The organism is Mycobacterium haemophilum DSM 44634, assembly GCF_000340435.2.
GTDB lineage: Bacteria > Actinomycetota > Actinomycetes > Mycobacteriales > Mycobacteriaceae > Mycobacterium > Mycobacterium haemophilum.
In genome coordinates this window covers 3,969,204-4,026,874 of record NZ_CP011883.2, presented here as the reverse complement: position 1 = coordinate 4,026,874, position 57,671 = coordinate 3,969,204, and the positions used below count along the sequence as shown (strand labels likewise).

Genomic DNA, 57,671 nt, shown 5'->3' with positions numbered 1-57,671 from the left:
TTCAACTGCGGCGCCGTGCCATCGGCAAAGATCGGCGGCTAACGCCCGTATGTCTAGCCAGCGCCAGCCCGCCGTCCCGCGGCCACAGTGTCCCCGCATGCCGTAGTAGAGGTTGAACGCGTCAACATAGACGCCAACTTTCACATCGGTAACGTTAGCGTGAAGCGCGACATTGCCCAGAGAACGCGACATCGCCCAAGAGAAAGAAAAGACCCAGCCCTACGGAAAGGACTGGGTTGGTAATGCCAAACGTATGCCTACGGATGCCAGCGTGTCAACTACCACCTGCCTCACGTGTCACACTAGCCACTCGTGCTAGATCCCAACTTGTCAGGTAGCCCATTTTGTAACACCGTGGCCATCGCCTGTACAGTGGCCAGCCGTCTCCGCCCGACACACCCCACAGCGGCAACCGGCCTTGGTAACGGCGTCGATCACGTACCCCAACCCCGATCTGTCGTCACGTCGTTGCACTTTTCCGCCAGCGGTTCAGCACGGGCGCGGGGCCGAGGACCACGAGGTGGAACTGGCTAATTGGTTAGTTGCCACCTGGGGGTAGTTGATAGGCCTTAGACATCTGTTCGCCTTGACAGTCACCATCCCGGTACCACCCAACGGTCACACGCTGATCGATTGGCTGAAGAACCCGAATGACATCGAGTTCTACCGTGTCGCCGCGTTCGATAACAGGAACCACGTCGTCATCTGTGTCAACGAAGCCTCGCACAGCCTCGCCAGTCGCCGTGACGCAATACTTCGACGTGTCGGTCTTGTTTCGTAGGAGGCAGTTGGGTGCCCCCGGGATCGATTCGATAACCCAAGGGGACTGCTCTTTTGCGGTGAGCTTTGCTTCTGCAAGCCGCGCCTGCGTCTCATGAGCCTCGGCGGACCGCTTAGCCTGCTCCGCTAGCTGCTTGGCCGCGTTAGCTGCCCTTTCGGCCCGGTCAGCTGCGTCGGCGGCTTGCTTTCGCTTTGCCTTTGACATTCTCGACGACCGCCATGACAAAAGCCCGAAGGCGGTTGAAATGAATGCTGCGACCCAGGCCGGCACATTTCCCCAGTCCACAAGGACCGAGACTAGTGCTAGACCCGGCGCGGATAACACCCTCACGACCTACGTCATACGGCGGCCATTCACTCGACGTACTCGGCGATCATCAGCGCCGGGGCGAACGTGCTGGCGGTCGGCAGGATGCTCGGCCATGACAATCCACAAGTCACTTTGCGGACCTATGCCGATCTGTTCGATACCGATCTGGACAAGGTTGGCAATGCTTTGGACGCGGCCCACCGGAAAAGTGTGTCCAAACGGGATCCAAGGCGGGTCCGGCGGCTACAAGAAGTCAACGGATAGGGGCTGTCTAGCTGCACAAATACGGCAGAAAATTTGGCGGTGGCGGAGGGATTTGAACCCTCGGACGGTGTTTGCCGTCACACGCTTTCGAGGCGTGCTCCTTAGGCCGCTCGGACACGCCACCGTCGAGCAGCTTACCGAACCAGCGGCCCCTCACCCCAATCGCTGGCGGGCGAAGAATGCCTCCAGTGGTGCCGCGCACTCCTGAGCAAGCACTCCGCCGCGCACTGCCGGGCGATGGTTGAGCCGGCGGTCGCGGACCACATCCCACAGCGATCCGACCGCTCCGGTCTTGGGTTCCCAGGCCCCGAACACCAGCCGCTCGATACGTGCCAGGACCAGCGCACCCGCGCACATGGTGCACGGTTCGACGGTGACCGCCAGCGTGGTCCCCTCCAACCGCCACCCGTCACCGAGCACACCGGCCGCCGTCCGCATTGCCAAGATCTCGGCGTGCGCGGTGGGATCACCAAGGGCCTCACGGGCATTTACCGCCCGGGCGAGTTCGGTTCCATCGGCGCCGAGGACCACCGCCCCAATCGGTACATCGCGCGGCCCCGCCGTCGCGGCGACCCTCAGTGCAGCACGGATCAAATCTTCGTCAGTGGTCACGCTGCGCCCGGCGTCGCCATTAGTGGCGACCCGCTGCGCCCGGCTTCGCCGCGCTTGCGATCGCCACGGCCGCGCTTGCGGTCACCGACCGAGGCGGTCGATCACCGCCGACAGCTGCTCGGCGAAGCCCATCTCACGGGCGATGCGGCCCAGTTGCTCGTCGGCGTACAGGTCGGTCTGATCGAGGATGACCCCCAGCACCGCCTCCGGTAGCCCCACATCGGACAGCAATCCCAAGTCGCCTTCCTCAAAGGGGTCCGCATCTTCGAGGTCCTCGGGATCGATTTCGGCGTCTAAGTTGTCCAAAACTTCGGCGGCGATGTCGTAGTCCAGCGCAGCGGTGGCGTCCGACAGCAGCAACCTGGTCCCGGACGGTGCCGGGCGCAGGATGACAAAGAATTCGTCGTCGACGTCCAGGAGACCAAAGACTGCTCCCGCACTCCGCAGCTCACGCAGTTCGGTCTCGGCTGCCGTCAGGCTCGTCAGCGACTTGGCGGCCATCGCAGAACAGCGCCACTGGCCCTCTTCTCGCACCACCGCAACGCCGAAACCGTCCGGCGTGTCCGGCGCCGGGCCTTTCGCCGACGCCCGTTGTGCTCCCATGGGCGCCTACGCTAGTCGCCGACTGGGCCCCTTGACCAGATGACCACTCGTGACCGACGGCCCCTAAGGGCACCGCGACCCGCCAACTGTGCCAACCTTGGATGGTGGCTGGGACTGCGGCGGGGCGACCGGTGTGCGTGCTTGGGCTGGGATTGATCGGCGGGTCGATCATGCGGGCCACGGCGGCGACCGGTCGTGAGGTCTTCGGCTACAACCGCTCAGTGGAAGGCGCACAGGGCGCCCGCTCCGACGGTTTTGACGCCACCACCGAACTCGCTGACGCGTTGGCTCGTGCCGCGGACACCGACGCGTTGATCGTGCTGGCCGTACCGATGCCGGCATTGCCGACCATGCTCGCCCACATTCGCGAATTGGCGCCTAACTGTCCGCTCACTGATGTCACCAGCGTCAAAACCGCGGTGCTGGACTCGGTTGCTTCGGCTGGTCTGCTGGCCCGCTTCGTCGGTGGTCACCCGATGACCGGTACCGCGCAATCGGGTTGGGGCGCCGGGCATGGCGGGTTGTTCATCAGGGCTCCCTGGGTGGTCAGCGTGGACGACCATGTGGACCCCGAGGTGTGGTCGATGGTGATGACGTTGGCGTTGGACTGCGGAGCGCTGGTAGTACCGGCAAAATCCGACGAGCACGATGCCGCTGCGGCCGTTATCTCGCATCTGCCGCACCTGCTCGCTGAGGCGCTGGCCGTCGCCGCCGCTGAGGTTCCGCTGGCGTTCGCGGTGGCGGCAGGATCGTTTCGTGACGCCACCCGGGTGGCCGGAACCGCCCCGGACCTGGTGCGTGCGATGTGCGAGGGAAACTCCGGCCAACTGCTGCCGGCCGCCGACCGGGTCATCGAGTTGCTCTGCCGTGCCCGCGACTCCCTGGCCTGCAACAATTCGGTGGCCGAACTCGCCGAAGCGGGCCACGCCGCGCGCACGCGTTACGACAGTTTCCCGCGCTCCGATATCGTCACTGTCGTCATCGGCGCGGAGAATTGGCGCGAGGAACTGGCGGCCGCGGGCCGGGCAGGTGGGGTGATCAGATCCGCTCTGCCAAGCCTGGATAGTCCACGATGAATCCGTCGGCGTCGACGCTGACGATGGTGTTCGCGACCGGTGAACGCAACTTGATTCCGTCCAGGCGTCCCGAGCTGGTGTAGCTCACGGTGTCGGCTGCGACCGACATCTCCGGCACCCGCACATAGACCATCGGCAACGTGATTGCGGCCGCCTGTTCGTGTAGGCCGAGCCGGCGGATCGGCAGGGCGTTGAAGAACGGACTAAACACCACGTCGACGTCGAGCGCGCCCTCAAATGCCCCGCGCTTTTGCCCCTGATGGTCGGTCACCAACCACATGTTTTCCTCGTCCCGGGCGATAGCAAGCTGACGTTCCCGCTCGGCTAGCGTGACGGTCAACCCGAACCGCTTGGTGGCGCCGGTCTCGTCAGTCTGCACTTCGTAGAAGGCGCCGAACGCTGGGTTGGTTGCGGTGGCCGCCGCGACGATACGGCCATTAGCCCTAATGCGCTTGCCGGACAACTGCACTCGCACCGATTCCATGCGCGAGACATCCTGTGCGCGCCAGGTCAATATCGCCGGCCAGGGGGGCCGCGTCGGATCAGAGGGTGCTGCGGTCATGTGCGCCGCTCCTCCTCATCGCTTCGGCCCCTCGCCGTTACGCGGCTGGGAGGTACCCCCACTGCATCGTCGCCGGCACGGTTCACTCCTCTACCGTAAAACGTGTCCACGCACCGCGGCGCGCTTGTCGGCAAGTGTGCGCTCTCGCCGACCAATGCGTTTACGTAGTCGGCCGGTGCCGGGCACCGACACCCACACCGCCAACGCTAGTAGTACGTCAAGGATCAGCGCCAACGCGGCGACCATCAGCGCACCGACCAGGGCGAGGTGAAATTGGCGGATTTTGATCCCGTCGATCAGATAACCACCTAACCCGCCAAGGCTCGCGTAGGCGGCCACTGTCGCGGTGGCCACGACCTGCAGCGTCGCGCTGCGCAGCCCGCCCAGCATCAGCGGCAGCGCGTTAGGTACCTCGACCCGCAGCAGCACCTGGGCCTCCGTCATGCCCATCGCGCGGGCGGCATCGACCACCGTCGGGTCGACATTGGCGACGCCCGCGTAGCTCCCGGCGAGCAGTGACGGGACGCCCAGTAGCATCAGGGCGACCAGCGGCGGGCCCGGGCCCAGACCGAACAGCAGCACCCCCAGCAGCAGCACTCCCAGCGTCGGTAGGGCGCGCAGTCCGTTGACCGTGCCCACCACCAGCAGGGTGCCGCGGCCGGTGTGGCCGATAAGCAGCCCGATTGGGACAGCGAGTAGCGCCGACGCCCCCACCGCCACCGCGGTGTACTCCAAATGCTCCAAGGTGCGCGCGGCCAGCCCGACTGGACCGGTCCAGTTGTCGGCGGTCAGCAGATAGGACACCGCCTGTGCCACAAAGTTCATCGCGCGCCGCCCACGATCGGGGCCACCACTGAGCGCCGCCGACGGGCGGTGCGCGTAGCACGCTCCCAGGGCGTGACTAACCGGCCGGCGATATCGATGAGCGCGTCGATAGCGATCGCAAGCACGAACAGCGCGATGATGCCGGCAAGGATCTGATCGCTCTTGTTGGTTTGATAGCCCGCGGTGAACCAAGTACCCAAACTTCCGATGCCGATCACCGAACCCACTGAGACCATCGCAATATTGGTCACCACGACCACGCGCAACTCGGCGATCAACACCGGAAGAGACAGCGGCAGCTCGACTTTCAGCATCCGGCTGATTGGCGAGTAGCCGACGGCGGTGGCAGCGTCCCGCACCTGAGCGGGCACTGCGTCCAGTGCTTCGAGCACCGCACGCACCAGCAGCGCCGCAGTGTAGGCGGTCAGCGCAACCATTACGTTGGCCTCGTCGAGGATTCGGGTTCCGATGATCATTGGCAAGGCGACGAATAGTGCCAGCGACGGGATGGTGAACACGACGCTGGCGGTTGCCGTTGTCAGTCGTCGAGGAATCGGCGCGCGCTGCACTAGCACCCCTAGGGGCACCGCGATCACCAGCCCGAGCAGCACCGGGACTAACGACAGCCGCAGGTGCACCACCGCCAGCGCCCACGCGTCGTCGAGATGGGTAAGCAGATAGTGCATGCGCAGTCCCCGTTCAGGCTCGGCGCCGGGCTTTGACTGCGGCCAGCACATCGGTGGCCAATACGCCGCCGATGACGTTGCCTTCGCCGTTAACCGCGACGCCCACCGATGTCGGCGAGGACAGCGCCGCATCCAGCGCCTGGCTTAGATTCCCGCCCGGATGGAACAGCGAACCGATGGCACCGATGCTGTCGGACAGCGACGCGCCGGCACGGTGCCGCCGCAGGCCGTTGGCGTCGATCCAGCCCAACGGCGCGCCCTCGTCGTCGACGACTAGCACCCAACCGGCCAGAAGTTGAGTGCTTCCAGCATCGGCGAGGCCGTTCGCAGAAATTCGCTCGATACCGTGCAGTGGCAGTCCAGCCGCGTCGATGAGCTGCAACCACCGATAGCCACGGCCGAGTCCGATAAACTTCGTCACAAATTCGTTGGCCGGCCGCGACAGCAGCCGAGCGGGTTCGTCGAACTGCTGGAGCACACCGCCCCGCCCGAACACCGCTACTTTGTCGGCGAGCTTGAGTGCCTCGTCGATGTCGTGCGTGACGAACACAATGGTTTTGCGCAATTCGCTTTGCAGACGCAATATTTCGTTCTGCAGCTCGTAACGAACCACGGGGTCGACGGCCGAGAACGGCTCGTCCATCAACAGGATCGGTGGATCAGCGGCCAGCGCGCGTGCCACCCCGATGCGTTGTTGTTCACCGCCGGAGAGCTGCCCCGGGTAGCGAGCGCCCAGCCGGGGATCCAGGCCCACCCGTTCGAGCACCTCGTAGGCGGCTTTGCGAGCGGCCCGACGTGACTGGCCCCGCAGTACCGGCACCGTCGCGACGTTGTCGATCACTCGTTGATGGGGCATTAGTCCCGCGTTCTGGATGACGTAGCCCATTGAAAGACGCAGCTTCACCGGGTCGACACCGGCCACGTTCGCGCCGTCGACAGTTATGGTTCCCGAAGTCGGGTCGACCATCCGGTTGATCATCCGCAGCGCCGTGGTCTTGCCGCTGCCGGACGAGCCGACGAAGACCGTTAACTTGCCGTTTGGGACCTCCAAGGTCAGCCGGTCTAAGGCGGTGGTGCCGCCGCGGAATAACTTGCTGACTTTGTCGAAGCAGATCACTGCCTATTCCTAGCCTCTGCAAAACATCATTGGCCCAGCGTGTGGTTGAAGCCGTTGTCCCGCACCCAAGTCCGTGCTGCCTGGTCCGGATCAATACCGGAATTGCCCGACACTGCGGCATTGAGTGCGGCCACGCCGGAAGTGGTTAGCTTGGCTGAAACCGCGTCCAGTACATCTTTGAGACGGTCCGACTTTTTCTGCGAATTGACCAGCGGCACAATGTTGCCGGCCAGGAAGTTATGCTCTGGATCCTCGAGTGCCACCAGGTGATTTTGTGGGATGGCCGGCGATGTACTGAAAATGTTGGCGGCGGTCACCCTCCCCTCCACGAGGGTGCGCACGGTCACTGCACCGCCGCCGTCGTTGGTCGCCACGAAGTTGCCTGGGCTGATATCGAGTGAGTACTTTTGTCGCAGCCCGGGCAGCCCGGCCGGTCGGACTTGGAAGGCCGACGGCGCGGCAAACTTCACATCCAGCGAATGTGTGGCCAAGTTAGCGATCGTTTTCAAGTGCCACGCGGTGGCGGTCTGATTGGTGACAGTGACCGTGTCGGTGTCAGAAGCCGGTGCCGGCGTCAGAATTGACAGGTCCCCGGGCAGCCGCTTATAGAGCTCCAACTCGACTGCGTCGAGCACGGTCGCTGTGGAGTCAGGTTGGAAATACAGCAGCAGGTTGCCGATGTACTCCGGCACCAGGTCGATGGAATGGTCTTTGAGCGCCGGGATGTACGTCTCGCGGCTGCCAATTCCCATCCGCCGCCCGATGTCGAAGCCGTTGGCCTGCAACGCCTGTGCATAGATTTCGGCGACGATCTCAGATTCCGGGAAGTCACCGGAACCGACCACGATGGATGTCACGCTGCGGGTCTGCGCCCCGAGCGGATCGGAATTGCTGCAAGCGGCCACCAGGCACACGGTGACGAGCCACGCTGCCGCGGGCAATCTCGCATCACGCACGCGCCGCGGCATCCTCATACCGCCGACACTAACGTCAGAAACGATGTGGCGCTGCTGCATCTGCGTGCGCACTGGCAGGTTTCCCGCGTGGTTTGGTTCCATTCTGCCCGGGATGAGACCAAGATGGCAGCTATGACCAGCAATCCTTCTGGCTCGTCGAGTCAGCCAGTGCCGGCGCCCGCTGCCGGCCCGACACCTGGGGAACGGGCTGTCCCAGTCACCCGCGCGGGCGCCTTGTGGTCGGCATTGATTGCCGGCTTCCTGATCCTGATCCTGCTGCTGATTTTCATCGCCCAAAACACCACGTCTACACCGTTTACCTTCTTCGGCTGGCACTGGAGCCTGCCCCTGGGGGTGGCCATCATGCTGGCGGCCGTGGGTGGTGGGCTGCTAACAGTGGCGGTCGGCACCGCGCGGATCCTTCAGTTGCGCCGCACGGTCAAGAAGCATCACGCGGCGGCTCATCGGTGATGAGTTCCGAAGCCGCCGACTACATGCTCAGCTTGGCGAGCTCCGCCAGCCCTCGGGAAATCAACGGCGCCACGACGTCAGGCGTGTCGTCAAACGTTTCGTCTTTTCCGTGTGCTTGCTCCGACATACGTCTGCGAAAATCGATGCCCGCGGCGATGATGGCGAGCTTGAAATAAGCCAGCGCCATGTAGAACTCCCAATGCGCTAGCGGCAAGCCAGCAACCAGCGAGTACCGATCTGCAAGTTCGTCGGCCGTTGGTAGCAGCGGCGATGTCCAGGCGGCTTGCGTGTTGACGATCAGGTCCAGCGCGGGGTCGCGGTACACGCACATCAACGCCGCATCGCTGAGCGGGTCCCCTAGGGTCGACAGTTCCCAGTCCACCACGGCGCGGACCCGTGTCGGGTTGTCATCGTCCAAGATGGTGTTGTCGATCCGGTAGTCACCGTGCACGATAGAGGTGCGGCTCTGCTGCGGAATAGCTTGGCGCAGACCGGAATGCAGTCGATCGACGTCGGCGTCGCGGTGGTCGTCGGGCAGCCGTACCAGGCCCCATTGCGAACCCCATCGGCGCACCTGGCGTTCAAGGTATCCGCTGGGTTTGCCGAAATCGCCCAGTCCCACCGCGTTTGGGTCGACGCTGTGCAAGTCGACGAGTACTCGGATCAATGCGTCCACGCAACCGTCGATAACGAGACGGCTGCCTAACGCTTCGAGTTGGGCGCGCCGCCGCACCACTTGCCCGGCAACGAATTCGACGATCTGAAACGGTGCGCCCAGCACCGAGTCGTCCTGACACAGGGCGATGGTGCGGGCCACCGGAACTGGCGTGTCCTGCAGCGCGGCGACCACCCGGTACTCGCGGGCCATATCGTGCGCTGACGGCGTCAACCCATGCAGAGGTGGGCGCCGCACCAGCCAGTTCGTTTTGTCGTCGTAGACTCGGAACGTCAGATTGGAGCGGCCACCGGAGATAAAGTCCGCCCGCAATTCGCCAGCGCGTTCGATGCCGAACGAACGCAGATACCCGTCCAACGCGGCCAGGTCGAGCCCTTCGAGTCGGTCAGCTGTTGTCACTCGAACTTGTCTACCACCGCTGGTGTCGGCCGGGTTCACCACCGCTGATTTCTGGGCAACAGATCCCACACATGTTCGGCTGCGTTCACCGTCGCTACCGTTGCCTGACCGGACCGCGAATACAACAGTCGTGTCAGCGACGCGTAGTCGATGGGAAAAGACAACGGACGGGCGGTCCCCAGAATTTCGTGCAGCAGCGCGTTGATCACCCCGCCATGGCTGAACACCGCAACGGTGTCCTCCGGCTGCTCACCACCCGGGTGATGGGAAACCTGGCCAGCGCCGCGGGCAGGCGCGCGACCTGCGCCAAGCCTCATTCGACAGGTCGGGGTCGGAACCGTCGCCGTGTTCGCTGCGCAGCGGCAACGCATGCCGGATCAAGAGCACCTGCATGTTTCTTCCCATCGTGGTTGTCGAACGCCGGCGGACCCGCCAGCAGAGAATGTCATTCTCTGCATTGAGAGCGGGGTGTGCAGACAATGGTTAACAGTATCCGACGTTGTCTGAGCGTTGGGTGGCTTGATCTCGTCGCGATTTCAATCGGGCGACGACCATCACGGCAATCTCGGTGATGGGACGCGAGCTACGGCGTGACGATGTTGAAGTTGGGGTCCGGCTCGTCGAGCACACTCAGCACCGCCTGCAGTGCGGCCCGGTCTCCGGACAGTTCCAGCCCGGGCGAACTAAAGTCGCCCATCGCCATAGTCAGCAGTCGAAACTTGTTGTCCAACTTCACTGTAACGGCCGCTGTCACGGCTTCAGCGGTAACTTGACGGTAAATGATGACCCCGTTGCGTAAGGTAAGCCGGTAGTTGGTGTCCAGATCTGCGAAAGTGATATCGATGGCGATATTGAGATGCCAACTACGCGGTCCGTTGACACGGATGGCGAGGCTGTCGAAGATTTGCTCGGGCGTTAGCTGATTAAGCATTGACACTGATCCGGTCGTGCTGGCGGTGCCGAAGTTGCCGTCGCGCAATTCGGTTGCCCCACTCATGAAAAAGTTGCGCCATGTCGCATTTTCCGCACCGTAGGCCAGCTGCTCCAACGTGTCGGAGTACAGTGCGCGGGCCGCGGCGTGCTCGCTGTCGGTAAACATCGCGTGATCGAGCAGCGTTGCTGCCCAACGGAAGTCGCCGGACTCGAATGCTGCTTGGGCAAGTTCGACGACCCGGTTGATTCCGCCCATCGCATCGACGTAACGGGGCCCGATTGCTGATGGGGGGTGCGGCCACAGCCGGGCCGGGTTGCCATCGAACCAACCCATGTAGCGCTGGTAGACCGCCTTCACGTTGTGGCTGATCGACCCGTAGTAGCCATGGGTATGCCAGGCCTGTTCCAGTGCGGGTGGCATTTGGAACATTTCGGCGATCTCAACACCCGTGTACCCCTGGTTAAGCAGTCGCAGCGTCTGGTCGTGCAGATACGCATACATGTCGCGTTGCAGTGACATGAACTCGACGATGTTCTTCCGGCCCCAGGTAGGCCAATGGTGCGAGGCGAACACCACATCGGTTCGGTCGGCGAAGGTGTCAATCGCCTCGGTGAGGTAGCCCGCCCAGGCGTGCGGATCGCGCACCAGCGCGCCCCGCAGAGTCAGCAGGTTATGCAGGTTGTGGGTGGCGTTCTCGGCCATACACAGGGCACGGAACCGCGGGAAATAGAAATGCATCTCGGCGGGGGCCTCGGTGCCGGGCGCCATCTGGAACTCGATCGCCACGCCGTCGATGGTGTGTGTTTCACCGGTCGTCCGGATGTCGATGGTCGGCACGATGACGGCGACCTGGCCGGTGGACGGAGCCTGGCCCAGCCCGCAGCCCACCTGGCCTTGGGGTCCGCGGGCCAACAGGGTGCCATACATGTAGGTCGCGCGCCGGGTCATCGCCGGACCCGCGTAGACGTTCTCCTGCACCGCATGCTCGACGAAACCTTCTGGCGCCAGCACCGCTACCGTGCCGGCATCCACGTCCGCTTGCGAGGTGACGCCCAACACGCCGCCGAAATGGTCGACGTGGCTGTGGGTGTAGATAACCGCGACGACGGGACGGTCACCACCGCGATGGGTGCGGTACAAATCCAGTGCCGCAGCGGCCACCTCGGTGGATACCAGGGGATCGATGACGATAATCCCCGTGTCGCCCTCGACGAAGGTGATGTTCGAGATGTCGAAGCCGCGGACCTGATAGATACCGGGAACCACTTCGAACAGCCCTTGTTTGGCGGTTAGGGTCGATTGCCGCCAGAGGCTGGGATGCACCGACGTCGGTGCCGGGCCGCCGAGGAACGAGTACACGTCGTTGTCCCACACCACGCGGCCGTCGGCGCCTTTGATCACGCACGGAGACAGAGCAGCAATGAATCCACGATCGGCGTTGTCGAAATCCGTGGTGTCGTGGAACGGCAAAGTGTGTTCGCTGTGGGACGACTCGATGACTGCGGTAGGCGGTTTGTGGTCCACCGTCAATACCTTGCCATTGACCCGGCCGTCCGGGAAAGAGCGGCGTAAACCCTCCTATCTGGGCAAGAATCAGGCGACGAGCTAAGGGCTATCAAAATAATTTTTCGCGGAAGTCTTTTGTTCGGTCGTGTTAACCCGCATACTGCCGAGACGGTCCTCAATGCCGATGGACCGCAAAGATCGAGCAAAGGAGAACAGGTGAAGCGTGGACTGACGGTCGCGATAGCCGGAGCGGCGATTTTGGTCGCGGGTGTTTCTGGCTGTTCGAGCAACAAGTCAACTACCAGCAGCGGGACCTCCAGTGCAGGCGCCACATCGGCTGCTGCCGGTGGGCCGACGGTCATCATCGACGGGAAGAACCAAAACATCACCGGCTCGGTCGTATGCACAACTGCAGGTGGGACCGTCAACATCGCGATTGGTGGGGCCGCGACGGGCATCGCCGCCGTGCTCACCGAAGGCAACCCTCCCGAGGTGAAGTCCGTTGGGCTCGGCAACGTCAACGGCGTGACGCTGGGATACACGTCGGGTACCGGCCAGGGCAAGGCCTCGGCCAGCAAGGATGGCAATCGCTACAAGATCACCGGGACCGCCACCGGCGTTGACATGGCCAACCCGATGCAGCCGGTGAACAAGCCGTTCGAAATCGACGTGACCTGTTCCTAACCACGCGCCCGGTGACGATGCGGGCCGGGACGGCCCGCTGTGGGGGCACCTCCCGCTTGCGGGGGAGAGCCGGGCAATCCAGCTCAGTGACCCACAACTAGCAGGCGGGCGGTTGCCACCCGTTGAGTGGCAACCGCACCGTGAACTCGGTATGACCGGGTGAGCTGTGCACCGTGATCGTCCCGTTGTGCGCCTTGACTACCGCAGACACGATCGCCAGGCCCAACCCGGTGCTGCCGCCTTTGCGGGAGCGGGAGGAGTCGCCGCGGGCGAACCGCTCGAACACCTCCGACTGAAGCGTCACCGGAATGCCGGGGCCGTTGTCGATCACCTGCAGCACGCTATGGCTGGGGTCGGTGGTCAACCGCGTCGTTATGAGGGTGCCGGCACCGGTGTGGATGCGGGCGTTGGCAAGCAGGTTGGTCACCACTTGGTGCAACCGCGCCCCATCGCCCGGAACAACCACTGGCTCTTCGGGTAGGTCGAGCTCCCACTGGTGATCCGGTCCCGCCACGTGTGCGTCGCTGACTGCGTCAACGGCCAGTCGAGACAGGTCCACCTGTTCGCGTTCTAGCGGGCGACCGGAGTCCAGCCGGGCCAGCAGCAGTAGATCCTCGACGAGGCGCGTTATCCGCTCGGTCTCGGACGCCACCCGACTCATTGCGTGTGCGACCGCCTCCTGCTCCCGACCACCCTGGCCCATCCGTTGTGCTAATTCGGTATAGCCGCGGATCGCGGCCAACGGTGTGCGCAATTCGTGACTGGCGTCGGCGACGAACTGGCGCACCCGGGTTTCGTTGGCCTGCCGTGCCTCTAGTGCGGCCGCGATGTGGTCGAGCATCCGGTTGAGGGCCGATCCGAGTTGACCCACCTCCGTATGCGGGTTTGCGTCCGGTTCGGGCACCCGCACCGGCAGCGCGACCTCGCCGCGGTCCAGCGGCAGATCGGCCACCTGACTCGCGGTTTGGGCGACGCGTCGCAGCGGCGCCAGCGCCCGTCTGATGATGAGTATGCCGGCGGTTATTGCGGCGGCCAGCGCGATCACGGTGACGATTGCAAAGATGATCAACATCCGAAGCATGGTGGAGTCAACGCTTGCCATCGACAGGCCGGTGATGATGACGTCGCCTCCGTTGCGGCTCGGAGCGGCGACGACGCGATACCGACCGAGATCGTCGAGGTCCAAAGTCGCCGGCGTGCGGCTGCCGGCGATCCGTTCCAGCTGGGCCTGGGCGGCTGGGGTCAATGCGGCGCGGGAACCGCTGCTGGTCAGGTAGCCGGCATCGACTGTCTTGCCGTTGTTGATCACCGCGGCCACCATGCCGGCCGGCTGGCCCGGGGCATCGAGGAACCTCGGACCGGGTCCTGGCCTCGGATAGTACGAATGCTCGCGTCGCCACCCCGGACGCTTCGGTTCGGGGTACATCAACGCGGAGCGATAAGAGGTTCCGCCGAGCTGGCTGTCGAGCTGCGCCATCAGATGGTGGCCCAGGGCTAGTTCGGTGGCAGCGATAATTCCCACGCACACCACGGCGAGCACCACGATCTGCCCGACCAACAGCCGCAGCCGAAGCGACCAAGCCCGCCAAGCGTTAGCGGGCTGGCTTGAGGACATAACCCGCGCCGCGCAGCGTGTGGATCATCGGCTCACGACCGCTGTCAATCTTCTTGCGTAGGTAGGAAATGTAAAGCTCGACGATGTTAGAGCGGCCGCCGAAATCGTAGCTCCATACCCGGTCCAGGATCTGAGCCTTGCTCAGCACTCGCTTGGCGTTGCGCATCATGAACCGCAACAGCTCGAACTCGGTGGAGGTCAACGAGATTGGTTCGCCAGCGCGCATTACCTCGTGACTGTCCTCATCCAACACCAAGTCGCCGACCACCAGCTGCGCACCGCTGTCTACCGTCGTCACCCCGGTGCGCCGCAGCAGCGCCCGTAACCGCAGCACTACCTCCTCGATGCTGAACGGTTTGGTGACATAGTCGTCGCCACCTGCGGTTAGCCCAGCGATGCGGTCTTCCACCGCGTCCTTGGCCGTCAGCAATAGCACCGGCAGCCGCGGGTTGTCTTCGCGCAATTTGTGCAGCACGTCGAGCCCGCTCATATCGGGCAGCATTACGTCTAGAACAACCACATCGGGTCGCTGCGCGCGGGCCGCCACGACCGCCGATGATCCATCGCCGGCGGTGACAATGTTCCAGCCCTCGTACCGCAACGCCATCGACACCATCTCGGCGAGGACAGCTTCATCGTCAACAACCAGCACGGTGATTGGGTTGCCATCGGCACGGCACATGACAACACGCTCAACCGCGGTTCGGGAATGCGTCACAGGTTCCAGTATCGGTGTGCGAATGAGTCGATGCTATGGCGTTCCTTTGTGTGCGCTGTGGAATCGTCGCGCCTGACCGCGACGGGACACACCGGCCACCGAGTGTGAATCCGGCGACGGCATCACGGCGTGTCGCGTCGCCACCTTCACATTCGGTGCGGGTCGCAGGGATGTCGAGCGACGTTAAGTACCGTTCTGGCGGGGCTCGACGTCGGCCGGCGTTACTGACTGTTGGGCGGCGAACCATGCCGCGGCGCGCTTCTTCGATGCTCGGGACAGCCACGCGTCCTGAATCAACTCGGTTAACTCGGTGATGCTGATTTCCGACAGTCGGCTGGCCCGCACCAGTACCGAAGGATGTCCATCGAAGTGGTCTGTGCTGAAGAACGGTGAAGCCGGGTCCTGGATCAGCGCCAGCTTGTCGCTCTCCGACTCCACCCAAATCATGATGACGTCGGTGTAGCGTTCGCCGGTATCGGGATCGGTCGCGTCGGGCTGGGGGGTGCGGAAGAATACGAACGACTTTCCGCCCACTTGATAAATGGCATTGCCCTTTGGCCCTTCCAAACGGGTAATGTGCGGCATCGACGAGGCAATCCGACGCACATCGGCAACGTGGGCGGGTCGATTAGCCATAGCGGCGACAATACTGAGCGCGTTCCCTGGCGTACTGGGTTTCCCGCTTCGACCTTTGAGGAAAATCCTGCTGTTCAGTCGGAACTAGGGCATAGTTAACAGCGGGTAACAGGCAGATAGGCGTTCGCCCGGAAAGAGCCAACTTGACCGACACCTTGTTCGCTGACGTATCCGAATATCAAGTGCCCGTGGATGACTCGTATCCGTATCAGGTGCTTTCGATCCGCGTTTGCGACGGCACGTATCAAGATCATAACTTTGCCGCCAATTATGGCTGGATGCGCGCCGCACTGGACAGTGGGCGAATGACCTTCGGGATCGTCTATACCTATGTGCGCCCGAATTGGTCGGCCAACGCCGATACGGTGCGTTCGATGATCAATGCTGGCGGCGGATTGCATCCCCAGATCGCACTGATGCTTGATGTGGAATCGGGCGGAAACCCACCTGGCGACGCGTCGAGCTGGATCAACCAGTTGTACTGGAACCTCGCCGAGTACGCGGGCAGTCCCGCGCGAATCATTGGTTATGCCAACGCTTACGACTTCGCCAACATGTGGCGGGTGCGTCCATCTGGCCTGCGTGTCATCGGAGCCGGGTACGGGTCTAACCCGAACCTGCCTGGACAAGTGGCGCATCAGTACACCGACGGTACGGGTTATAGCCCTAATCTGCCGCAGGGATGTCCACCATTCGGCCGGTGCGATATGAATTCTGCTGACGGGCTGACAGCGCGACAGTTCGCCGCCGCCTGCGGCGTCACAACGATGGGAGGCTGGCTGATGGCGCTCACTGACGACGAACAAGCCGAACTGCTGTCAAAAGTCCGCGATATCTGGGACCAGCTGCGCGGACCCAATGGCGCCGGCTGGCCGCAACTTGGCCAGAACAGCCGAGGCCAGGATCTCACGCCGGTCGACGCCATAGCAGCGATCAAACAAGATGTGGAAAACCTGTTGCCCTCGTCGTCAGCGTCGGCCTAGCGCGCCGTGCCGAGATGAAAACTGTTCGCGGGATTGCATTCTCGATGTCGTGATGCTGTCGAGGGGGTGCGTCGTTGCCGCCGCGGGTGCGTCGTCGACGCGAGTGCGTCGGCTCTAGGGCGGGTTAGCGATCCCAGTAACACATCCGGTAGCGCCGTCAGATAGGACTACGTCGTCTTATTTTGACGTTCGAGGTGTCGGTGCATGGTCTTGGACCAGGGTATGCTGGCGCGGTGAACGGGCACTCGAACAACGGCAAAGGTGGCGAAAATTCTACCGCGCCTACGCTATATATTTTCCCGCATGCGGGTGGAGACGCGGCATATTATGTCCCATTTTCCCGGGAGTTTTCAGCGGACGTAAAGCGGATCGCTGTCCAGTACCCGGGGCAGCGCGACGGGTATGGCCTGCCGCCGCTCACTAGTATTCCCGCCCTGGCTGATGAAATCTTCGCAATGATGAAGCCGTCGGCTCCGACGGGCGATCCAGTCGCTTTTTTTGGTCACAGTATGGGCGGAATGCTGGCTTTCGAAGTGGCGTTGAGATTCCAATCGGCGGGGTATCGTCTCGTCGCCCTGTTCGTCTCGGCTTGTTCGGCTCCGGGTCATATCAGGTACCAGCAAATCAAGGATTTTTCCGATAACGACATGCTGGACTTGGTCGCCCGCATGACCGGCATGAATCCGGATTTTTTTGAGGACGAAGAATTTCGTGTCGGGGTGCTGCCCACGTTGCGGGCGGCCCGCGCCATTGCAGGCTATAGCTGTCCGCCAGAGACGACGGTGTCGTGCCCAATTTATGCGTTTATTGGCGATAAGGATTGGATTGCGACCCAAGAAGACATGACGCCATGGGGTGAGCGAACGACGGGAGAGTTCGCGATTCGGGTGTTTCCTGGGGACCATTTCTACCTCAATGACAATTTGTCAGAGCTGGTATGCGATATAGAAGACAAAACGCTCGAATGGTGTGATCGAGCTTAGCTGAGTCTACGGGCTGGGGATCGGACGGCGTCGCACCGCTAGCTCGTTGTCCACCGTCATGCGCCAGGGCCGGTGCAGTCGGGGTGGGTGTGAATCTCGTTACAAATGGGCATCAGTCTCAAAGCTGGCCGCGGGTCCCGTCTAACTCGAATCGGCTATCGGCCGACCGTCGTCCATTGATGTACCACAGGTCACACCAGTGGCCGCAGAAATCGCGGGTTGGGACCATCGGTCCAGCTGATAGACTCGAGCATCTGTCGACGACGTGGCCGATCGCTGGCAAGCATCTGGATTTTCCAAATAATGCACGCAGCTGTCTCGGGAGGCGATTACCGTACATACAAGGTCTAGTTGTAGGGGAACGGGTTTAGTCAAGGGACAGTAATCTGACACCATGCAGATGGGCTTTGGTAGGCACGCCGACGTGCCTCGATAGCAGAGTTGCGTAATCGTCAGAGCAGCCTGGTCAGCTCAGACCGCGAGGTTTCCCAGCGTCGGGAAGTCGAGCTGTGCGATCCATCGGGGGTTCACACGGTGCGGGCACATCATGAACGCGGTCAAGCCAATGAGCTCTCAAGCCGAACGGAAGGTGGAAGGGGGTATGGTCGTGACCAACTTTTCCGTCCCCGCTTTGCTGAAGGAACGGGCGGATCAGCAGGCTGGCACGACCGCCTACACATACATTGACTACGGATCAGACCCGAAGGGCTTTGCTGAGAGCTTGACGTGGTCGCAAGTTTACACACGCGCTTGCATCATTGCTAAAGAGCTCAAATTGTGTGGTGTGCCCGGTGATAGAGTGGCAATTTTGGCGCCGCAGGGACTGGAATATGTTATCGCGTTCTTAGGGGCTCTCCAGGCCGGATTTATCGCGGTTCCTCTTTCAACACCGCAGTATGCCGTTCACGACGAACGCGTTTCGGCGGTACTACAGGATTCCCAACCGGTCGCTATTCTTACGACTTCGTCCGTGGTTAGCGACGTGGCGAAATACGCTTGTGCACAAGACGGACGGGACGCCCCGTCGGTCATTGAGGTCGATCTGCTTGACTTGAACGCGTCACTCCCGCTGCCGAAGGCCCCTCAGCCCTCTGCTAGGCCGGCTTATCTCCAATACACGTCCGGGTCGACACGCACGCCAGCCGGCGTCATGGTGTCACACAAGAACGTTATCGCTAATGTGATGCAAAGCCTGAACGGCTATTTTGGCGACGCCACAAAGACTCCGAACATGACCCTGTTGTCATGGCTTCCCCTGTTTCACGACATGGGCTTGATTCTTGGGATTTGCGCGCCAATGGTCGCTGGACGAAGCGCGGTGTTGCTGAGCCCGATGTCGTTTTTGCGCCGCCCGGCCTGCTGGATGCAACTTCTCGCGACTATCGGGTCGTGCTTTTCTGCAGCGCCGAATTTTGCTTTCGAGTTGGTCGTGCGCCGAACGTCCGACGACGACATGGCGGGACTCGACCTCGGCGCCGTGCTCGGAATCGTTAGCGGCAGTGAACGAATCCATGTCGCAACGGTGAAGCGTTTCACCGAGCGCTTCGCCCGTTTCAATCTCAACCCCACGGCCGTACGACCGTCATACGGGCTCGCGGAAGCGACCCTATATGTGGCGGCTCCCGAACCTGGCACCGTGCCCAAGGCGGTGCGTTTCGACTACGAGCACCTGACGGCCAGTCAGGCCAAGGCCTGCGGAGCCGAAGGGAGAGGCGCGACCGAACTCATCAGTTACGGATCACCTGATGCATCGGCTGTGCGAATCGTCGATCCGGAGACCATGATCGAGAACCCGGCCGGAACGGTCGGGGAGATCTGGTTACAGGGCGACCATGTGGCCATGGGATATTGGCGCAAGCCCGAGCAGACCGCGCGGACCTTCAACGCCAAGATCGTCGACCCCGCACCTGGCACCCCGGAGGGTCCGTGGCTTCGGACCGGAGACCTGGGTGTCATGTCTGATGGCGAACTGTTCATCATGGGCCGCATCAAAGACCTGCTCATCGTCGATGGTCGCAACCACTACCCGGACGACATCGAGGCGACGATCCAGGAGATCACCGGCGGCCGGGTTGCAGCGATTGGTGTGCCGGACGACATCACCGAGCAGCTGGTGGCGATCATCGAATTCAAGCGACGCGGAGCGTCCGCGGAAGACCACATGCTCAAGCTCCGCTCGGTGAAGCGTGAAGTCACCTCCGCTATATCGAAGTCGCACAGTCTGCATGTGGCCGACCTCGTTCTGGTGCCACCTGGCTCGATCCCGGTCACAACAAGCGGCAAGGTCCGACGTTCAGCCTGTGTCGAACGTTATCGCAGCGACGGGTTCATACGGCTGGACGTGAAGGTATGACGGCGAGCATTGGTGGTGAAGCCGACCTTCGCCACTGGCTGGTCGACTACTTGGTGACGAATATCGGCTGTACACCGGATGAGGTCGACCTTGATCTATCGCTGGCCGACCTGGGCGTGAGCTCCCGCGATGCGGTCGTGCTGTCCGGGGAATTGACAGAGTTGTTAGGCAAGACCGTATCCCCGATCGACTTCTGGGAGCACCCGACGATCAATGCGCTGGCCGCGTATCTCACTGCGCCCGCCCCTGACGGCGAATCGGAAGCGGCGCTGCGGCGCCCGGGCCGGGGTTCACTCGAGGAGCCGATCGCCGTCATCGGGATGGGGTGTCGCTTCCCAGGGGGGATATCTGGTCCAGAAGCGTTGTGGCAGTTTCTGTGTGACCGTCGTTCCTCGATCGGGCAGGTCCCCGACGAACGGTGGGAGCTCTTCGACGACGGCTCGCCGGAAGTCAAGGCACTGCTTGCGCGTACCACGCGGTGGGGCTCATTCTTGGAGGACATCGACGCCTTCGACTCGGAATTCTTCGAGATCTCACCCAGCGAAGCCGACAAGATGGACCCGCAGCAGCGCCTGCTGCTGGAAGTGGCTTGGGAGGCGTTGGAGCACGCGGGAATTTCACCTAACTCGCTGCGCCGTTCGCAGACGGGCGTCTTCGCCGGGTCATGCCTGAGCGAATACGGCGCCATCGCTTCCACCGATCTCCCGCAAGTGGACGGCTGGAGCAACACGGGTGGTGCAATGAGCATCATCGCGAACCGCCTCTCGTATTTTCTCGACCTGCGTGGCCCGTCTGTCGCGGTTGATACCGCGTGCTCGTCGTCGTTGGTCGCGATCCACCTCGCCTGCCAAAGCCTGCGGACCGAGGATTCCAACCTGGCCATTGCGGCGGGCGTGAATTTGTTATTGTCCCCGGCCGTATTTCGCGGTTTCGACCAGGTCGGGGCGTTGTCGCCGACCGGTCGTTGCCGCGCGTTCGACGCGGCCGCCGACGGGTTTGTGCGCGGTGAGGGCGCTGGGGTGGTGGTGCTTAAGCGGTTGACCGACGCGCAGCGCGACGGTGATCGGGTGCTTGCCATTATCTGCGGCTCAGCGGTCAACCAGGATGGCCGCTCCAACGGGCTGATGGCCCCCAACCCGGCGGCCCAAATGGCGGTGCTGCGCGCCGCCTATGCCAACGCCGGAATGCAACCGACCGACATCGACTACGTTGAAACTCACGGGACCGGAACCCTGTTGGGAGATCCGATCGAAGCGCGCGCTTTGGGCGCGGTGCTGGGCCGCGGACGCGCCCAGGATTCTCCGCTACTCATCGGCGCCATCAAGACCAACCTCGGTCACACCGAGGCAGCGGCGGGCATCGCTGGCTTCATCAAGACAGTGCTGGCGGTGCAGCGTGGTCAGATTCCACCGAATCAGTGTTTTGAAAGCCCGAACCCGCACATTCCCTTTGCTGAGTTGCGGATGAAAGTCGTTGACGCCCAGAGAGAATGGCCAGACACAGGGCATCCGCGGCGGGCCGGTGTGTCGTCATTCGGATTCGGTGGGTCGAACGCGCATGTGGTGATCGAGCAGGGCCAGGAAGAGACTCCCACACCCGAGCCGGGGGTGGTCCCGGCACTGTCGACGCTGGTGGTGGCGGGTAAGACGGTGCAGCGGGTGGCAGCGACGGCGGGGGTGCTGGCCGATTGGATTGAGGGGGCCGGCGCTGAGGTGGCGTTGGCTGATGTGGCTCACACGTTGAATCATCATCGGTCGCGGCACGCCAAGTTTGGCACCGTGGTCGCTCGTGACCGGGTCCAGGCGGTGGCGGGATTGCGGGCGTTGGCCGCTGGCCAGCAGGCGCCCGGTGTGGTCGGGCCGCAGGATGGCACGCCTGGGCCGGGAACGGTGTTTGTGTATTCGGGGCGCGGTTCGCAGTGGGCGGGGATGGGGCGCCAGTTATTGGCTGATGAGCCGGCTTTCGCGGCTGCGGTGGCCGAGTTGGAGCCGGTGTTTGTCGCCCATGCCGGTTTCTCGCTGCACGATGTGCTGGCCAATGGTAAGGAACTGGTTGGTATCGAGCAGATCCAGCTGGGTTTGATCGGCATGCAGCTGACGCTGACCGAGTTGTGGCGGTCTTACGGGGTGCAACCGGATTTGGTGATCGGGCATTCGATGGGTGAGGTGGCCGCCGCGGTGGTGGCTGGGGCGCTGACTGCTGCCGAGGGGCTGCGGGTGACCGCTACCCGGTCGCGGCTGATGGCTCCGCTGTCCGGGCAGGGCGGCATGGCGCTGCTCGAGCTTGACGCGGCCGAGACGGAGGGGTTGATCGCCGACTACCCGCAGGTGACGTTGGGGATTTACAACTCGCCGCGCCAAACGGTGATCGCCGGGCCCACCGAACAGATCGATGAGTTGATCGACCGGGTGCGCGCGCAGAACCGGTTCGCCAGTCGGGTCAATATCGAAGTGGCTCCGCACAATCCGGCGATGGATGCGCTACAGCCTCAGATGCGTTCCGAGCTTGCCGATTTGGCTGCGCGGACCCCGACGATTCCGATCCTTTCCACCACCTACGCTGACCTCGGCTCGCGCCCGGTGTTCGATGCCGAGCACTGGGCCACCAATATGCGCAACCCAGTGCATTTCCAGCAGGCGATCATGACCGCCGGAACCGACTACCACACCTTCATCGAAATCAGCGCACACCCGCTGCTGACCCAGGCCATCATTGACACGCTGCACTGCGCCCAGCATGGCACCCGGTACACCAGCATCGGGACCCTGCAACGCGACGCCGACGACACCATCACCTTCCGCACCAACCTCAACACCGCCAACACCGCCCACCCGCCACACACCCCTCATCCTGCGGAACCACACGTAACGATCCCCAGCACCCCCTGGCAGCACACCCGGCATTGGATCACCAGGAAACGTCCGGTCAACTCTGTTGGATTGGCGCCCCGGGTCGGCACACTACTTGGCCAACACACCACGGTTACCGGGGCCTTCGGGGGCTCGGGGAGTCTGCCCATCCACTTGTGGCAGGCGCGGCTGGCGCCGCAGGCCAAGCCGTACCGGGGCTGGCATCGATTCCACGGTGTCGAGGTGGTCCCTGCTTCTATTGTACTGCACACAATCCTTTGCGCCGCAGCGGAATTGGGTTATTCGACGCTATCCGGGATCCGATTCGAGCAACCCATTTTCGCTGATCGACCCCGTCTGATCCAGGTTGTCGTCGATAATCAATCGATCAGCCTGGCCTCAAGTCCTGCCACCGAAACTCCCCAGGACCGGTGGACGCGGCATGTGACCGCGCAGCTTTCCTCAGCACCGGCGCGTTCCGCGGCTCCATCGCACCACCCGGATCAAACTAACGGTCATCTGGACGCGATTGCGGACTCGATTCCCGACATAGCGGCGCTGCTCGCGCTGCGTGGGGTCGACGGCCTGCCTTTCGAGTGGTCCGTGAAGTCATGGACGCAAAAGACGCAGCAGTCAACCGGCCGCACGGTTGGGATCGAGCTTCCCGATGCCCTGCCCGAAGGGGCGGTCGCGCCGCTACTCGACGCCGCAATTCTCGTCCCCGCGCTGGCGGACGTCACCGACACGCGGCTTTACCTGCCGGCAAGCATCGAGCAAGTGTGGTTAGGCGACACCGCCACCGGACCACGCGGCTCGGTGACGTTGAATCGCACTGCTCGCGACGACGACGGGATCACCGTCGATGTCACCGTCGCCGACGGCGGCGGGTTGCCATGGGCGACCATGCGGTCACTTCAGTATCGGGCGCTGGACTTTGACAACGCGCAACAGCCCGGGTCGGTCAGTTTCGTTGAATCCCATGCGGATGCCTGGACAGACGCCAGGAATTTCGTGCACGCGATCGACTGGCAACCGCGGACCGACCTGGATTGCTCCAACACTTCGGTGGCAGGTTCGGGGTCTGTCGCGGTAATCGGCAATGACGGCGCCGCGCTTGGCTTACGCCTCAAGGAGGCGGGCTACACGCTGGCCGCGCCGGCGGCTGGGGTCTCTGAGGTACGTTACGTCGTTTACGTCGCGGATTCCTGTCCGGCAACCGTAGGTGAGACCGATGTCGACTTCGCCGTGCGGACCACCGCCGAGATCAGAGATCTGGTGCGGACTTTAGCGGAGCGGGAGCCGGGTAAGCCCGCAGCGCTGTGGATCGTCACACGCGGAGTTCACGAATCGGTGGCCCCGTCCGCGCTGCGCCAGAGCTTCCTGTGGGGCTTTGCGGGTGTCATCGCTGCGGAGCATCCCGAATTGTGGGGCGGGCTAGTCGATCTCGCAATCGACGATGACCTTGGCGACGCCGCACCGGCACTTGCCAATCTGGTTCAAACATCAACCAAGTCGATCTTGGTACTACGTGACGGTGTCGTGCTCGCCCCGACATTGGCGCCGATCCGAAGTGATCCGGTGCGCAAATCCTTGCAATGCAAGGCCGATGCGGCCTACCTCATCACCGGTGGAATGGGTGCGCTTGGCCTGCTGATGGCTGAGTGGCTCGCCGACCGTGGTGCTCGTCGACTGGTATTGACGGGCCGTACACCGTTGCCGCCAAGGCGGGACTGGGACCTCGACACCCTCCTGAACAGCCAAGCCGGACTGCGTCAGAAGATCGATGCAATCCGCGCCCTGGAGATGCGGGGAGTGACAGTCGAAGCCGTCGCAGCCGACGTCGGCCGTCACGACGATGTGCAGGCCCTGTTGGCCAAGCGTGACCGTGACGGCGCCGCGCCGATCCGCGGGGTCATCCATGCGGCAGGCGTTACGAATGACCAACTCGTGACGAACATGACCGACGATCCGGTTCGTCAGGTGATGTGGCCCAAGATCGCCGGCAGCCAGGTGCTGCACGAGGTCTTTCCGCCCGGCAGCGTGGACTTCTTGTACTTGACCGCCTCGGCCGCAGGAATCTTCGGTATCCCGGGGCAGGGCTCTTACGCTGCCGCGAATTCCTACCTGGACGCGTTGGCGCGGGCGCGCCGCCAACAAGGCTGCCACACTATGAGCCTCGACTGGGTGGCTTGGCGGGGCCTCGGATTCGCCGCTAACGCCCAGCTTGTCGGCGACGAGCTGCAGCGAATGGGGTCGCGTGACATTACGCCTTCGGAGGCGTTCACCGCGTGGGAGTACGTCGATGCCTACGACGTCGCGCAGGCGGTTGTGCTGCCAGTCCCCAGGCCCGACGGGTCCGCCGGCCCCGCCGCTGGGGACAGCTATCTGGTCCCGGCGCGAAACTGGTCGCAGATGGCGGCCACCGAGGTGCGGAAAGAACTTGAAAGTGGCTTACGGACCATCATCGCTGCAGAGCTCCGGGTGGCCGAGGCGGAGCTGGACACCGACCGGCCGTTTGCCGAACTTGGGCTCAACTCCCTTATGGCAATGGCGATTCGGCGTGAAGCCGAGCAGTTCATCGGGATAGAGCTGTCGGCCATCATGCTGTTCAACCATCCAACCGTTGCGTTACTAGCCGCGTATCTGGCAAAAGTAGTTGCACCGCAGCACGATTCGCAAGAAGACAAGATGGCCTCCTTATCCGCCTCAGCGGGAAGCGTATTGGACAGTCTCTTCGACCGCATCGAATCGACCTCGACTGAGGCCGAAGGGTCGGTGTAATGCGGACCGCTTTCAGCCGGATTTCCGGCATGACCGCGCAGCAGCGCGCCACCCTTGCTGAGGAATTCACCAAGATCTCTCGGATCGCGGTAGCAGAGCCCATCGCGGTGGTGGGGATCGGTTGCCGGTTTCCTGGGGACGTGACCGGGCCGGATAGCTTCTGGGATCTGTTGGTCGACGGCCGCAACGCGATCTCGAGAGTACCGGCCGATCGTTGGGACGCGGACGCGTTTTATGACCCTGACCCGTTGACGCCGGGTCGGATGACCACGAAATGGGGCGGTTTCGTCCCCGACATCGCGGGCTTCGACGCGGAATTCTTCGGTATCACACCACGTGAAGCCGCGGCGATGGACCCGCAGCAGCGGATACTGCTCGAGGTTGCCTGGGAAGCCCTCGAAAATGCGGGAATCCCACCGGATTCCCTGGCCGGCAGCCGAACCGGCGTGATGATGGGCGTGTACTTCAACGAATACCAATCCATGTTGGCCGCCAGCCTGGAGAATGTCGACGCCTACAGCGGAACCGGAAACGCCCACAGCATCACCGTCGGCCGAATCTCCTACCTGTTGGGACTGCGTGGTCCATCGGTGGCGGTAGACACCGCATGTTCATCGTCGCTGGTGGCGGTGCACCTGGCCTGCCAGAGTTTGCGGCTGCGCGAAACCGACCTGGCCCTGGCCGGCGGAGTGAGCATCACGCTGCGCCCAGAGACGCAAATCGCAATTTCCGCCTGGGGATTGTTGTCCCCGCAAGGCCGGTGCGCGGCATTCGATGCTGCGGCGGACGGGTTCGTGCGCGGTGAGGGCGCCGGGGTGGTGGTGCTCAAGCGGTTGACTGACGCGGTGCGTGACGGCGACCCGGTGCTGGCGGTGGTGCGCGGTTCTGCGGTCAATCAGGACGGCCGCTCCAACGGTGTCACCGCCCCGAATACCGCCGCGCAGTGTGATGTGATCGCCGATGCCTTGCGCTCTGGTGACATCGCGCCTGAGAGCGTGAACTACGTCGAATCCCATGGCACTGGCACAGTGTTGGGGGACCCGATCGAATTCGAGGCGCTGGCGGCCACCTACGGCCTTAAGAAAGGCCATAGCGAGAGCGCATGCGCGCTGGGGGCCGTCAAGACCAACCTGGGTCACTTGGAGGCGGCGGCCGGGATCGCGGGATTCATCAAGGCGACGCTTTCGGTGCAACGTGCCAAGATCCCGCCGAATCTGCATTTTTCGCAATGGAATCCAGCCATCGACGCCGCGCCGACTAGGTTCTTCGTCCCCACCGAGAACTCCTCGTGGCCGACCTCCGACGGTCACGCAGGGCCGCGTCGCGCGGCGGTGTCGTCGTTTGGCTTGGGTGGGACGAACGCCCACGTCATCATTGAGCAGGGTCCCGAGCTGACACCGGCGACCGAACGCGGCTCCGGCACTGAGGTATCGACGCTGGTGGTGGCGGGTAAGACGGTGCAGCGGGTGGCAGCGACGGCGGGGGTGCTGGCCGATTGGATTGAGGGGGCCGGCGCTGAGGTGGCGTTGGCTGATGTGGCTCACACGTTGAATCATCATCGGTCGCGGCACGCCAAGTTTGGCACCGTGGTCGCTCGTGACCGGGTCCAGGCGGTGGCGGGATTGCGGGCGTTGGCCGCTGGCCAGCAGGCGCCCGGTGTGGTCGGGCCGCAGGATGGCACGCCTGGGCCGGGAACGGTGTTTGTGTATTCGGGGCGCGGTTCGCAGTGGGCGGGGATGGGGCGCCAGTTATTGGCTGATGAGCCGGCTTTCGCGGCTGCGGTGGCCGAGTTGGAGCCGGTGTTTGTCGCCCATGCCGGTTTCTCGCTGCACGATGTGCTGGCCAATGGTAAGGAACTGGTTGGTATCGAGCAGATCCAGCTGGGTTTGATCGGCATGCAGCTGACGCTGACCGAGTTGTGGCGGTCTTACGGGGTGCAACCGGATTTGGTGATCGGGCATTCGATGGGTGAGGTGGCCGCCGCGGTGGTGGCTGGGGCGCTGACTGCTGCCGAGGGGCTGCGGGTGACCGCTACCCGGTCGCGGCTGATGGCTCCGCTGTCCGGGCAGGGCGGCATGGCGCTGCTTGGGCTTGACGCGGCCGAGACGGAGGGGTTGATCGCCGACTACCCGCAGGTGACGTTGGGGATTTACAACTCGCCGCGCCAAACGGTGATCGCCGGGCCCACCGAACAGATCGATGAGTTGATCGACCGGGTGCGCGCGCAGAACCGGTTCGCGAGTCGGGTCAATATCGAAGTGGCTCCGCACAATCCGGCGATGGATGCGCTACAGCCTCAGATGCGTTCCGAGCTTGCCGATTTGGCTGCGCGGACCCCGACGATTCCGATCCTTTCCACCACCTACGCTGACCTCGGCTCGCGCCCGGTGTTCGATGCCGAGCACTGGGCCACCAATATGCGCAACCCAGTACGCTTCCAGCAGGCGATCACCCACGCCATTAGCAACCACCACACCTTCATCGAAATCAGCGCACACCCGCTATTGACTCAAGCCATTACCGACACGTGTGAGAGCGTGCAGCACGAAAGTAAGTATCGCGAATACTTGAGTATCGGGACCCTGCAACGCGATACCGACGACACCATCACCTTCCGCACCAACCTCAACACCGCCCGTCCGGCCAGCCCGCCTGACGTCCCTCATCCGTGCGAGCCGCACCCCCGCATCCCCACCACCCCTTGGCAACACACCCGCCACTGGATCACCACATCGCCGGCAAGCACGACCGCGCTGCAACATCCGGACCGCAACGGGGTTGCGATGCACGCGACCGGAACCGGAAACACCGAGCTCGACAGCTGGAGCTACCAGCTTGACTGGCCGGCTCGCCCCCTGACCAGTGAGCCTGGTGCGGCGCCGGCCAACAACGGCTCGTGGCTGGTGGTATCCGATCCCGGGCTGTCGGACGAACTGGCCCGGTTGGCAATGGTGGCCGATCCTGCGTCCCGGGTTGAAGTCCTTGCACCTTCGGCGCTTGATCATGATGCGAGCACGCTGCACGACCTGCACAACGCTTTACGGGGTGTCGACAACGTGCTCTACGCACCGCCGGTCTCAGCCGAATCGGTCGACCCTGTCGATCCGGAACCCGGGTACCGGCTGTTCCATGCGGTACGACGGTTAGCGGCCGCGATGGTCGTGGGTACCTCGAAACCGAAGCTCGTCGTCGTGACCCGCAATGCCCAACCCATCGCAGTGGGTGAGCGCGCCAATCCCGCCCACGCGGTGCTGTGGGGTTTCGGCCGCACACTGGCGCTGGAGCATCCCGAAATTTGGGGTGGTGTCATCGATCTCGATGAGTCGATGCCTCCCGAGCTGGCCGCGCGGTGCGTATTGGACGAAGTCACCGGCCAGGACGAAAAAGACCGAGAGGACCAGGTCGTCTACCGAGCGGGTGTGCGCCGCGCGCCGCGGCTGCAGCGGCGAACCGCATCCGCGGTGTCGCCGGTGAAACTGAGTTCGGGGCAAGCCACCAGTCAGCTCGTCATCGGGGCCACCGGAAACATCGGACCGCACCTGATCCGTCAGCTCGCCGCAATGGGGGCCACGACGATCGTCACCGTGTCCCGCAATCCCGGCACCCGGCTGGCGGAGTTGGCCGCGAGCCTCGCCGCAACCGGGACGAACCTCATCTCAGTCGCCGCGGATGCGACCGACCCCGCCGCGATGACCGCCCTGTTCGATCGGTTCGGGGTGGATCTGCCTCCGCTGGAGGGAATCTACTTGGCGGCCTTTGCCGGCCAGCCGGTATTGCTGAGCGATATGACCGATGACGACGTGGCCGCGATGTTCCGACCCAAACTGAACGCCGCATCGCTGTTGCACCGTTTGTCGCTGAAACAGCCTGTGAAGTACTTTGTTTCGTTCTCCTCGATCTCAGGTCTCATCGGCTCGCGATGGCTGGCGCACTACACCGCGACCAGTGCCTTCCTGGACACTCTGGGCTACGCCCGGCGGCTGGTAGGACTGCCAGCCACCGTCGTGGCCTGGGGTTTGTGGAAATCGCTGGCCGACGCGCAGCAAGACGCGACCCAGGTGAGCGCTGAATCCGGCCTGCAACCCATGGCTGACGAAGTGGCGATCGGGGCGCTGCCGCTGGTGATGAACCCGGACGCGCCAGTGCATTCGGTTGTGGTGGCAGCGGATTGGCCGCTATTGGCCGCCGCATACCGCACCCGCGGGGCGCTGCGCATGGTCGACGACCTGTTGCCCGCGCCGGGCGAGGTGCCGATGCAGGAAAGCGAATTCCGCAAAGCCCTACGGAACTGCCAGGCAGAACGCCGACACGACATGTTGTTCGACCACGTCAGCGCCTTAGCCGCCAAGGTGATGGGAATGCCTCCCGCCGAAACGCTGGACCCGTCGGCCGGCTTCTTCCAACTTGGCATGGACTCGCTGATGAGCGTGACGCTGCAACGAGCCTTGTCGGACAGTCTTGGCGAATTTTTGCCGGCATCTGTCGTCTTTGATTACCCGACCGTGTACAGCCTTACCGACTATCTGGCCACCATCCTGCCTGAGCTCCTGCAAACAGAAGCACCATCTGAGCCGGCAACGGCCGACGCGTATGACGAATTCACCGAAGCCGAGTTGTTGGAACAACTTTCGGAAAGACTAAGAGGAACGCAATGACCGCCGCGACACCTGATCGCCGGGTGATCATCACCGAGGCGTTGCACAAGATCGATGATCTCACCGCACGCCTGGAAATCGCCGAAAAGTCCAGCACCGAGCCGATCGCAGTGATCGGCATGGGGTGCCGATTCCCGGGCGGGGTCAACAACCCCGAACAGTTCTGGGATCTGTTGCGCGATGGGCGAAATGGCATCGTTCGGGTTCCCGCCGACCGGTGGGATGCCGATGCCTACTACACCGACGATCACACCGTGCCAGGCACGATATGCAGCACCGAAGGCGGCTTTCTCACCGGCTGGCAGCCTGATGAGTTCGATGCGGAGTTCTTCTCAATCTCCCCGCGTGAAGCCTCGGCAATGGACCCGCAGCAGCGGTTGTTGATCGAAGTTGCCTGGGAAGCCTTGGAAGACGCGGGTGTGCAGCCACACACTATTCGCGGGACGCAAACCTCGGTATTCGTCGGCGTCACCGCCTACGATTACATGCTTACGCTGGCAGGCCGGTTGCGGCCCGAAGACCTCGACGCCTACATACCAACCGGCAATTCAGCGAACTTCGCTGCTGGACGGTTGGCCTACATCCTCGGAGCTCGGGGTCCGGCGGTGGTTATCGACACCGCCTGCTCGTCGTCGTTGGTGGCCGTGCACCTGGCATGCCAGAGCTTGCGTAGCCGGGAAAGCGACACGGCCTTAGTCGGTGGAACCAACCTGCTGCTTAGCCCGGGACCGAGCATCGCCTGCTCGCGCTGGGGGATGCTGTCGCCGGAGGGGCAATGCAAGACCTTCGATGTGTCCGCCGACGGGTATGTGCGGGGCGAGGGCGCCGGGGTGGTGGTGCTGAAGCGATTGGATGACGCGGTGCGCGACGGCAACCGCATCCTCGCCGTGGTGCGCGGCTCGGCGGTCAACCAGGACGGCGCCAGCAGCGGCGTGACCGTTCCCAACGGGCCGGCGCAGCAGGAGTTGCTCCGCACCGCGTTAGCGTCGTCGAAGTTAGCCGCTGCGGACATCGACTACATCGAGGCCCACGGAACGGGCACCCCGTTGGGTGATCCGATCGAACTCGATTCGTTGAGCAAGGTTTTCAACGATCGGGAGGGCTCTGCTCCGTTGGTGATCGGGTCGGTGAAGACCAATCTTGGTCATCTGGAAGCGGCGGCGGGTGTCGCTGGGCTAATAAAAGCTGTGCTCGCCATTCGCAACGGGTACATTCCGCGGCACCTCAACTTCCACCAGTTGACAACACATGCCAGCGAGGCGGCAGTGCGGCTAAACATTGCCGCCGAAGGCCTCGAATGGCCGACCACCGGTCGGCCTCGCCGGGCGGGGGTGTCGTCGTTCGGCGTCAGTGGAACGAATGCACATGTGGTGCTCGAACAGGCACCCGCGCCGGTGGCAGCGCCTGGGTCGCAGCCGAGCCCTGATCCGGCGGTGTCGACGCTGGTGGTGTCCGGCAAGACGGTGCAGCGGGTGGCCGCGACGGCGTCGGTGCTGGCCGATTGGATGGAAGGCCCCGGCGCTGCGGTGCCGCTGGCTGATGTTGCGCACACCCTGAACCATCACCGGGCCCGGCACACCAAGTTCGGCACGGTGGCGGCCGTTGATCGGGGCCAAGCGGTGGCGGGGTTGCGGGCGCTGGCCGCGGGTCAATCCGCTTCCGGCGTGGTGGCCCCCCGTGACAGCGCGGTCGGTCCGGGCACGGTGTTCGTCTACTCGGGACGAGGATCACAGTGGGCCGGAATGGGCCGCCAACTGCTGGCCGACGAACCGGCATTCGCCGAAGCCATCGCCAAACTAGAGCCTGAATTCGTTGCACAAGCGGGCTTTTCGCTGCACGATGTGCTGGCCAACGGCAAGGAACTGGTTGGTATCGAGCAGATCCAGCTGGGACTGATGGGGATGCAGCTGGCGCTGACCGAGTTGTGGCGGTCCTACGGGGTGGAACCAGATGCGGTGATCGGTCACTCGATGGGCGAAGTGGCCGCCGCGGTGGTGGCCGGTGCGCTGACCCCCGCTCAGGGGCTACGGGTCACCGCGACCCGGTCGCGGCTGATGGCGCCGTTGTCTGGGCAGGGCACGATGGCGTTGCTCGAACTCGACGCCGCGGCGACCGAGACGTTGATCGCCGACTACCCGCAAGTGAGCTTGGGGATCTATGCCTCCCCGCGCCAAACCGTGATCGCCGGGCCGACGGCCATGATCGACGCTCTGATCGATAAGGTGCGCCAGCAGGACGGTTTCGCCACCCGAGTCAACATCGAAGTGGCACCACACAACCCGGCCATGGATGCGCTGCAACCCCAGATGCGTTCGGAATTAGCCGATCTCACCCCGCAGCCACCAACCATCCCGATCATCTCCACCACCTACGAGGACCTCAGCAGCACTCCCATCTTCGACGCCGAGCACTGGGCGACCAACATGCGTAACCCGGTGCGCTTTCAGCAGGCCATCACTCACGCCAGTAGTGGCATCGGCGGCGACTACCACACCTTCATCGAAATCAGCGCACACCCACTGCTCACCCACTCGATCAGCGACATCGTGCGCAGCATCGACGGCGCAGCCGATGAAAATACCGTTAGCGCCGGCTATTTGAGCATCGGCACTCTGCAACGCGACGCCCACGATACCCTCGAGTTCCACACCAACCTCAACGCAACGCACACCAGCCGCCCACCCCGAACTCCCCACCCCTGCGAACCACACCCCGTGCTGCCCACCACCCCGTGGCAGCACACCCGCCACTGGATCAGCGCCACATCGGCGGCATACCACAGGGCGGATATCCACCCGCTGCTTGGCGTCGGTGTCACCGACCCCACCAATGGCACCCGGGTTTGGGAAAGCGAGCTCGACCCTGATCTGCTGTGGCTCGGGGATCACGTTATCGACGATCTCTGCGTGCTGCCGGGTGCGGCCTACGCCGAGGTCGCGCTGGCGGCCGCGACGGACGCCTTCCCAGACGAGCGAACTGAACAAGGTCAGCCGTGGATGATCTGCGAGCTTGACCTTCACCAGGTTTTGCACGTGACCGAAGGTATTGTTCTCGTCACCACGCTCACCGGCGACGAGCAGCGGTGCCGGGTCGAAATACGCACTCGCAGTGGCTCTTCGGGTTGGACCACCCATGCCACCGCCACCGTTGGACGTGCCGAGCCAGTGCAGCCGTCGGATCGCCAGGGGCGCGACGCAACCCCGGCCGATGTAGTGGACGAACTCGACCCCGACGACTTGTATCAGCGGCTGCGGGGCGCCGGCCAACAACACGGACCGGCGTTTCAAGGGATCGTCGGGCTCGCGGTCGAAGAATCCGGTGCCGCCCGCGCTGAAGTGCGGTTACCCTCTTCGGCCAGAATGGGGTCCCGCGACTTCCTGCTGCACCCGGTCATGATGGATATCGCGTTGCAGACACTGGGTGCTACCCGGATGGCGACCGACTTGGCCGGCGGGCAGACCGCCCGGCAAACATTGGTGCTGCCAGTACGTTTCGCGGGCGTGCATGTGTACGGCGATATCACCCGCGGTGTCTGCGCGGTCGGGTCGCTGATCGCAACCGAGGGCTCAGATCGGCTGGTCGGCGAAGTCGTCCTGACTGATCAGGACGGCCAACCGTTACTCGTCATCGACGAAGTCCAGATGGCGGTGCTTGGCGCCGGTAGCGGCGCAACGGAACTTACCGATCGCCTATTCGCGTTGGAGTGGGAGCCCGCACCGCTGGACAAGGCGGCCCAGAGGTCTTCGGCGCAGAGTGGTCTGTTGTTGATCGGTGACGTCGCCGCCGGCGACCCGCTGCTGCCCGCGCTGCAGTCGTCGCTGCGCGACCGGTTGAGCGAAAGTGGGGCAGAAGTTGGGCTGGTCTCCGCAGACGACCAAGCGAAGCTGCAGGCGGCGATCACCCGAACCGACATCAGCTGGGATGGCATCGTCGTGGTGTGTCCGCCGCGAGCGAGCGATGAGTCGTTGTCCGATGATGCTCAACTGGAACTAGCGCAGACGCGCACCCTCCAGATCGCCGATGTGGTCCAGGCGGTGACGCGCATGGGTGCCCGCAAGAGTCCGCGACTGTGGATCGTCACCCGAGGCGCGCAGCAGCTCGATGCAGGCGAGTCAATCACGTTGGCGCAGACCGAGCTACGTGGAGTCGTCCGGGTGCTTACGTTCGAGCATTCGGAACTCAAGGCGACGCTGCTTGACATCGAAGCCGACGGCACAGGCTCACTGGCCGACCTGACCGAGGAGCTGCTGGCCGGTTGCGACCACGACGAGGTCGCCTACCGGGACGGGCAACGCTACGTCAACCGGTTGGTGCCGGCGCCGACCACGCCGAAGGGCGAACTGGCCGGCGAAACTCGCCGCACGGTCGTAGAACTGGATGGCTCAGGCGCAGTCCGGCTGCAGATCGATCAACCCGGACGACTGGACGCATTGACGGTGCACCAGGTTAAGCGGGGCAAGCCGCAAGGCGATCAGGTCGAGGTTCGGGTCGTCGCCGCGGGACTCAACTTCAGCGATGTGCTCAAGGCGATGGGCGTGTACCCGGGACTCGACGGTGCCGCACCAGTGATCGGTGGCGAATGCGTCGGCTACGTGACGGCCATCGGCGACGACGTTGACTCTGTCGAGGTTGGGCAGCGCGTTATCGCCTTTGGCCCCGGCACATTCGGAACACACCTCGGGACGATTGCCGACCTCGTCGTCCCCATCCCCGACACGCTACCCGATCACGAGGCGGCCACGTTCGGCGTCGCGTACCTCACCGCTTGGCACTGCCTGTGTGAGGTTGGGCGGCTGTCCCCCGGTGAACGCGTGCTGATCCATTCCGCCACCGGCGGTGTCGGCATGGCGGCGGTTTCGATCGCCAAGATGATCGGCGCTCGCATCTACACGACGGCCGGCTCTGATGCCAAGCGACAAATGCTGTCCGAGCTCGGGGTCGAGTATGTTGGCGACTCGCGAAGCGTGGACTTCGCCGACGAGATACTTGAGCTTACGGACGGCTATGGCGTCGATATCATTCTCAATTCGCTGGCAGGTGAAGCGATTCAGCGCGGCGTGCAGATACTTTCTCCCGGCGGCCGGTTCATCGAAATTGGCAAGAAAGATGTCTACGCCGATGCCAACTTGGGCTTGGCCGCACTGGCGAAGAGTGCGTCCTTCTCCGTGGTAGACCTTGATCTGAATCTGAAGCTGCAACCGGCGCGGTATCGCCAACTGCTGCAAGACATCTTGGCGCACGTAGCCGATGGCGGACTACAGGTGCTTCCTGTCACCGAATTCAGCCTGCACGACGCGGCCGACGCATTTCGGCTCATGGCGTCCGGCAAGCACACCGGCAAGATCGTCATATCAATACCGCGCGAGGGCAGTATCGACGCGATCGCGTCCCCGCCACCGGTTCCACTGGTCAGCCAAGACGGCGGCTACCTGATCGTCGGTGGTATGGGCGGTCTCGGTTTCGTCGTCGCGCGGTGGCTGGCCGAGCAAGGCGCGGGATTGATTGTCCTGAATGGACGTTCGGCTCCCAGCGATGACGTTGCGGCGGCCATCGCGGACCTGACCGCCGCCGGTCACCGGATTGAGGTGGTCACCGGTGACATTTCCGAACCCGGCACGGCGGAGGCGCTGGTGCACGCGGTCCAAAGCGCGGGTTTCCGGTTGGCTGGAGTTCTGCACAGCGCCATGGTTCTCGCCGACGAGATCGTGCTGAATATGACGGATTCCGCCGCGAGACGGGTGTTCGCTCCGAAAGTCTCCGGCAGCTGGCGGCTACATCAGGCCACCGCTGCGCTCGACGTCGACTGGTGGTTGACCTTCTCTTCGGCCTCCTCGCTGCTCGGCACACCCGGGCAGGGTGCCTATGCCGCCGCGAACTCGTGGGTCGACGGCCTCGTTGCCCATCGGCGCTCGCTTGGACTGCCCGCCGTCGGAATCAACTGGGGCCCATGGGCCGAGGTGGGGCGGGCCCAGTTCTTCGCCGATCTCGGTGTCTCGCTGATCACCGCCGAGCAGGGGCTGGCCGCGATGCAGACGGTGCTTGCCGCTGATCGTGCGCAAACCGGTGTGTTCAGCCTCGACGCGCGGCAGTGGTTCCAATCCTTCCCGGCCGTGGCGGGGTCGTCGTTGTTCGCCAACTTGCAGGACACGGCAACCCTGAAAAGCGGGGAACGGCGCGGCGGGGGCAAGATTCGTGCGCAACTGGACGCTCTCGACGCGGCCGAACGCCCGGGACGCCTCGCATCGGCGATCGCCGACGAGATCCGCGGGGTGTTGCGCTCGAGCGATCCAATCGACCACGACCGGCCGCTGGAGACGCTTGGCCTCGACTCTTTGATGGGTCTGGAGTTGCGAAACCGGTTGGAAGCCAGTCTGGGCATCACGTTGCCTGTCGCGCTGGTATGGGCATATCCGACAATCACCGACCTCGCGACCGCACTATGCGAACGTATGGACTATGCGTTACCGGCCGAGGCGCAGGAGGCTCCTGGTGCGGACGCGGAACTGTCCGAAGAGGAGATGGACCTGCTCTCTGATCTGGTCGAGGCCAGCGAGCTGGCCGCGACATTATCGGATGGCGCAACGAGAGGCGAGTCATGACGAGCTTGGCGGAGCGCGCAGCGCAACTGTCGCCGAACGCACGAGCGGCCTTGGCGCGCGAACTGGTCCGGGCTGGGACCGCTTTCCCGACCGACATTTCAGAGCCAGTCGCTGTGGTGGGCATCGGTTGTCGTTTCCCGGGGAATGTGACTGGGCCAGAGAGCTTTTGGCAGCTGCTGGTCGACGGCGGCGATGCGATCAGCGAGGTGCCACCGGATCGGTGGGATGCGGACGCGTTCTACGATCCCGACCCGTCGGCGTCGGGGCGGATGACGACGAAGTGGGGCGGTTTCGTTCCCGACGTTGACGCTTTCGACGCCGACTTCTTCGGCATCACACCTCGTGAAGCCGTGGCGATGGATCCGCAGCATCGGATGCTGCTCGAGGTTGCCTGGGAATCCCTTGAGCACGCCGGCATTGCACCCGATTCGCTCAGCGGCACCCGGACCGCGGTGATGATGGGGCTGTCCTCGTGGGACTACACGATCGTCAACATCGAGCGCAGAGCCGACATCGACGCTTACCTGAGCACCGGGACTCCGCACTGCGCGGCAGTGGGACGGATCTCGTATCTGTTGGGATTGCGCGGTCCGGCGGTAGCCGTGGACACCGCGTGCTCGTCGTCGTTGGTGGCAATCCACCTGGCGTGTCAGAGCTTACGGCTACGTGAGAGCGACGTGGCACTAGCCGGCGGTGTGCAGCTCACCTTGTCGCCGTTCACCGCCATCGCGTTGTCCAAGTGGTCGGCGCTATCGCCGACCGGACGATGCAATAGCTTCGACGCCAACGCGGACGGATTCGTGCGCGGCGAGGGCTGCGGAGTGGTGGTGCTCAAACGGCTAGCCGACGCGCTCCGTGACCAGGATCGTGTGCTGGCCGTGATTCGTGGTTCAGCGACCAATCAAGACGGTCGGTCCAACGGCATGACCGCGCCCAACGCGCTGGCGCAACGCGACGTGATCACGACCGCCTTGCGGCTAGCGGATGTCACCCCCGACAGCGTGAACTATGTCGAAACACACGGCACCGGAACGGTGTTGGGCGACCCTATCGAGTTCGAGTCGTTGGCGGCCACCTACGGCCTGAAAAAAGGCCAGGGCGAGGGCTCGTGCGCTTTGGGGTCGGTGAAGACCAACATCGGCCATCTGGAGGCCGCCGCCGGAGTCGCCGGATTCATCAAGACGGTGCTGGCGGTGCAGCGCGGACACATTCCGCGTAATTTGCACTTCACTCGATGGAACCCGGCCATTGACGCGTCGACGACCCGGCTGTTTGTGCCTACCGAGAGCGCACCATGGCCGGCAGCACCGGGTCCGCGGCGAGCAGCGGTGTCTTCGTTCGGTCTCAGCGGGACCAACGCGCATATGGTGATCGAGCAGGCGCCAGACACGACCGTGCCGACAGCCGTTGGGACGCCACATGTTTCAGCCCTGGTGGTATCGGGCAAGACGGCCACACGGGTGGCGTCGGCGGCCGCGGCGTTGGCCGACTGGATGTCGGGGCCGGGCGCGGCGGCCCCGCTGCCCGACGTGGCGCACACGCTGAACCAGCACCGGGTCCGGCACCCCCAGTTGGCTACCGTGCTCGCGCGTGACCACGCGGAGGCGGTCGCGGGGTTACGGGCACTGGCGGCCGGACAGCCACGAGTGGGAGTGGTGGGTTGCGATCAGCATGCCGCTGGGCCCGGCCGAGTCTTTGTGTATTCGGGCCAGGGCTCGCAGTGGGCAGGGATGGGCAGGCAGCTGCTGGCCGATGAGCCGGCGTTCGCCAAGGCGGTCGCTGAACTGGAGCCCACATTCGTTGCCCAGGTCGGTTTTTCGCTGCAGCAGACACTTGCCGACGGCGACGAGGTGGTAGGCATCGAACGCATCCAGCCGGTGCTGGTAGGGATGCAGTTGGCGCTCACCGAGTTGTGGCGTTCCTACGGGGTGACACCGGATGCCGTGATCGGGCACTCGATGGGTGAGGTGTCCGCGGCGGTGGTAGCCGGCGCGTTGACGCCCGAGCAGGGCCTGCGGGTGATCGCTACCCGGTCGAAGTTGATGGCGCGGCTGTCGGGCCAGGGCGCGATGGCGCTGCTCGAGTTGGACGCCGACGCCACCGAGTCGCTGATTGCTGACTATCCGCAGGTGACGCTGGCGGTGTACGCCTCGCCGCGCCAATCGGTGATTGCCGGCCCGCCGGAGTCGGTGGATGCGGTGATCTCCGCGGTGGCGGCGCAGAATCGGTTAGCGCGCCGCGTCGATGTTGAGGTGGCCTCGCACCATTCGATCATCGATCCGATTCTCCCCGAGTTGCGAAGTGCACTAGCGGATTTGACTCCGCAGACGCTGAGCATCCCGATCATCACCACCACTCACGAGCACGCCCAGGCGGTGATGGACGCCGACTATTGGGCAGCTAATCTGCGCAACCCGGTGCGGTTCCACCAGGCCATCACACAGGCCGCTAGCGGTGCCGGCGGCCCTCAGTGCACGTTCATTGAGATCAGCCCCCACCCCGTGCTCACACACGCCATCACCGACACCGTCGGCGAGACCGGCGTCGTCACCCATACCGTTTTGGGGGCGATGAACCGCGACCTTGACCAGACCCTGTTCTTCCACGCCCAACTTGCCACCGTCGGAGTGACCGGGTCGGACAGCGCCAACGGCCGACTGGTGGATCTGCCACCCACACCGTGGCAGCACTCGCGATTCTGGGTTGCGGATCGATCAGCGATGTCGGAGCTGGCCGTGACCCACCCGCTGCTCGGTGTGCACATCGAGATGCCTGGCAGCGGAGACCACGTCTGGCAGGCAGATGTCGGAACCGACGTATGCCCCTGGCTGGCCGACCACAAGGTGTTCGGCCAGCCCATCATGCCGGCCGCCGCGTTTGCCGAGATCGCTGTGGCCGCGGCCAGCGAAGCGCTCGGTGTACCCGCTGGCGCCATTATGATCAACCAGTTCGAGGTCGAGCAGATGCTTCCCCTCGACAACCACACACCGCTGACGACGCAGTTAACTCGCCACGGGGACAGCAATATTCGGGTCGAAGTCTATTCCCGCTCACCTCGCGGTGACTTCTCTCGGCACGCCACGGCCAAGGTTGAGCACGTATCGCACCATGTCGCGCAGCCGTACCAGCAAGCACCCGGTTCTTCGAACGAGGTAACCGTGTCGCCAGCCGATTTCTACGCCGTGCTCCGGCAGACCGGTCAACACCATGGTCCGGTGTTTGCGGCATTGACCCGGATAGCTCGGCTGCCCGACGGTTCCGCGGAAACCGAGATCACCGTTCCCGACGAGGCTCCCCGGCATCCCGGATATCGGCTCCACCCCGTCGTGCTGGATGCGGCGCTGCAAAGTGTCGGTGCCGCAATACCCGACGGCGAGGCCGCAGGGTCGGCGGAGGTCAGCTACCTGCCGGTGTCGTTCGAGACGATCCGGGTATACCGCGACATCGGTCGGCACGCCCGGTGTCGGGCACGCCTGACGAACCTCGACGGCGGCGCCGGCAAGTTGGGCAAGATCGTCTTGATCGACGACGCCGGTTACGTAGCAGCCGAAGTGGATGGCATCTACCTGCGACGTGTCGAGCGTCGTGCGGTACCATTGCCGTTGGCGCAGAAGGTCTTCGACGCCGAGTGGATCGAAAGCCCGATTTCGGTCTCGCCGGCTTCGGAGTCGGCCACCGAGACAGCGCGCACAAGTTGGTTGGTACTCACCGACTTGGATCCCTCAGCTAAATCCCTGGCAGACGAATTCATCGCAGGGTGGAGCTCACCGATGCGGCGGGTGCACACCGCCAATCTCCACGACGAATCGGCGATGCTTGCCGCATTCGCGGAGACGGCCGGTGATCCAGAGCACCCACCCGTTGGCGTGGTCGTCTTCGTCGGCGGTGCGGCAACCGGGTTGGACGACGGGCTGGTACAAGCGCGGGACTCGGTGTGGTCGATCTCGACTGTCGTTCGTGCGATCGTCGGCACCTGGCACGGTCGATCGCCACGGCTGTGGTTGATCGCTGGTGGTGGTCTTTCCGTTCAGGACGACGAGCCGGGAGCCCCCGCGACGGCCGCCTTGAAGGGTCTGGTGCGAGTGCTGGCCCTGGAGAATCCGGACCTGCGCGCCACCCTGCTCGATCTGGATGCCACGCACGATCGGATCGCTGCGCTGACCGCTGAACTGCACAATTCTGCCAGTGAGTCCGGTGGCGATGATGTGATCGCGTGGCGGGGTGAACGCAGATTCGTCGAACGGCTGTGCCGGGCGACTCTTCCAGCCATATTTGATGTAGGCAAAGACAATCCGGTGGTTCGCCCTGGAGCGGCATACATCGTCACGGGTGGTCTTGGTGGCCTTGGCCTAGTCGTTGCCAGATGGCTGGTAGATCGCGGCGCTGGTCGGGTGGTCCTGGGCGGCCGCAGCGACCCCAGCGAGGAACAGCTCAAAATCGTCGCCGAATTGGAATCTCGCGCCGAAATCGTGCTGGTGCGCGGTGATGTGGCGGCACCAGGTGTGGCCGAAAGTTTGATCGAGGCGGCAGGAAAAGGCCAGCGCGACTTGCGTGGGATAGTGCACGGCGCGGCGGTCATCGAAGACAGTCTGGTGTTCACCATGACCAGAGAAAACCTGGAGCGGGTTTGGACGCCCAAAGCCACCGGCGCCCTGCGGATGCACCAGGCCAGCGCTAGCTGTGAGCTCGACTGGTGGCTGGGGTTCTCGTCCGTTGCTTCGCTCTTGGGCTCGCCCGGACAAGCGGCATACGCATGTGCCAGCGCATGGCTCGACGCGTTGGTCACGTGGCGCAAGGCATCCGGTTTGCCGGCGGCGGTGATCAACTGGGGCCCATGGTCAGACGTGGGCGTCGCCCAGGCGTTGGTAGGCAGTGTTCTTGATACAATCACCCCGGCAGAGGGCATCGAGGCTCTCGACTCGTTGCTGGCCGCCGGCCGGACCCGCACGGGCGTCGCCCGGTTACGTGCCGATAAGGCTCTGGTCACATTCCCGGAGATGCGCAGCATCAGCTACTTCACCTGGGTGGTCGAGCAGCTGGATGCGGCGGGCGACCTGGGCGACTGGGCCGGGCCTGACGCGCTTGCCGATCTCGATCCGGCAGAGGCTCAGCGCGTGGTGACCGAGCGGATGCGCGCGCGGATCGCGGCGGTGATGGGCTACGCTGACCGATCAACAGTCGATCCCGCCGTGCCGTTGACCGAGCTGGGGCTGGATTCCCTGATGGCGGTGCGGATCCGCAACGGTGCACGGGCGGACTTCGGCGTGGAACCGCCGGTGACATTGATCTTGCAGGGCGCGTCCCTACAAGACCTGACGGCCGATCTTGTGCGTCAACTTGGGCTCGCGAGCCCAGAACAGAAGCTCGACAACCTGAAAAGCACGGACACCGTTCGTGACCGCGCGCAGCAGCGTGCGGCGGCGCGACATGGAGCCGCGATGCGGCGCCGACCTAAACCTGACGTACAGGGAGGATAGAACCAGTGAACACCCCCGACAACGCGATCGCGGTGGTCGGCATGGCCGGCAAATTTCCGGGCGCCAACGATGTGTCGGCGTTCTGGACCAACCTTCGGCGCGGCAAAGAGTCGATCGTCACCCTGTCTGAGCAAGAGCTGCGCGACAATGGTGTCAGCGACAAGACACTGGCCGATCCGGCGTACGTGCGTCGCGCACCGCTACTCGACGGCATCGACGAGTTCGACGCCGACTTCTTCGGGTTGCCGCCGCTGGCCGCGCAGGTACTGGATCCACAACACCGGTTGTTCCTGCAGTGCGCCTGGCATGCGCTAGAGGATGCAGGCTGTGACCCGGCGCAGTTCGATGGCTCGATCGGCGTCTACGGAACCAGCTCTCCCAGCGGCTATCTCCTGCACAACCTGTTGTCGCAGCGCGACCCCCACGCCGTTTTGGCTGAGGGACTCAACTTCGACCAATTCAGTCTGTTCCTACAGAACGACAAAGACTTTCTGGCAACTCGGATATCGCACGCGTTCAACCTGCGGGGCCCAAGCATCGCGGTGCAAACCGCGTGCTCGTCGTCGCTCGTCGCGCTGCACCTGGCCTGCCTGAGTCTGCTGTCCGGTGAATGTGACATGGCATTGGCCGGCGGATCGTCGCTGTGCATCCCGCACCGTGTCGGTTACTGGAACTCGCCGGGATCGATGGTGTCGGCTGTCGGCCACTGTCGGCCCTTCGACGTGCGAGCCGACGGCACTGTCTTCGGCAGCGGTGTCGCGTTGGTGGCCCTCAAGCCGCTACAGGCCGCTATCGACGCCGGCGACCGAATTCACGCTGTCATCCGCGGATCGGCGATCAACAACGATGGATCCATGAAAATGGGTTACGCGGCGCCCAATCCGGCCGCTCAGGCCGATGTCATCGCCGAAGCCCATGCGGTGGCCGGCATCGATTCGTCGACCGTGAGCTATGTCGAGACCCATGGAACCGGCACCCCGCTCGGTGACCCCATCGAAATCCAAGGGCTGAAAACGGCATTCGAAGTATCGCAGACACCCCGCCCGGGCCCATGTGTGCTGGGGTCGGTCAAATCGAACATCGGCCACCTGGAAGTCGCCGCCGGAATCGCGGGTCTGATTAAAACGATTCTGTGCCTGAAGAACAAAGCGATTCCCGCGACGCTGCACTACACCAGTCCGAACCCGGAACTGCGTCTGGACCAAACTCCATTCGTCGTGCAAAGCAAGTACGGCCCATGGGAGTGGGACGGCGTGCGTCGGGCCGGGGTCAGCTCATTCGGGGTCGGTGGTACCAACGCCCACGTCATACTCGAGGAAGCGCCGGAAGTTCCTGCGCACGCCGCGCCGACCGGCCCCCAGGTGATCTTGCTGTCGGCGCAAACCGCTGCGGCGCTTGGCGAATCACGGGCCGCCCTGGCCACGGTTTTAGAAAAATCAGGCGGCCCGGACCTGTCCGACGTCGCCTATACGCTGGCTCGTCGCCGCAAGCACGACGTCACCATGGCCGCCGTCGTTCGTGACCGGGAGCATGCGGTCACCGTCCTGCGGGCGGCCGAGCACGACAATGTTTTCGTCGGCGAATCGGCAGACGCAACTGAATCCTCCTCAGACCGCGTCGTTTTCCTGTTTCCCGGGCAGGGTGCTCAGCACGTCGAAATGGCCAAAGGGCTCTACGACACCGAACCCGTCTTCGCTGAACACTTCGACACCTGCGCCGCGGGATTCCGCGAAGCGATGGGGGACCTAGACCTGCACTCCGCGATATTCAGCGGTACCGCAACGGATCTGGAGCGCATCGACCGTTCGCAACCAGCGCTGTTCACGGTGGAATATGCGCTCGCGAAATTGGTTGACAGCTACGGCGTGCGCGCCGGGGCATACATCGGATACAGCACCGGCGAATACATCGCAGCCACCCTGGCCGGCGTATTCGATCTCGAGACGGCGATCAAAACGGTGTCATTGCGTGCCCGCTTGATGCATGAGTCGCCGCCGGGTGCCATGGTCGCGGTGGCGCTGGGCCCCGACGACATCACCAAGTATCTCGCCGAATACGCGGCCAAGGGCGTCGAGCTGTCTGCCGTGAACGATCCGGGTAACTGCGTGGTCGCCGGGCCCAAAGACCAGATTCGCGCGTTCAGCCAACGTCTTAACGAGGCGGGGATACCCGTCCGGCGGGTCCGCGCAACTCATGCGTTCCATACCAGTTCGATGAATCCCATGCTGGCAGAATTCTCCGAATTCCTGTCCCGCCAACAGCTCCGCGTTCCGAGCACGCCGCTGCTGAGCAACCTCACCGGAACCTGGATGTCCGAGCAGCAGGTCACCGATCCGGAAAGCTGGACACGTCAAATCAGTTCCACGATCCGCTTCGCCGACGAGCTCGACGTGGTGCTGTCGCAACCGGGTCGAGTCCTGGTCGAGGTTGGTCCCGGCGGCAGCCTGACCGGTTCGGCGATGCGTCACTCGAAGTGGTCGAGTGAGCACCGTACCGTTCGGCTCATGCGCCACCCGCTGCAGAACACCGATGACCGCGACACTTTCCTGCGTGCGCTGGGTGAACTCTGGTCTGCTGGAGTCGAAGTCGACTGGACGCCGCGGCGTTCGGCCAATCTCAATTCCGGGCCGCACCTGGTTTCCTTGCCTGGTTATCCGTTTGCCCGCCAACGGTATTGGGTCGAACCGAAGCACACGGTCTGGACGCAGGTTCCCGGCACGAGCAACGACGCACCGATCGGCGCTAGGGCTGCGGCCACCGTCGATGGGGCGCACAGCGGGGCGTCGCAGACCGAGGCCACGTTGCAGCGCATCTGGTCACAGTGCCTAGGTGTCAGTTCGGTCGATCGGAACGCCAATTTCTTTGACCTCGGCGGCGACTCGTTGATGGCGATCAGCATCTCGATGGCCGCGGCCAACGAAGGCATGACCATCACACCGCAGGATATGTATGAACACCCGACTCTGGCCTCGCTGACGGCCGCCGTCGATGCCTCATTCGCGTCGAGCGGGTTGGCGAAACCACCGGAGGCCGCGGCGCATCCGGCGGTTCCGCCCAACATCGCTTACTTCGTTGAGCGGGGGTTGCGCGACATCGGCCGCTGGTGCGTCCCGCTGATCCTGCGGCTTGACCCCAAGGTAACGCCAGACGACATTCGAGCGGTGCTGACTGCGGTGGTCAACCACCACGACGCGTTGCGCCTCAACCTGATCGACAACGACGGACTGTGGGAGCAGCACATCGCGGGGCCCGCGGACTTCACCCGGCTCTCGACCCGGTCGCTTCCCGATGACGTAGCCGCCGACAGTGCCGAGGAGCGGGCGGCGGTGTCCAGCATCCTGGACGAACTCATAGCCGAAAATGGGGCTAATCAAGCCTATTCGGATGGGCCGCTGGCCGCCGTGCAGATCACTACCCCCCACGGTGGTCCGCACTACCTGGGTCTTGTCGTGCACCAAATGGTCGCCGACGACGCATCGCGCCAAATCCTAGGGACCGACATCGTCACCGCGTTTGGGCAACGGCTGGCAGGCGAGGAGATCGCGTTGGAACCGGTCACCACCGGGTGGCGGGAATGGTCACTGCGCTGCGCGGCCCTCGCGACGCATCCGGCAGCTCTCGATAGTCGCTCCTTCTGGATCGAGAATGCAAACAAGGTGAATTTGTGGCCGACCGATGCCATTCCCAATGCACCCAGTATCGATGCCACCCAACCGCCCGGCGCCAACGATCTGACCAAGGTGTCGTGCACACTTAGCGGCGAGCAGACATCTCAGCTAGATGATGCCCGGCGCAGGTTCCGACGGTCGATTCAAGCGATCGTGCTGGCCGCGCTTGGCCGCACAATCGCTCAGGCGGTCGGTGACGGCGTGGTCACCGTGGAGCTCGAGGGCGAAGGCCGCTCGGTGCTACGGCCGGATGTCGACCTGCGCAGAACAGTCGGTTGGTTCACGACGTACTACCCGGTTCCGCTGACATGTGCCAAGGGGCAGGGCGCGCTTGCGGAGCTAGACGCCGTTCATAACACCCTTAAATCCGTTCCGCACTACGGAATTGGGTACGGTCTGCTGCGGTATGTGTACGCGCCGACCGGGCGCGTCCTAGGGGCGCAGCGCACACCCGACATCCACTTCCGGTACGCGGGCGTGATCCCAGAGCTACCGTCCGTCGATGCTCCGGTACAGTTCGACTCGGACGCGACGCTTCCGGTGCGAGAACCGATCCCCGGGCTGGGCCACGCCATCGAACTTCGGGCGTATCGATCTGGTGGCTCACTGCATCTCGATTGGTGGTACGACACCCGCCGGATCCCGCAAGAAACGGCAGAAGCACTCGCGCGGTCCTTCCCGGCCACGCTTAGCAAGCTGATCCAGGAGGGCATCGCGATGCAGCAGGACCAACACGACGAGAGCGAAATAGTTGGGGCACCCCAAGCGGGCGCCCTGGTGGACCTGTCGAGCCTGGACGCCGGCTGAGGAGGATCGGATGCGCAACAACGATATGGCTGTGGTGGTTCGCGGGGTTCACAAGGCCTACGGCAAGGGCAAGATTGTAGCCCTGGCTGGCGTCAATTTCGAGGTGGGCCGCGGTGAAGTGATTGGTTTGCTTGGCCCGAACGGGGCCGGCAAGACGACCATGGTGGACATCTTGTCGACGCTGACGCGGCCGGATCAAGGCTCGGCGACCGTCGCTGGCTACGACGTCGTTTCCGAGCCGGCCGGTGTGCGGCGCTCGATCATGGTCACCGGACAGCAGGTGGCTGTCGACGACGCGCTTACTGGTGAGCAGAACCTGATGTTGTTCGGTCGCCTGTACGGACTGAGCAAATCCGCGGCGCGCACACGGGCACACGAACTGCTCGAGCAATTTGGCCTGATGGACGCCGGGAAGCGGTGGGTCGCCACGTATTCCGGCGGGATGCGTCGACGGATAGATATCGCGTGCGGATTGGTGGTCCAACCGCAAGTGGCGTTCCTCGACGAGCCCACCACCGGTCTGGATCCAAGGAGCCGGCAAGCCATTTGGGATCTGGTGGCCAGCTTCAAGAAGCTCGGTATCGCCACGTTGTTGACCACACAGTACCTCGAGGAGGCAGATGCGCTTAGTGACCGGATCATCCTGATCGATCATGGCAGGGTCATCGCGGAAGGCACCGCGAATGAGCTCAAGCACCGCGCCGGCGACACCTTCTGCGAAATAGTGCCGCGTGATCTCAAGGATCTGGACGCTATCGTCGTAGCGTTAGGTTCGCTGTTACCCGAGCACAGCAGGACCATGCTGTCGCCCGAATCAGACCGGATTACGATGCCAGCGCCAGACGGCACGCACACGCTCATCGAGGCCGCGCGCCGGCTTGAAGAGGCGAACATCGAGCTGGCCGACATCGCGCTACGTCGGCCGTCGCTCGACGACGTATTCTTGTCCATGACAACGGATCCCAGCGAGTCTCTGAGCCATCTAGCCGCGGGGGCCCTGCGATGAGCGCCCCGGCCTTAGATCCGATTCCGGCCTCAACCTCCACGAGGGCAAGTACGACTATAGAAAAGCCAGCCCCCTCGACGCGCCAGCAGTGGTGGGTGCTCACTACGCGCTACATGGATACAAGGCTGCTTGCCCTTGAGAAAATTACCCAGATCGGCGCTCCGGTGGTTTTCACGGTGGGCCTCTACATACCCTTCGCCATACCGTGGAATCATTTTGTGGGGGGACCCAGCTCAGGCGTCGCCAGCAGCTTAGGGCAATACGTCACTCCGCTGATTATGTTGCAGTCCATCGCGTTCGCCGCCATGGGGTCGTCCTTCCGGGCAGCAGCCGACTCGTTGAAAGGCATCAATCGACGGTTCAGCTCTATGCCGATCGCCCCGTTGACACCGCTGCTTGCCCGCGTGTCAGACGCCGTGCAGCGATGCTCCTGGGGTTTGGGGGTGGCATTGATCTGTGGCTACGTGATCGGCTTCCATTTCCATCGCGGTTCGCTCTATATCGCTGGTTTTTGTGTATTGGTGCTGGTAATCGGGACCGTGCTGTCATTTGCCGCTGACCTGCTTGGCACCGCTACCGGGAACCCCGACGCAACGTTGCCACTGCTGAGCTTGCCCATTTTGATCTTCGGACTGCTGTCCGTCGGTCTCATGCCTGTCAAGCTGTTTCCTCATTGGATCCAGCCATTTGTCCGCAATCAACCGATCTCCCAGTTCGTGCTGGCGCTTCGCGCACTGGCCGGGGATACCACTAAGTCAGCCCTACCGGTGACATGGCCCATCATGGCGCCGACGTTGGCGTGGCTGGTCGGTTTCCTGGTTGTCCTGGTGCCCACATCCATCTTCGTTTTGTCTAGACGGCCATGATTCATATGACAAGTCAGGTAGTCGGGTTGGAACCCGTACGCTCGCAGTACCCAGACAACTCTGCTCGGCTGCTCGTTTCGCAGACTCTATTGCAGACCAAGCGGTTACTCACTCGGTGGGCGCGTGATTACGTCACCATCATCGGCGCACTCGTGTTGCCGATTATCTTCATCCTGGTGCTGGACATTGTGCTCGGCAATCTGATTTACGCGATAACCCGCGAGAGTGCGCTCTACAGCATCGTTCCGCTAATCTCGCTCGGTGCTGCGATCACTGGATCAACGTACGTCGCGATCGACCTGATGCGCGAGCGTTCCATCGGCCTGCTTTCCCGATTGTGGGTGCTGCCTGTGCACCGGGCATCGGGCCCGCTCTCTCGAATCCTCGCAAACGCAATTCGGACCCTCTTCACCACCCTGGTGATGCTGGGTACTGGGGTGATATTGGGTTTCCGGTTTCAGCAGGGTGTGCTTGCGAGCCTCATGTGGGTTGGCGTCCCGGTGATACTTGGCATCGCAATCGCCGCCATGGTCACCACGGTGGCGCTCTACGCAGAGCAAACATTCGTGGTTGAGGCAGTTGAGCTAACGCAAGCAATCACGATCTTTTTCTCCACGGGTCTGGTGCCCCTGAACCAGTATCCAGGCTGGATCCAGCCGCTTATTGCCCATCAGCCAGTGAGCTACGCCGTTGCGGCGATGCGCGGATTATCGATGGGCGGTCCAGTCCTCGCTCCGATGATCGCGACCCTGTTGTGGACAGCGGGTATTTGCGCCGCATGCGCGGTACCCCTTGTAGTTGGCTATCGACGGGCCTGCACGCATTGAGCCAGCATGCATTGATCAGTTGGGAGTCCTGAGGTGTTTCCTGGATCAGTGATCCGAAAGCTGTCACACAGCGAGGAAGTCTTCGCGCAGTACGAAGTTTTCACTTCCATGACAATCCAGCTGCGTGGTGTTGTCGATGTCGATGCGCTGTCGGAGGCCTTCGACGCGCTCGTGGAGACCCATCCAATCTTGGCCAGTCACCTTGAGCAAAGTCCCGATGGTGGTTGGAATCTCGTTGCCGATGACCTGCTCCACTCAGGGATCTGTGTCGTCGACGGCACCAACGGGGCGGGGTCGGGTATTAGTGGAGGCCAGGCCGAAGTGCGGCTCGATCAGAGCGAGTCCTTATTGAATATGCGGCTCACGCTTCGCGAGGGGGGCGGCGAGCTCGTACTTTATATTCATCACAGCATGGCCGATGGTCACCATGGGGCCGTTCTTGTCGATGAACTGTTCTCCCGCTACACCGACGTGGTGACCACCGGTGACCCCGGCCCGATAGTCCCACAGCCCACACCGCTGTCCATGGAGGCCGTGCTGCAACAGCGGGGCGTCAAAAAGCACGGCCTGTCGGGAGCCGAGCGTTTCCTGTCGGCGATGTATGCCTATGAAATACCTGCCACCGAGACGCCGACTGTCCTCGCGAAACCTGGATTGCCCCAAGCTGTTCCGGTCACGAGGCTCTGGCTCACCAAGCAGGAAACATCGGACCTCGCAGCGTTCGGCCGTGAACATCGACTCAGCATCAACGCCGTGGTAGCGGCGGCTATCTTGATGACCGAGTGGAAACTTCGCGAAACCCCGTACGTCCCGATTCCCTACGTTTACCCCGTCGACTTGCGATATGTTCTCGCGCCCCCAGTAGCCCCGACCGAAAGTACCAACCTACTCGGGGCGGCGGGCTACCTCGCTGAGATCGGGCCGGACACCGACATCGTCGATCTAGCAACCGATATCGGCGCCACACTTCGGGCTGACTTGGCCAACGGTGTGGTTCAACAGTCGGGCCTGCACTTCGGTACGGCATTCGAAGGAACTCCGCCCGGGCTGCCACCACTTGTCTTCTGCACTGACGCCACTGCGTTCCCAACGATGCGCACGCCGCCGGGTCTTGTAATTGAAGACATTCAGGGTCGTTTCTATTGTTCGGTCAGTGTTCCCCTCGATCTCTACTCCTGTGGCGTCTACGAAGGGCAACTGATCATCGAGCATCACGGACACATCGAGGAACCGGGGAAGGCTCTGGACGCGATACGTTCCTTGCTGTGCACTGTTCCCTCGGAGTATGGCTGGATCATGGAGTGACCCGAAGGTCGGGTTTGCGTCGTCGCCGAAGAGTTCCGACCCGTCCTGAATAGCCCGACCGCCAATTGTGCCGTTGCGGCTAGCCCACCTGCGTCTTTGCCGTTGTTGTCGGCTGGATGCATCCCACTCAAGCCAGGTCGAGGCTGAGGCGGTGGGCGATAGTGCGGATCGCGTACTTCCTGATTCCTACGGTGGCCCAGACGGCGACCGTGACCTTTGAGTGCCTCGGTGACATATATCGAGCGGCGGCGTAGTCGTGGATTGCCGCTTCCACTGCTGAAGAGCGAAACCTGCTGTTGAAAAGGGTAATTGGGACAGCAACCCGCGACGTAGGTCGTGGACGGCAAGGATGGGACCGAAGTATGCCGTCGCCCGCGTGCTGCTTTGGCCAGACCGGTGTGCGGAGTGCACCATTGTGGGTGGCTGGTTGCGGTAGCTTGCGTGGTTTTACCCTATTGCTGACGTTGCATACCGGTAATCATGTGCTGCAGTTCGCTTCCAGCACTGAAGTCGGTGTGCATGGCGTAAGTGCGATCAGATCGTTGTGGTGCGTTAGCGGTCGCGGTCCTCGCGGGTTGTTTGAGGAGGAGTTCTGATGCAGCGCACACTGTCCGTTGACTCGGATGACCCCCAGGTGCGGGCGATGTGGAACCTTCCGCGGCGAGCGCGTCCGCAGTCCAACGGCTCTTCGTCATTGGGCTCGCTGGTCAAGATAGCGGGATCTGTTGTGGAACTTGACCCGTCGGCAGTAAGGCTAGCGCGGGCCGCGCTGTTCGAGCAGCAATTGACCCTGCAGTTCGCGGCTCCGCACACGATGTTCAACGTCAAGATCGGTGGAGCCCGCCGATGCGCTGCCCAGTCTTGGTCGCTGGACCGCGTCAAGAAGGTCAAGGAAGCCGCAGGAGTGACTGTCAACGACGCTGTCTTGGCCATGTGTGCCGGTGCGTTGCGTTACTACCTGATTGAGCAGAATGCCCTGCCGGATAGACCGCTGATCGCGATGGTGCCGGTGTGCCTGCGCTCGGAAGCAGAGGCTGACAGCGGCGGCAACCAAATCGGCAGCATTCTGTGCAACCTCGGCACCGACGTCGAGGATCCCGCAACGCGCATTGAGATCATCAGCGAATCGATGTGTTGTAACAAGAAAGTCCTCGCCGACCTGCCGCGGCTGCAGGTACTCGCATTGTCGGCGTTGAACATGGCACCGCTGATGCTGGCGGGTGTCCCGGGTTTCGTATCGTCGGTGCCGCCCGCATGTAGCATCGTGATCTCGAATGTGCCGGGACCCGCACAGCAGAGGTACGACAGCGGCGCCCGGCAAGATGGCAGCTACCCACTTCCAACATCCCGGATGGTCAAGTCTTGAACATCACCCTGGTGAAAAATACCGGCCGTCTCGACTTCGGCTTGGGTGGATGTCGCCGTGATGTGTCGCACCCGCAGCGGTTGCTTGAGCACATGGAGTCGTCGCTCAAAGATTTCGAACGCGCCGTCGGGGCCTGAAAGACAGCACTTTTCATGTCCAAGTTAAGCGCGGGTGTCCTGTTGTATCGGGCCCGGGGCGGCGTCGTTGAAGTCTTGATCGCACATCCGGGTGGCCCATTTTGGGCCCGCAAGGACGACGGGGTCTGGTCGATTCCAAAAGGCGAGTACGCCCACGGCGACGATCCCTGGGTGGCCGCGCAGCGCGAGTTCTCCGAGGAGATCGGGCTGCCGGTGCCGGCCGGGCCGCGAATCGACTTTGGTCCACATAAACAGCCCAGCGGCAAGGTGGTCACCGCCTTCGGTGTGCACGGGGACCTCGACATCACCGACGCGCACAGCAACACCTTCGCAATGGAGTGGCCGAAAGGCTCAGGCACGGTACGCGAGTTTCCCGAGGTTGACCGGGTCGGCTGGTTTTCGGTCGCGCAGGCGCGCACCAAGCTGCTCAAGGGACAGCGCGTATTTCTCGATCGCTTGATGATGCATTCGGGGTTGGCGGGATTAAGCGAAGGAACGTGACCCCGCGGTAGGTTCGCAGACATGCAGACAGTGCGAATATCCAACACGCGGCGCAACGGACTAGCCGAATCTCCTTATACCCCACAGCTGCCGGGCCGCGCGCCATGCCCGGCCTGGAGCGATCTCGCCGACTGGTTGGCCGCTGCCGCGAGATCGTCAGCATTCACCGACAGCAACCCCATCACCGGGCCGATGCCGTCGCTAAGACAGCCATGATGAGTCCGCACCGGCGCGTACGAAACAGCGTCATGGCGCACCTGGTTTGCGCCGGACGTTTCGGCCGACCGGCTTCTGCGTCGCCGCGCGCAGCGACGCCGGGCACAATGTGACCATGGCGACGACCACGCCCGCCCCGCAGGCCGAATCGCAAGCCTTGTTGTTGCAACTGTTGGACCCGGGTAACCGGGCTGATCCCTATGCGCTGTTCGCGCAGCTTCGTGGCCGCGGGCCGATTGAGCTACCTGAGGCCAACCTCGCCGTCTTCGCGACCTATCGAGACTGCGACGAAGTTCTGCGGCACCCGTCGTCCAGCAGCGACCGACTCAAGTCGACGATTACCCAGCGGCTGCTGCACAGCGGTGCGGTACCGCGACCGCCGGGCCCGCCGGGCTTCCTGTTCCTCGACCCGCCGGATCACACTCGGCTGCGCAGGCTGGTCAGCAAGGCATTCGCGCCGAAAGTGGTGAACGCGCTGCAACCCGACATCAAGGTATTGGTGGACGGATTACTCGATAGTATTGCCGCCAAAGGCCGGTTCGATGTGATCGATGACTTCGCCTATCCGCTGCCCGTGTCGGTCATCTGCCGGCTGCTCGGTGTCCCGCTCGACGACGAGCCCCAGTTCAGTCGTGCATCGGCACTGCTAGCCCAGTCGCTGGACCCGTTCGTTACGTTCACCGGGCAGCCATCCGACTCCATTGAGGAGCGTTTGCAGGCGGGCCGTTGGCTGCGTGAATATTTTCACGATCTGATTGAGTGCCGCCGATCGCAACCAGGCGATGATTTGCTGTCGGGCATGATTGTGGTGGAGGAGTCTGGCGATCAGTTGACCGAGGAGGAGATCGTCGCCACCTGCAACCTGCTGCTGATCGCGGGACACGAGACCACGGTGAACCTGATCGCCAATGCCATTTTGGCGATGTTGCGTCACCCCGGACAGTGGGCTGCGTTGGGTGCCAACGCCGATCGTGCGCCGGCGGTCATTGAGGAAACCCTGCGTTACGATCCGCCCGTGCAGCTGGCCAGCCGAACGGCGGGCGACGACATGACAATTGCTGACATCGAGGTCATCAAGGGGGACACCATGATCCTGTTGCTTGCCGCGGCTCAGCGCGATCCCGCCGAGTTCGACCGACCCGATACCTTCGATCCCGATCGGAGTATATTGCGGCACTTGGGATTTGGTCGCGGATCCCACTATTGTCTGGGTGCGCCGCTGGCACGGTTGGAAGCCAGCGTGGCCCTATCGACGATAACGGCACGCTTCCCGGGCGCGCGGCTGGACGGTGAGCCGCAGTATAAGCCGAACGTCACATTACGCGGGTTGTCGGCGCTGGCGGTCGCGGTCTAACCGGCCGCAGATTTGGTGCTAGCCCTAACCTAACTCCGCGACGCCCGGTGTGTTCACGCGTGATCGGGCCACACGCCACATCAGCGATGTCCGGTCTTGCCGCGCCGCATCGGGGTTATCCACAGTTGAAAATCCGTCCACAGCTTAGGGTTTCGACGCTGCCGTTGCCGACGGCCACGATCGATAATCGAAATTATGTTCGATTATGTGTTCTCGGCTGTCGCGGCGTGGCGCTCGACCCTGAAGCCGATATTTCGGCCGAATCCAAGCCGCTGGCCGCCTTGATGGCCATCGGCGGTGTGATACCTCAGCACAGCTGGACGAGATGGTCCGTGACAGTGCGAAAGTCCGATCGGTGCCGGGGGCGGATCGATCCAACTAATACCAAGATTTGGTAATGCCAAGATTCGGGGAAAGCGAACCACTATGACTCCTAACGTCCCGCTGCCCGCCGGGGCCATGTTTGCCGATCCCTGGCAAGAGGTCGGGACTGGGGCGCCCCCGTGGCGGGCAGTCGCCTTCCTCCGCCGTCGGATCATCGGCCACGACGCTCAGGTGTCGATGAGCGGGATTCAGTACGCCGCCGATAGCCACGTCGATGACTTCCAGATCCTGGTTGAGGGTCTTGAGTGCGATTACTTAAACAGCGATCAGGCTCGTGAGCTTGCCGCCGCGTTGCTCGAGGCCGCTGACGAGATGGACAGACGCGCGCGATGAGCAGCTTGCAAGCTACGTTACTAACGCTGGACATTAAGGGTTGATGCGTGATCCGCTCAGTCAACGACGGCGAATGCCGCCGCGTTGCCTAGCGCAACTAACCGCCGCGATGTGGGTTAGGCGAGGCCGGGCACGATGTCGCTGAGGCTGAAGGTGAGTGGTTGTTCGAGCTGATCGTAGGTGCACGACCGGGGGTCGCGATCGGGGCGCCAACGGCTGAACTGGGCGGTATGGCGGAACCGTCGTCCTTCCATGTGGTCGTAGCGGACCTCGACCACCCGCTCGGGTAGCAGAGGCACAAATGAGAGGTCCTTGCCGGTGTTCCAGCGGGATGTTTCGTTCTTGCGCGGCGTGCGTTCGCCGGCTTTGTGGGCGGCCCAGTTCCACGGGTGGCCGTCAAAGCCGGTGACCAGTGGCTGCAGTTCGGTGAACAGCTGCCGCCGCTCGGCCATCGGGAAAGCGCCGATCACCCCGACCGATGCGAGTTGGCCGTCATCCTGGTAGAGCCCGAGCAGCAGCGAGCCGATCGCGTCGGTGTCGGACTTGTGTACTCGGTAGCCGGCGACCACACAGTCGGCAGTCCGTTCGTGCTTGATCTTGAACATGACGCGTTTGTCGGGTTGATAGGTGATCGTCAGCGGTTTGGCGACAAGGCCGTCCAGGCCCGCCCCCTCGAACTGCGCGAACCATCGCTGTGCTGTCGCCCGATCGGTGGTTGCCGGCGTGACGTGGATCGATGCGGCCGAATCGGCCGCCGAAACAGCTAATGCGTCAACGAGAGCGGAGCGCCGCTCGCTGAACGGTCGCTCGGTGTAGTCATCGTCGCCGAGGGCGAGCAGGTCGAACGCGATGAAGGAAGCCGGCGTCCGCTCGGCGAGCATTCGCACCCGCGAATCGGCTGGGTGGATGCGCTGTTGTAGTGCCTCGAAGTCCAAGCCGTGGTCGGTAGCGATGACAATTTCACCATCAATCACGCAGCGTTTGGGCAACTCTGCGGTGGCCGCCGCGACCAACTCGGGGAAGTAACGGGTCATCGGTCGCTCGTTGCGGCTGCCAAGCTCAACTTGATCGCCGTCGCGAAAGCATATGGACCTAAATCCATCCCATTTGGGCTCATACGACGCATTTGCTGGGATCGATCGAACCGACTTGGCCAGCATTGGCGAGACCGGTGGCATCACGGGTAAGTCCATTGGTTCATTCTGATCGTTAATTCGCCTCCTCCCCAGTGCTGGCCCATTCCGGTCGAGCCGGCGCGGCGTCATAAGGGCGGGTCAGCGTCGCCTATAGCATGTCCGGATGAAGCGCGTCGCCTTGGCAAGCCTGATTGGTTCCGCGATCGAGTTTTACGACTTCTTCCTCTATGGCACCGCAGCAGCTCTGGTGTTCCCCAGCGTGTTCTTTGCCAACTTAGCGCCGACAATGGCGACAATCGCATCGCTGGCAACGTTTGCTGCAGCGTTCTTCTCGCGGCCGTTGGGAGCCGCGATTTTGGGGCACTTCGGTGATCGCCTCGGCAGGAAAGCAACTTTGGTCGCAACGTTGTTGATCATGGGTCTGTCCACCGTGGCGGTGGGTTTGCTCCCTGGCGTGACCACCATCGGCGTGGCGGCGCCATTGGTCTTGCTCACGCTGCGGCTGCTGCAGGGAATAGCGCTCGGCGGCGAATGGGCTGGGTCGGCACTGCTGGTTGCCGAACACGCGCCGGGCGACAAACGCGGACACTATGGAATGGTCACCCCACTCGGGGCTGGCGTCGGCCTGGTGCTTGCCAACGTGGCCATGCTGGCCGTCAACTTCACTATCGGAGAGACCAGCCCCGCGTTTATGAGCTGGGGTTGGCGGGTGCCGTTTCTGCTCAGTGCTGTGCTGGTTGTTGTTGCTCTTTACGTGCGCCTAAACATCGCCGAGACCCCGGTTTTCGCGTTGCATAAGCTAGATGAGCCCGCGGATACAACTGTGCTTCGCGCCCCCATCACCGAGCTTTTCCGGACCCAGCTTCGACAGGTCGTCCTCGCGGCCGGGTGCGCGGTCGGGCTATTCGCGCTGAGCTTTATGGCCGGGACCTATCTGATGAACTACGCGCGCACCGAACTTGGCCATTCACGAGACCTGATCCTGCTTGTTGGTGCGCTAGGCGGGTTGTCGATGGTCGCGTTTGTGGTGCCGGCGGCAGTCTGGTCGGATCGTTTCGGCCGACGACGCATCATGCTGTGCGGCTTTGTTGTTAGCGTGCCTTGGGCGTTCGTAGTGATGCCATTGATGGATACGGGTGACTCCGTCCTGTTCGGTGTTGCTATCGCCGTGACGTATGCGATCGTGGGTGCGCTGAATGGACCACTGGCCTCGTTTATCCCGGAAACCTTCGCCACCCGCTACCGATACACCGGTGCGGGACTGACATTTAACGCTGGTGGAATCATCGGCGGCGCGGTGCCGCCGATGATTGCCGGCGCACTCGCAGCAAGTGTTGGGGGATGGGCCGTTGGGTTGATGATGGCCGTCCTGATACTCACCAGCCTCGGCTGCACGTTCCTCCTCCCGGAAACACGGGGAAACACGCTGATAGACAGCAAAATATTTGCGACACCGTAACCTGGGCGGATCCCCAGATGACACGCCCGATGTCTGAATCCTTCTATCTCACTTCCCGATTGCGCCAGCGGCGCCGTATTTTCGGTCACGCCTGGTTGGCATGCGATCACACTGTGTCAAAGCGAAGCAGTGGGACATCGTAGACCTCAGCATCAGGTCGCCGCCGCATCATCGGAGCGACGACCTCGAGGACGAG

35 protein-coding genes, 1 tRNA gene and 3 pseudogenes (2 of these 39 cut by a window edge) are annotated in these 57,671 nt (G+C 63.2%); 21 read left to right on the top strand and 18 right to left on the bottom strand.

Features of this window, described 5'->3' with window-relative positions; translation table 11 throughout:
* Together B586_RS18845 and B586_RS18840 are read right to left on the bottom strand one after the other, a co-directional pair.
* On the bottom strand, nt 1-144 hold the start of the coding sequence (locus B586_RS18845; RefSeq protein WP_054879134.1) for an NYN domain-containing protein. 585 nt of this gene lie to the left of the window's left edge; the window shows 144 of its 729 coding nt (coding positions 1-144); it begins with the start codon at nt 142-144; the stop codon falls past the left edge of the window.
* Between the two features lie 394 nt (nt 145-538).
* Complete coding sequence (locus tag B586_RS18840; protein WP_054879135.1) at nt 539-985, bottom strand: hypothetical protein; 447 nt, start codon at nt 983-985, stop codon at nt 539-541.
* A 120-nt stretch (nt 986-1,105) separates the two neighbouring features.
* Between B586_RS18840 and B586_RS22945 the strand changes: the two are divergent.
* Nucleotides 1,106-1,354, top strand: a pseudogene (locus B586_RS22945) (hypothetical protein); the annotation flags it as partial.
* A gap of 34 nt (nt 1,355-1,388) precedes the next feature.
* Here the strand turns inward: B586_RS22945 and B586_RS18830 are convergent.
* The 3 genes from B586_RS18830 to B586_RS18820 form a co-directional block, all read right to left on the bottom strand.
* Nucleotides 1,389-1,478 (bottom strand) — tRNA-Ser (locus B586_RS18830).
* Between the two features lie 29 nt (nt 1,479-1,507).
* Nucleotides 1,508-1,966 carry a nucleoside deaminase gene (locus tag B586_RS18825; RefSeq protein ID WP_054879137.1) on the bottom strand — a complete coding sequence of 153 codons (459 nt, stop codon included), beginning with the start codon at nt 1,964-1,966 and terminating at the stop codon, nt 1,508-1,510.
* Between the two features lie 81 nt (nt 1,967-2,047).
* Nucleotides 2,048-2,569 carry a tRNA adenosine deaminase-associated protein gene (locus B586_RS18820; RefSeq protein WP_047314848.1) on the bottom strand — a complete coding sequence of 174 codons (522 nt, stop codon included), beginning with the start codon at nt 2,567-2,569 and terminating at the stop codon, nt 2,048-2,050.
* Nucleotides 2,570-2,700: 131 nt separating this feature from the next.
* Here B586_RS18820 and B586_RS18815 point away from each other — a divergent pair, with 131 nt between their 5' ends.
* Complete coding sequence (locus tag B586_RS18815; protein ID WP_047314849.1) at nt 2,701-3,645, top strand: prephenate dehydrogenase; 945 nt, start codon at nt 2,701-2,703, stop codon at nt 3,643-3,645.
* Here the strand turns inward: B586_RS18815 and B586_RS18810 are convergent.
* The 5 genes from B586_RS18810 to B586_RS18790 all read right to left on the bottom strand — a co-directional run bounded on the left by B586_RS18810 (nt 3,608) and on the right by B586_RS18790 (nt 7,809).
* Nucleotides 3,608-4,207 carry a putative glycolipid-binding domain-containing protein gene (locus B586_RS18810; protein WP_054879138.1) on the bottom strand — a complete coding sequence of 200 codons (600 nt, stop codon included), beginning with the start codon at nt 4,205-4,207 and terminating at the stop codon, nt 3,608-3,610. The genes B586_RS18815 and B586_RS18810 overlap by 38 nt on opposite strands.
* A gap of 90 nt (nt 4,208-4,297) precedes the next feature.
* Entirely contained in the window at nt 4,298-5,032 is a 735-nt protein-coding gene (locus tag B586_RS18805; RefSeq protein WP_054879139.1) for an ABC transporter permease, read from the bottom strand.
* Nucleotides 5,029-5,718, bottom strand: a complete 690-nt coding sequence (locus B586_RS18800) for an ABC transporter permease (RefSeq protein WP_054880813.1) — start codon at nt 5,716-5,718, stop codon at nt 5,029-5,031. Before B586_RS18800 ends, B586_RS18805 begins: the two co-directional genes overlap by 4 nt.
* A 13-nt stretch (nt 5,719-5,731) precedes the next feature.
* Complete coding sequence (locus B586_RS18795; protein WP_054879140.1) at nt 5,732-6,835, bottom strand: ABC transporter ATP-binding protein; 1,104 nt, start codon at nt 6,833-6,835, stop codon at nt 5,732-5,734.
* A 26-nt stretch (nt 6,836-6,861) separates the two neighbouring features.
* On the bottom strand, nt 6,862-7,809 hold the full coding sequence (locus tag B586_RS18790) for an ABC transporter substrate-binding protein (protein WP_054879141.1): 948 nt from the start codon (nt 7,807-7,809) through the stop codon (nt 6,862-6,864).
* Nucleotides 7,810-7,923: 114 nt separating this feature from the next.
* Here B586_RS18790 and B586_RS18785 point away from each other — a divergent pair, with 114 nt between their 5' ends.
* On the top strand, nt 7,924-8,262 hold the full coding sequence (locus tag B586_RS18785) for a LapA family protein (protein ID WP_047314886.1): 339 nt from the start codon (nt 7,924-7,926) through the stop codon (nt 8,260-8,262).
* A 19-nt stretch (nt 8,263-8,281) separates the two neighbouring features.
* Here B586_RS18785 and B586_RS18780 read toward each other — a convergent pair whose 3' ends face one another.
* The 3 genes and pseudogenes from B586_RS18780 to B586_RS18770 form a co-directional block, all read right to left on the bottom strand.
* Nucleotides 8,282-9,337: a phosphotransferase family protein gene (locus tag B586_RS18780; protein ID WP_054880814.1), complete on the bottom strand. Its 1,056-nt coding sequence runs from the start codon at nt 9,335-9,337 to the stop codon at nt 8,282-8,284.
* A 35-nt stretch (nt 9,338-9,372) separates the two neighbouring features.
* A pseudogene (locus B586_RS18775) lies at nt 9,373-9,730 on the bottom strand (histidine phosphatase family protein).
* A gap of 190 nt (nt 9,731-9,920) precedes the next feature.
* Nucleotides 9,921-11,801, bottom strand: coding sequence for an alkyl/aryl-sulfatase (locus tag B586_RS18770; RefSeq protein WP_168162562.1), 1,881 nt, complete (start codon nt 11,799-11,801; stop codon nt 9,921-9,923).
* Between the two features lie 192 nt (nt 11,802-11,993).
* On the opposite strand from B586_RS18770, the gene B586_RS18765 reads away from it, so the two are divergent.
* The gene (locus B586_RS18765) at nt 11,994-12,461 is read left to right on the top strand and encodes a lipoprotein LpqH (RefSeq protein WP_047314855.1); all 468 of its coding nucleotides are present in this window, start codon (nt 11,994-11,996) and stop codon (nt 12,459-12,461) included.
* A 97-nt stretch (nt 12,462-12,558) separates the two neighbouring features.
* On the opposite strand, the gene B586_RS18760 is transcribed toward B586_RS18765, so the two are convergent.
* The 3 genes from B586_RS18760 to B586_RS18750 form a co-directional block, all read right to left on the bottom strand.
* Complete coding sequence (locus tag B586_RS18760; protein ID WP_054879143.1) at nt 12,559-14,076, bottom strand: sensor histidine kinase; 1,518 nt, start codon at nt 14,074-14,076, stop codon at nt 12,559-12,561.
* Nucleotides 14,054-14,758 (bottom strand): response regulator transcription factor, encoded by a 705-nt coding sequence (locus B586_RS18755; RefSeq protein WP_047314888.1) that lies wholly within the window; start codon nt 14,756-14,758, stop codon nt 14,054-14,056. Before B586_RS18755 ends, B586_RS18760 begins: the two co-directional genes overlap by 23 nt.
* 219 nt (nt 14,759-14,977) lie before the next feature.
* A complete protein-coding gene (locus B586_RS18750) occupies nt 14,978-15,430 on the bottom strand; it encodes an MmcQ/YjbR family DNA-binding protein (protein ID WP_054879144.1) in 453 nt (150 codons plus the stop codon).
* 143 nt (nt 15,431-15,573) lie between these two features.
* Here B586_RS18750 and B586_RS18745 point away from each other — a divergent pair, with 143 nt between their 5' ends.
* The 16 genes and pseudogenes from B586_RS18745 (at nt 15,574) to B586_RS18665 (ending at nt 54,880) form a co-directional block, all read left to right on the top strand.
* Complete coding sequence (locus B586_RS18745; RefSeq protein WP_054879145.1) at nt 15,574-16,413, top strand: glycoside hydrolase family 25 domain-containing protein; 840 nt, start codon at nt 15,574-15,576, stop codon at nt 16,411-16,413.
* A 200-nt stretch (nt 16,414-16,613) separates the two neighbouring features.
* Complete coding sequence (locus B586_RS18740) at nt 16,614-17,396, top strand: thioesterase II family protein (protein WP_156406923.1); 783 nt, start codon at nt 16,614-16,616, stop codon at nt 17,394-17,396.
* Nucleotides 17,397-17,997: 601 nt separating this feature from the next.
* Complete coding sequence (fadD26, locus tag B586_RS18735; protein WP_054880816.1) at nt 17,998-19,749, top strand: long-chain-fatty-acid--AMP ligase FAAL26/FadD26; 1,752 nt, start codon at nt 17,998-18,000, stop codon at nt 19,747-19,749.
* A complete protein-coding gene (locus B586_RS18730) occupies nt 19,746-25,379 on the top strand; it encodes a type I polyketide synthase (RefSeq protein ID WP_054879146.1) in 5,634 nt (1,877 codons plus the stop codon). Before fadD26 ends, B586_RS18730 begins: the two co-directional genes overlap by 4 nt.
* Nucleotides 25,379-30,034 (top strand): type I polyketide synthase, encoded by a 4,656-nt coding sequence (locus B586_RS18725; RefSeq protein ID WP_054879147.1) that lies wholly within the window; start codon nt 25,379-25,381, stop codon nt 30,032-30,034. Before B586_RS18730 ends, B586_RS18725 begins: the two co-directional genes overlap by 1 nt.
* Nucleotides 30,031-36,633, top strand: a complete 6,603-nt coding sequence (locus B586_RS18720; protein ID WP_054879148.1) for a type I polyketide synthase — start codon at nt 30,031-30,033, stop codon at nt 36,631-36,633. The genes B586_RS18725 and B586_RS18720 overlap by 4 nt, the downstream gene beginning before the upstream one ends.
* Complete coding sequence (locus B586_RS18715) at nt 36,630-42,110, top strand: type I polyketide synthase (protein ID WP_054879149.1); 5,481 nt, start codon at nt 36,630-36,632, stop codon at nt 42,108-42,110. Before B586_RS18720 ends, B586_RS18715 begins: the two co-directional genes overlap by 4 nt.
* 5 nt (nt 42,111-42,115) lie before the next feature.
* Nucleotides 42,116-46,585, top strand: coding sequence for a type I polyketide synthase (locus tag B586_RS18710; protein ID WP_054879150.1), 4,470 nt, complete (start codon nt 42,116-42,118; stop codon nt 46,583-46,585).
* A 10-nt stretch (nt 46,586-46,595) separates the two neighbouring features.
* A complete protein-coding gene (locus B586_RS18705) occupies nt 46,596-47,591 on the top strand; it encodes a daunorubicin/doxorubicin resistance ABC transporter ATP-binding protein DrrA (RefSeq protein ID WP_047316492.1) in 996 nt (331 codons plus the stop codon).
* Entirely contained in the window at nt 47,588-48,457 is an 870-nt protein-coding gene (locus B586_RS18700) for an ABC-2 transporter permease (protein ID WP_054879151.1), read from the top strand. Before B586_RS18705 ends, B586_RS18700 begins: the two co-directional genes overlap by 4 nt.
* Complete coding sequence (locus B586_RS18695) at nt 48,454-49,284, top strand: ABC transporter permease (RefSeq protein ID WP_047316490.1); 831 nt, start codon at nt 48,454-48,456, stop codon at nt 49,282-49,284. The genes B586_RS18700 and B586_RS18695 overlap by 4 nt, the downstream gene beginning before the upstream one ends.
* A 33-nt stretch (nt 49,285-49,317) precedes the next feature.
* Complete coding sequence (locus B586_RS18690; RefSeq protein WP_054879152.1) at nt 49,318-50,589, top strand: phthiocerol/phthiodiolone dimycocerosyl transferase; 1,272 nt, start codon at nt 49,318-49,320, stop codon at nt 50,587-50,589.
* Between the two features lie 592 nt (nt 50,590-51,181).
* Nucleotides 51,182-52,092, top strand: a pseudogene (locus B586_RS18685) (WS/DGAT domain-containing protein); the annotation flags it as partial.
* 15 nt (nt 52,093-52,107) lie between these two features.
* Nucleotides 52,108-52,593 carry an NUDIX hydrolase gene (locus B586_RS18680; RefSeq protein ID WP_054879153.1) on the top strand — a complete coding sequence of 162 codons (486 nt, stop codon included), beginning with the start codon at nt 52,108-52,110 and terminating at the stop codon, nt 52,591-52,593.
* Between the two features lie 331 nt (nt 52,594-52,924).
* Nucleotides 52,925-54,163 carry a cytochrome P450 gene (locus B586_RS18670; RefSeq protein WP_054880817.1) on the top strand — a complete coding sequence of 413 codons (1,239 nt, stop codon included), beginning with the start codon at nt 52,925-52,927 and terminating at the stop codon, nt 54,161-54,163.
* Nucleotides 54,164-54,589: 426 nt separating this feature from the next.
* Nucleotides 54,590-54,880 (top strand): hypothetical protein, encoded by a 291-nt coding sequence (locus B586_RS18665; protein WP_054879155.1) that lies wholly within the window; start codon nt 54,590-54,592, stop codon nt 54,878-54,880.
* A 116-nt stretch (nt 54,881-54,996) separates the two neighbouring features.
* Here B586_RS18665 and B586_RS18660 read toward each other — a convergent pair whose 3' ends face one another.
* On the bottom strand, nt 54,997-56,073 hold the full coding sequence (locus B586_RS18660) for an ATP-dependent DNA ligase (protein WP_047316484.1): 1,077 nt from the start codon (nt 56,071-56,073) through the stop codon (nt 54,997-54,999).
* A 106-nt stretch (nt 56,074-56,179) separates the two neighbouring features.
* Here B586_RS18660 and B586_RS18655 point away from each other — a divergent pair, with 106 nt between their 5' ends.
* On the top strand, nt 56,180-57,475 hold the full coding sequence (locus B586_RS18655; protein ID WP_054879156.1) for an MFS transporter: 1,296 nt from the start codon (nt 56,180-56,182) through the stop codon (nt 57,473-57,475).
* Nucleotides 57,476-57,581: 106 nt separating this feature from the next.
* Here the strand turns inward: B586_RS18655 and B586_RS21680 are convergent, their stop codons facing one another.
* Nucleotides 57,582-57,671, bottom strand: the 3' end of a protein-coding gene (locus B586_RS21680) for a PPC domain-containing DNA-binding protein (protein ID WP_211141534.1). 174 nt of this gene lie beyond the right edge of the window; only the last 90 of its 264 coding nucleotides appear in the window; its start codon lies beyond the right edge, outside the window; its stop codon occupies nt 57,582-57,584.

Coding starts and splice junctions, on each gene's coding strand:
- B586_RS18725 (WP_054879147.1), top strand. CDS start 25,379: ATGCGGACCGCTTTCAGCCGGATTTCCGGCATGACCGCGCAGCAGCGC.
- B586_RS18655 (WP_054879156.1), top strand. CDS start 56,180: ATGAAGCGCGTCGCCTTGGCAAGCCTGATTGGTTCCGCGATCGAGTTT.
- B586_RS18720 (WP_054879148.1), top strand. CDS start 30,031: ATGACCGCCGCGACACCTGATCGCCGGGTGATCATCACCGAGGCGTTG.
- B586_RS18790 (WP_054879141.1), bottom strand. CDS start 7,809: ATGAGGATGCCGCGGCGCGTGCGTGATGCGAGATTGCCCGCGGCAGCG.
- B586_RS18800 (WP_054880813.1), bottom strand. CDS start 5,718: ATGCACTATCTGCTTACCCATCTCGACGACGCGTGGGCGCTGGCGGTG.
- B586_RS18665 (WP_054879155.1), top strand. CDS start 54,590: ATGACTCCTAACGTCCCGCTGCCCGCCGGGGCCATGTTTGCCGATCCC.
- B586_RS18695 (WP_047316490.1), top strand. CDS start 48,454: ATGATTCATATGACAAGTCAGGTAGTCGGGTTGGAACCCGTACGCTCG.
- B586_RS18750 (WP_054879144.1), bottom strand. CDS start 15,430: ATGGCTAATCGACCCGCCCACGTTGCCGATGTGCGTCGGATTGCCTCG.
- B586_RS18820 (WP_047314848.1), bottom strand. CDS start 2,569: ATGGGAGCACAACGGGCGTCGGCGAAAGGCCCGGCGCCGGACACGCCG.
- fadD26 (WP_054880816.1), top strand. CDS start 17,998: ATGGTCGTGACCAACTTTTCCGTCCCCGCTTTGCTGAAGGAACGGGCG.
- B586_RS18760 (WP_054879143.1), bottom strand. CDS start 14,076: ATGTCCTCAAGCCAGCCCGCTAACGCTTGGCGGGCTTGGTCGCTTCGG.
- B586_RS18660 (WP_047316484.1), bottom strand. CDS start 56,073: ATGGACTTACCCGTGATGCCACCGGTCTCGCCAATGCTGGCCAAGTCG.
- B586_RS18810 (WP_054879138.1), bottom strand. CDS start 4,207: ATGACCGCAGCACCCTCTGATCCGACGCGGCCCCCCTGGCCGGCGATA.
- B586_RS18670 (WP_054880817.1), top strand. CDS start 52,925: ATGGCGACGACCACGCCCGCCCCGCAGGCCGAATCGCAAGCCTTGTTG.
- B586_RS18730 (WP_054879146.1), top strand. CDS start 19,746: ATGACGGCGAGCATTGGTGGTGAAGCCGACCTTCGCCACTGGCTGGTC.
- B586_RS18705 (WP_047316492.1), top strand. CDS start 46,596: ATGCGCAACAACGATATGGCTGTGGTGGTTCGCGGGGTTCACAAGGCC.
- B586_RS18805 (WP_054879139.1), bottom strand. CDS start 5,032: ATGAACTTTGTGGCACAGGCGGTGTCCTATCTGCTGACCGCCGACAAC.
- B586_RS18840 (WP_054879135.1), bottom strand. CDS start 985: ATGTCAAAGGCAAAGCGAAAGCAAGCCGCCGACGCAGCTGACCGGGCC.
- B586_RS18715 (WP_054879149.1), top strand. CDS start 36,630: ATGACGAGCTTGGCGGAGCGCGCAGCGCAACTGTCGCCGAACGCACGA.
- B586_RS18700 (WP_054879151.1), top strand. CDS start 47,588: ATGAGCGCCCCGGCCTTAGATCCGATTCCGGCCTCAACCTCCACGAGG.
- B586_RS18785 (WP_047314886.1), top strand. CDS start 7,924: ATGACCAGCAATCCTTCTGGCTCGTCGAGTCAGCCAGTGCCGGCGCCC.
- B586_RS18755 (WP_047314888.1), bottom strand. CDS start 14,758: ATGTGCCGTGCCGATGGCAACCCAATCACCGTGCTGGTTGTTGACGAT.
- B586_RS18680 (WP_054879153.1), top strand. CDS start 52,108: ATGTCCAAGTTAAGCGCGGGTGTCCTGTTGTATCGGGCCCGGGGCGGC.